This is a genomic window from Exiguobacterium sp. E17S (assembly GCF_057772545.1).
The window spans coordinates 1-57,671 of record NZ_JBYLRU010000007.1 but is presented as its reverse complement, the minus strand read 5'-3'; the positions used below and the strand labels follow the sequence as shown (position 1 = coordinate 57,671).

The window sequence follows — 57,671 nt, the reverse complement described above, 5'->3', positions numbered from 1 at the left end:
CGACGACGTGGTTATATTCCGGTCATCTCGTTTGGACTCGCTCTTGTTGCAGTAGCGGTTTTCTTATTTCCACTTCTTCCAAGCGTCATTGCTTGGATGATTTTACGGTTCCTCGTCGGATTTGGTGATCAGACGTTACACTATGGATCACAGGTTTGGGTGACGTCCATTACCCCAAATGAACGGTTAGGACAAACGATGTCACTATACGGAATGGCATTCGGTCTCGGTTTTGCTCTCGGTCCTCTTGCGGCACCTCTCGTCGATGTCATCAACTGGCTACCATTCGTGTTGACTGGTACATTGACTGTCATCGTCCTGATCTTGTTATCGCGTATGCCGAACGAAAAACCGTCATCCGTCATGCCGGAGGAGCTGCAAAGCGCCGCCTCACGGTATAAACTTGTCCTATCAACTGCTTGGTTCACGTTACTTCCTGGCTTTACATATGGTTTTCTCGAAGCCACACTGAATGCCAGTTTTCCCGTTTTTGCGACGCGTAACGGGTACGGTCTATCTGAGACGAGTACCTTGATCACGACATTCGTCGTCAGCTCGTTGATCATGCAACTTCCACTTGGACGACTTGCGGATCACTTCGGAAAACGTCGGACGTTAGTAACCGTTCTTTCGATTGGCTCCGTTGCTTTCCTTATCGCTTGCTTCGTCTTCGAACGATACGGTTGGTTATTCGCGATTTTTGCTATTAGCGGGATGGCACTTGGCTCGACGTACTCGCTCGGTGTCGCCTATATGACGGAACAGTTACCGCGACACCTTCTTCCGACGGGCAACTTGCTTGCAGGGATTGCCTTTAGTCTTGGTTCGATCCTCGGACCGATTGCTGGCAGCATGTTCGTTCTGCTTCCAGCTATGCTTTATTTCAGTCTATTCGTTCTGGTTCTAGCGACACTTGCGTTTCTCTTACGATACGCGAAACGTCACGAATCATCCCGGATCTAAAACAAAGGATCTTGCGCTAATGATGCGCAAGATCCTTTGTTTTATTTCACGATTCCTTCTTGCCGAAAACTCCGCCAGAGCTTATCGTCGATCGCATACGGCTGTTCTTTTGCACGCTTCAGCTCTTCTGTCTCGAGCAGCACGACGACCTCTCGACCGTTGATTGACCACACTGAATCGTAACCTCTCTCCGCCTCGATGATTTCCACATCCACATCTCCATGGGTTTCCTTCAACTGCTGACTGACGCACGTTACGACGAACCGGGCAAACTCATCACGTGGACGACGAGTGGCAATGATCTTTCGAACGATCTCATTCCGTTCCATTCGTTTTCATCTCCTTCCGTTTTATAGTCGCACTAGCCTTTCAGACAAGGCCGAATCGGTCTTCACTTGACCGTACAGAAAAAAGCCGAACGGGTCGGCTTGAGCAACGAACGATTGGGAGTTACTTTGATTGAAACTATTTTTGCACGATTCTGAATCTTCGTCAACCTCGCTTTTGAAACCATACAGGAAGGTACGTCGAGACTAAAATACCACTGACGACGAAGAGTAACCCAAGCAACGCTTGCGGTGGAATCGTCTCGCCGAGAATCAAGGTCGATAAACTGACACCATAGATCGGTACGAAGAACATGAACAACGACACTTTACTGACTGGATTATATTTCATTAGTAAGTTCCAAAGCGTAAATCCAGTCGCTGATAAGAAGGCAAGATACACGAGCATCCAAGCACTTGTCGTTGAAAAGGTAAACGGTGCGACATGACCATCGAGAATGACTCCTGCGATAAAGAGACCGATTGATCCAATGACCATCGCCCATCCTGTCATCGGCGCCACCGGATAACGTGCTGAGTATTCTTTCGCGATCAAGTTACCGAACGCCCCGGAAACCATTGCCGCAATCAACAGCCCTTCCCCTATACCGAACGAGACACCTTGCCCACCTTGTGGCCAGTTGGCCAAGATGACACCTGTGAATCCAAGGAATAAGGCGAGTCCTTTAAATCGATTCAGTCGATCGTCTTCATATCGAAAATGTGCCAGCAACATCTGGAAGAACGAAGTCGATCCGGCAATGATTGATCCTTGTACGCCAGTTGACAAAGATAGACCGATATAAAAGAAGACGTACTGCAAGAACGTCAAAAAGAAGCCGAGACGACTATAGGCGTAGGTCCGCTCCTTCAGTGTAATCGTCTGTTTGAAGACGAAGACACTGACGACAAGTAATAATACACCTGCTAAAAAGAAACGATAGCTCGCAAACAGCAATTGCTCTCCGTATTCCGAAGATGTGATCTGTAATAAGTCATAACTTTTTTTAATGAAGGGAAATGCACTGCCCCACAAAAAAGTCGTCAGTAACGCAAAGACGACGAGTCCAATCCGATGGGTTAAAATTTTTTGCATCTTTCTAGTTCCTTTCCTGTTCCTTTTCACTGAAGCATGGTATAGTAATTCTACAGATAATAATAATTATAATCTAGAGACAATGAAACTCATTATCAATCAGTTAAACTCATTGATATATCACATTCTCATTCTCTTTCTATAATGATTTCATTTCTCATTTACATTTTGAAAGGAGTTTTAATATGACGACTTCCACTACTACCGATGTTCAACAGCGTTCCGTATTCCGTCATGCTTGGGATGAGCATCACGAATTGATTCTAGCATTGTTTAGCGGAATATTGATTTTAGTTGCTTACGGACTCGAAAAATTCAATACGGCGTCTGCCGTTTATGTCACATTGTACTTATCGGCTTATGTAATCGGAGGATATGCGAAAGCGAAGGAAGGATTGACGGAGACGTATCAAGAAAAAACGTTGAACGTCGAATTATTGATGATTTTAGCTGCTATCGGTGCGGCTGCCATCGGCTACTGGATGGAAGGTGCAATCCTCATCTTCATCTTTGCGTTATCCGGTGCCCTTGAGACATACACGATGAATAAGAACGAACGTGCCTTGCAAAGCTTGATGTCCTTACAACCAGAGGAAGCAACACGTCTGAATGCAAACGGTCAACTCGAAGTCGTCGGAATCGAGCAATTAACGATTGGTAACCTCGTCTATGTTCGTCCTGGGGAACGGATTCCGGTTGATGGTGTCATCATTCGTGGTCAAGCCGCGATCGAAGAAGCATCGATTACAGGAGAATCGATTCCGGTTGAAAAACAAACAGGTGATACCGTTTATAACTCGACTGTCAACATGAACGGTGTCTTGACGATTGAGATGACGAAAGCTGCTGACGAATCGTTGTTCCAAAAAATCATTTATATGGTCCAAAACGCACAAAGTGAACAGTCTCCATCTGCTCAGTTCATCGAACGTTTCGAAAGCCGTTATGTCAAAATCGTATTGCTTGTCGTCGCACTGATGATGGTCCTCCCTCATTACGTCGTTGGCTGGACATTTGAGACAAGTATTTACCGCGCGATGATTCTTCTCGTCGTCGCCTCACCTTGTGCCCTTGTTGCGTCGATTACACCTGCTGCCTTATCTGCAATTGCCGCATCTGCGAAAAATGGCGTTCTTTTTAAAGGAGGCGCCCACATTGAGACGCTCGGTCAAGTCGATACGATCGTCTTCGATAAAACGGGAACACTGACAACAGGGAAACCCGTCGTCACCGAAAGTCGTTATGCGGAAGGCATGGACGTCCGCACAGTCCAACAAGCGGTTGCTTCCATCGAAGCGCAGTCGAACCATCCACTCGCACAAGCAATCGTCGATCACTTAAAAACCGATGTCCGCGAACCATCAACGTTTAAAGATGTGACAGGATACGGGATTGAAGCAACCGTCGATGGTGTCACGTATCGTATCGGTAAACGGGCATTCCATGATGGTTTAGACGATCCATTCGTCGCGATCGAACAGTCATTGAAAGAGCAAGGGCATACGATCGTTTATGTCAGCAATGGAGCACAGATCGTAGCACTTTATGCGTTACGTGATACGATTCGTCCGGAAGCCAAAACAGCGATTGCTGCCTTAAATGATCTTGGCATTGCAACTATCATGTTAACTGGCGATAATCCGGTCACGGCAGCTGCCATCTCACGTGAGGCGGGATTGACGGACTTCGTCGCTGAGTGCCTACCTGAAGATAAAGTACGTTACATCAAACAATACCAAACAGAAGGTCGGACCGTCGCGATGGTCGGTGACGGCATTAACGATGCCCCAGCCCTTGCATTAGCACATGTCGGGATTGCGATGGGTGAAGGAACGGACGCTGCACTCGAGACCGCTGACGTCGTCTTGATGAAAAATGACTTAGGTCGCCTTGCCTATGCCGTGCATAAAGCCCGTAAGATGAACCGGATTGTCAAACAAAACATCACGCTTGCGATTGGTGTCATCCTCCTATTGATCGCATCGAATTTGTCCCAGTTCCTCATCATGCCGTTCGCCGTCGTCGGACACGAAGGATCAACGATTCTCGTCATCTTGAACGGTTTACGTCTTCTTCAACAGGATGCTTTACCAAGTCTTCCACAGCGTTCATCTGAAAAACGATTAGCTGCTTAACACGAAAAAACGTCTGATTGCCGGAAGGCAGTCAGACGTTTTTTCGTATCTTCATCCGAACGTATTCGTCGGAATCGCATCAAGTTCAGCTTGTTCCTTCAAGCGTTTCTCTTCCATCTTCTTTGGATCCGCTTTTTTCATGAACCGTTCCCATGACGCGTTCAATTCAGAACCGAGTAAGATAATCAGCCCTGTGAAGTAGAGCCATAGTAACAAGATGACGACACTACCGAGCGAACCGTAGGTCTGATTGTAGTTCGAGAAGTTCGAGACGTAAAATCCGAACCCAACCGATAATAATTGCCAGACGATGACACCAAAAACAGCTCCTGGAATTGCTTCTTTGAATGTAATCGGGCGCTTTGGTGCGACGCGGTAAAAGATCGATAAGATACCGATCAATAGAATCGTCGACACGACGTATCGTAAGACCGTCAGTAGGATTTTTTGCCCCATATCAATCGGCAACACGAAATTGGCAAGATACGTGATGATCGGACCACCGAGAACATTCAAGACGATCAGCAACAACATCCCGATTCCAAGCACGATTGTGAGCAACAAGGCAATCCCACGTGCTGCGACGAAACCACGGGGAGAGAAGTCACCATAGGCATGGTTCGCCGTCGTGATCAAACGATCGACTCCTTTTGAGGCGGACCAGACGGCAAGAATCGCACCGATCGATAACAATCCACCTTGTGGTTCCTTGATGGCTTGGAAAATCGTATCGGTGAATGTGTTGACGGCTCCACCTGGCGCTAAGTCGCGAATTTGTGATTCGAGCGTCTGACGATCGATGTCAAAGAAAGATAAGACGGAAATGACGAAAATGATACCTGGGAAAATGGATAAAAACCAGTAATAAGCGAGTGTCCCTGCATAATCTGTGATGTTATGATCGGACATTCGTTGCTTTAAGTTCAGGGCAAGCCCTTTTGGATCGCGTGAATGCGCCATCGTCATCTCTCCTTCATGAAAAAGAGGCAGTCAACGACCACCTCATTGTTTTAATATACTTTTCCCATTTTATTTCAACTAAAACCTCATTCGTTTTCAGAAAGGATCAATTCATAGAATGGTTCTGTCATTTCTGCCAGCTGTTTAGCAAGTGACGGTGGACGAACCGGTAACGAAGGTAGCTCCGAACGCTTGATCCAGACCGGTGTATAACCCGATCCTTCCTCTTCGAATTCTTCACCCGTACCCGTGCCAAACCGACCACCAATTGTTTTCGCCCAAAAATAAGGATTATCAAATCCATTAAAACGGACGATGGCGGCAATACCGGTCAACTCCACGTCGATTCCAAGTTCTTCATGTGCTTCACGAATCGCTGTTTCTTCTAACGATTCTCCATCATCTTTCCCACCGCCTGGAAAGACATAATACGTTTCGTTCAGTTTATCCCGACGAATCAACGCAATTTGATCCTGTTCGTTTCGTAAAATGATTGCACTTCGTTGAATCGGCATGACGCCACCTCCCTTTTATCATTTCTACTTATTGAAGAGCATCCAGCATTTCAGGAACGAGTCCATTCTCTGTCGAAGCGATGACTTCTGCTGCAACCTTCATACCAAGCTTCAATGCCTCTTCTGCTGACTTTTCTTGTGTCAATTCAGACAAGACAGCAGAGAAAAATGAGTCGCCTGCTCCCGTCGAGTCGACGACTTTTACTTTTTTCGTTCCGACATGACCTGATGTCGCTGTACGACGATCAACGTAGACCGCCCCGAGTTCACTCATCGTCACGACCGTGAACGGAGCACCCTTTTTCGCTAGCTCATTTGCTACATGAATCGCATCTTCGACCGTCACGATCGACAGATCAGACAGAATTTCCGCCTCTTCTCGGCTACAAATGAATCCAGTGAACCCTTGTAGCAGATGACGATTTCGTTCGATGACGCTCAAGTGACCACAAACACCAAACAATGGCAACTCCATTTTACGGCATAGATGAATCAAACGTTCTAAGACCGTAACGGATAAATCAAGATCGATCGCAACGGCATCGACCCCATCGAGTGCATAGATTGATTGACGTAAGATCGCCTCTTCGAGCAACTTGGCATCTGGTTGTTTTGAGATCGATGTTTGCAAATCGCCTTCATTATCCATGACAGCTAGCCACATGCCCATTCCATGATCTTCTAACATTTCGACATGATCCACATTCGCACCGTAAGATTTCAGCTCATCGAGCACTCCCACGCCAATCTGATCATTCGTAACCGTCGAGATAAAGCGAACTTCATTCCCGAGGACGGCTAGATTTTGTGCTACGTTGCGTCCTGTTCCTCCATTCGAAAACGTGATGTCTCCTACGTTTTTCGCATCCTTATGCAAAGGAGCGAACGAAGTTCCTTTTATGTCGACGAATACTTTTCCGATTACCGCGATTTTATTCATTTCAGTTCCACCTCTAACCATATTTCCTGATTTCCGACCTTGTTTGATCTTTCAGGCACATTGCTTCAATTATAGTAAAATTTTAAATCAGTGACAACCGAAGTACTTTTTTTCTAACTGTTCGCTATCTTCACGTAAAAAAAAGCAGCAAGCGAATCGCCTGCTGCTCCAAAGAATCAGATATTCGCAATCACGAGACTGATTGCAAGTAATAGTCCGAAAATCGTGTTCACTTTACCGGTCTGTGCCATTCCAGGCATCAGCTTTTCCGGTGGCAAGTCTTCCCAGAAGAGACGGACCGCTTTGATCATGAGCGGAATACTCAATAACGCGAGTAACGCAAACCATGAGACTTCAAATGCGAGTACGGCAATAATGAGAGACAGGACAGCCGCCGCAAAAAATCCGATCAAGACGTACACGGCACGGCGATGTCCGACGAGACAGGCAATCGTTTTTCGTCCGTTGACCTTATCATTATCCAAGTCACGAATGTTATTCGCAAGTAGGATCGAACCAATCAAGATGGCGACTGGTACCGAAATCGCAACGGCTTCTGTCGGAACATAACCAATTTGTAAGTACGCAGAAATCGCGATGATGATATATCCCATGAAAAAGCCTGCAACGACCTCTCCAAATGGTGTATAGGCAATCGGGAGTGGTCCCCCCGTATAGATATATCCGACGAACATCGAAATGAGTCCTACGACAAGTAACCACCACGATGTCTCGATGCACAGATACACACCGAGTAATGCCGAAATGCCGTACAATGTAAGTGCGAACGCTAGAATCGTCCCCGGCTTGAATCCGTCACGAACGATCGATCCACCGATTCCGACCGACTCCTCCGTATCTAAACCACGTTTGTAATCGTAGTATTCATTGAACAGATTCGTTGCGATTTGAATCAGCATCGATGCGATCAACATCGCCACGAACAAATCCAAGCGTATCGATTCCACGCGTGGTGCGACAACTGCCGTACCGACGACGACCGGAACAAAACTTGCTGTTAACGTATGCGGTCGTGTCATTCGCCAATAGACAGCGATTGATTTATTCATATAATAACCCCTTTCCTGTCTAAGTGTATCGGGTTTCGTTTTTTGCTGTCAATGTTCAATCCGAGATAGCTTATTCCTTCTTTTTTGTCCGCAAAAAGTTTACACTTAGATTAAGTGAAACATATCACAGTATCTATAGACTAGGGGGCAATGAGCGGTATGGCTTACGCTCAACAAGAGCTAAAACAGTGTATCGAACAGGCCGTCAGTCAGGCGAACGCCTCACAACGACCTATACTCGCTTCGTATTCATGGGAAATCGAAGCAACTGACATGCGTTCCCTCGAACAGGGTATCGAGGAACGATTTTATTTCGCGACACCTGATCGCTCGATGCGGGCCATCGGGTTTGGCATCGTACAACAACTTCAGGCTTCAGGAACGGATCGTTTTTTACGGATTCAATCGCAATGGACAAACTTGAATCGCGATCATGTCGGTCATGATTTATTTGCGTTCAGCGGATTTTCGTTTACCGAACTCAAACAACCGGATTATCGCTGGTCTTCCTTCGGAGATGCCTCGATGACGATTCCGAAGTTTTTATTTCTAGAACAAGATGGCAAGACACGTGTGACGATTTTTGCCCGCGTCGAGCCAATGGATCAAGTCGATTCAATCTTAAATGAACTCGCACTCGATTTCGCCAAAGTCAATCAACCGCAATCATCGACTTCCGCAGGCGTCACGCGCTTACGACTATCGCGGGATGGAAATGAAGCCTTTGAAGCTTCGTTCCATCAAGCTATGCACTACTTGGAGACGACACTTGAAAAAATCGTCCTGGCGCGCGAAGTCGTCTATGAACTGGATCGTCCACTCGATATAGCCGCTGTCGTCGCTGAACTCGAAGATACGCAGCCCGGCAGCTACGTCTTCTGTTTCCAACCGAATCCAGAAGAAGCCTTCATCGGCGCCACACCGGAACGACTCGTCTTAAAACGTGGACGTCGTCTTGAAACAGCAGCCGTCGCTGGTTCTGCACCACGCCACGCGACGGATGAGATGGACGAAGCACTTGGTCAATCGTTATTACAAGATCAAAAGAATCGGGTGGAGCACGGAATCGTCGCGGATTCGATCGAACGGACATTATCTGTATTTTCAGAGGAACTGGATTGTCCGGATACGCCGATTCTCTTGAAGAATCGCCATATCCAACATCTTTATACACCGATCACAGCTCATTTAAAAGAAGATGTGACGTTATTCCAATTGATCGAAAAACTGCATCCGACACCTGCACTTGGGGGCGAGCCCAAGCAGTTAGCAGTCGATGCCATCCAAGAAATCGAAACGTTCGAACGAGGATGGTACGGTTCACCTGTTGGTTGGATGAACGGACAGGATGACGGGGAATTCATCGTTGCCATTCGATCTGGATTGTTTACAGAACGGGCGGTCATTCTTTACGCCGGTTGCGGTCTCGTCGAAGGCTCTCATCTCGATAGTGAACTGGCAGAGACGGAAACTAAACTATCACCGATGGTACAAGCACTTGGACACATCGGTTCGATTGAAAAGGATGATATTTATGTTGACTAAGTGGATGCACACGTTAATCGATACGCTCGTCGCTTCTGGTGTCCGGGACTTCGTCATCAGTCCCGGTTCCCGTTCGACACCACTTGCCATTGCTGCTTTTCTGCATCCTTCTAGCCGTACCCACGTCCTTGTTGACGAACGGTCGGCTAGTTTTTTTGCTTTAGGTCTAACACGGACGGAAGAACGCGTTCGTCCCGTTGCGTTGATTTGTACAAGCGGTACCGCTGCGACGAACTATTATTCAGCAGTTACCGAAGCGAACATCTTTGAACTTCCGCTGATCGTCTTGACCGCCGATCGACCACATGAATTACGGAATGTCGGTGCGCCACAAGCTATTGATCAGGTCGATCTGTACGGGAAGCAGGTTCGGCATGCGTTTGATCTTCCGTTAGCAGAAGAAGCGAGCCTTCCTTACGTCGCTCATGTAGCACAACGTGCAACCCTACTCTCTCTGACGGAACCAGCTGGCCCGGTTCAAATCAATGTTCCGTTACGTGAACCGCTCGTGCCGGAACTCGATCTCTTACGGACAGGGCGTCCGGTCGGTGTATTACCTGAACCGATACCGGGCGTAAACAACGCTTTAGCGACCGCACTTCAAGAAGAGCGTCTTCTTTTTGTACTTGGACCACAACTTACTGCGGCGGACAGTCAGGTTGTCATCTCGTATGCGAAACAAGCAGGGATTCCGGTGTTGGCGGATCCACTCAGTCAAGGACGACAATCGCATGATGCTCACGTTTTTGCCTATTACGATACATGGCTCAAACATCCCGCTACCGCTCAGCACGTCCGACCAGACCGAATCATTCGTTTCGGTGCCATGCCGACGTCAAAACCTTATCTGCTTTGGTCTCGGGATATTCCGACGACGGTCGTCGGTCATCCAGGAAACTGGCGTGACCCGCAACTCCATTCGGATTTCGTAATTGGTCACGCGCGACAACTCGCGCATCATGAATCTGTTCCGCACGATCCTGCGTATCTGACACTGTTGCAACAGGCGGAGCGACGCGTCGCCGCTGCTTTTGCGACAATCGATCAAGAGGAGATGACGGAATATAACGTCGTCCGTGCATTGACGACGTTACAGGACGGAAGTCTCTTCGTTTCGAACAGTATGCCGATACGGGATGTCGATACGTTCCTACCGACAGGAACACCGCTTCGTCTACTCGCGAACCGAGGTGCGAACGGAATTGACGGCATTCTCTCAAGCGCTCTAGGAGCAACGTTTGACGCCACACACCGCTATTTACTCGTCGGCGACTTAGCGTTCATTCATGATATCAACGGTCTGATGACAGCACGGACGCTTCCGTTAACGATCATTCTTGTCAACAATGCGGGTGGCGGAATATTTAGCTTTTTACCGCAACAGCAACTCGAGCAAGAGGTGTTCGAGCCACTTTTCGGTACACCGCAGCATCTCGACTTCGCTTCTCTCGCTTCCGGATATGGCGTAACCTATCAGGCGATCGATTCCATCGCCGCGTTACGTCAAGCACTTGCGGAAGAGACGAACGTCACTCGGATTCTTGAAGTCAAGACGACACGAACAGAGAACGTACAGATGCACCGTTCGATCTGGGACGTGACGAATCAAGCGTTAGCCGAGGTGTTCCGATGATTTTACGCGGTCATCCTTATAACTTGAAAATCGAGGGTGCTGGTCCACCACTCCTACTGCTCCATGGTTTTACAGGCTCCCTCTCGACGTGGGACATGCTAAGTGAGCATTTATCGACTCACTTCACCGTCTATCGCCTTGATTTGATGGGACATGGAAAAACGACACCGGCGTCTGAGCAACGAATGCGTTTGACGCAACAGGTCAAGGATCTCGAGGCACTGCTCGCTATGCGATCCGAGCCATGGATCGTCCTCGGATATTCGATGGGCGGACGAATCGCTTTAATGCTGAGCGTCGTCTCTGAGCAAATCGCTCGGACGATCGCTGTTAGTACGACACCGGGTCTTAAGACGGCAATGGAGCGAAAAATACGTCGTACATCCGATCGGATGTTAGCGGAGCGACTTGAAAAAGACGGACTCGAAGCTTTCATCAATCACTGGGAGACACTTGGGCTATTTAAACCCCAAGCCCTTCTCCCAGAATCGCAACGTACGCGACTGCGTCAGGAGCGCCTGTCCCAAACGGTGGAAGGTCTGAGTGCTTCGTTACGTGCACAAGGTACAGGGAGCATGCCATCCCTTTGGTCATGCCTTCCGAAAGAGATTGATTGGATCGTCGGGGAAGAGGATGAAAAATTCCGTGCCATCGCTTTGCGCGCGGCATCACCTGAAAAAATTCACGTGATTTTGCATGCTTCGCACGCCCCACATATCGACCAACCGCAAAAGTTTGTTACAATGGTAGAGAATCTACTTATTCATCACTAACATATTGGGGGAATTCACATGAAATATGCTCCGGAATGGGTATCAGCCCGCAGCTATGAAGACATCAAATATGAACAATGGAACGGGATCGCGAAAATCACGATCAACCGTCCTGAAGTTCGCAATGCGTTCCGACCACACACGGTCCACGAACTCATCGACGCATTTTCACGTGCACGTGACGATCAAAATGTCGGCGTCATCATCTTAACAGGTGAAGGCGATCTCGCATTCTGTTCTGGCGGAGATCAAAAGGTACGTGGACATGGTGGATATGTCGGTGACGATGAAATTCCACGCTTGAACGTTCTTGATCTTCAACGTTTGATTCGTGTCATCCCAAAACCAGTCATCGCTATGGTCGCAGGTTATGCGATTGGCGGCGGACACGTCCTTCACCTCGTGTGTGACTTGACGATCGCTGCAGACAACGCCCGCTTCGGACAAACTGGTCCAAAAGTTGGTTCATTCGATGCTGGATATGGCTCTGGTTACCTCGCACGCGTTGTTGGACACAAGAAAGCGCGTGAAATCTGGTACCTCTGCCGTCAATATGACGCACAGCAAGCACTTGATATGGGACTCGTCAACACGGTCGTTCCACTCGCAGATCTCGAGCAAGAAACGATTCAATGGTGTGCTGAAATCCTTCAACATTCACCAACGGCTCTTCGTTTCCTCAAAGCGGCATTCAATGCTGATTCAGATGGTCTTGCAGGGATTCAGCAACTCGCAGGAGATGCAACGTTGTTGTACTACACAACGGACGAAGCAAAAGAAGGACGCGATGCGTTCAAAGAAAAACGCAACCCGGACTTCGGACAGTTCCCGCGTTTCCCATAATGAAAAAAAGGTTCAATCGTCTTACGACATTGAACCTTTTTCGTATATTCATCTCAAAAGGAAGTGACTATTTTGTATCCTTGGATCTATACACGGGCAAAAGAACAGCCGGATGACATCGCGCTCATTACGGAAACAGAGCGTTGGTCGTGGTCCGAACTATATGCACGCGCGCATCGCTTAGCGAGTACTTGGGCGACGATCGTGACACGTGGAGACCGAATCGCCCTGTACGGTCCATCGAGTGCGCGCTACATCGTCGCACTTCACGCAGCTCAATTGCTTGAATTGACCGTCGTCCCGATCAACACACGTTTGACACAAACGGAAGTATTACGTCAATTCAAACAGGCAGATGTACGGCTCATCGTGACGGACCGGACACTTGATACAAAGATCCCGTGCGTGGCTTTCTCTTATGAAAAAGAAGCACCTGACTTGTTAATACGCCATATGCCCAAGCAATACGTCCAATCGATGCTCTTTACGAGTGGTACGACCGGACATCCGAAAGCCGTCGAACAAACGATGTTGAATCATTTCTCGAGTGCGACGAACGCCGCGCGTCATATCGGATCACTGTCAGAGGATCGTTTTTTGATCGTCACGCCGCTGTTCCATATGAGCGGATTAGCTGTCGTCTATCGGGCAGTCATCTATGGAGTACCAATCATTCTTGAGCCACATTTTTCGCCAGAACGCGCCTTACACTGGATTACGACGGAAAAGATCACCCACGTCTCACTCGTCTCGGTCATGCTTGATCGACTGCTCGAAGCCGGGCTACGTCGCCACGCACTTCGCGTCGTACTGACAGGAGGCGGTCCTGTACCATTACCGATTCTGACGCGTGCACTCGACCGCAATATCCCGGTCATGCAGACATACGGGATGACAGAAACCGCTTCTCAAATCGCAACCCTCTTGCCTGAGGATGCCTTACGAAAGATTGGATCGGCCGGACAAGCGATTCATCCGACACAAATTCGCATTACACGTCATCAAGAAATCGAAGTCAAAGGACCGACGATCATGAAAGGTTATTTTCATGAGGAAGAGAAAACGGCAGAAGCGTTTACGGCAGACGGTTTTTTCAAGACTGGTGACTTAGGACGCTTGGACGCCGACGGATACCTCTACGTCCTCGATCGTCGAAGCGACCTCATCATCTCAGGTGGGGAAAACATCTATCCGGCTGAAGTCGAATCAGCACTTCTCTCGATTGATGGGATTCAAGAAGCAGGTGTCGTCGGACGATTTGATGCTAAATGGGGACAGGTTCCGGTCGCCTTCATCGTCAGCACACTCGATGAAGTCACCGTCCGAACGGAAATCAGTCAATTGCTCGCTAAATATAAATGTCCGGTTGAATATATCTATCGTAGCGCGCTGCCACGCAATGCGAACGGTAAACTATTGCGGAAGCAACTGAAGGAGTCATTATGAGTATCACTCTCCGGTCTGCCGAACTGTTCGATGTTCCGCTCGTCTTTCGTCGTCCGATGCAAACCGCCCTCTCGACGCTGACAGTACGTCGGACGACGATTTTGCGTCTGACTGATTCGGAAGGACGAGTGGGTTACGGGGAAGGTGTCGCGTTTGATACGCCGTGGTATACATCGGAAACGCAGCACTCCCTTCAAGGAATCGCTCCGCTGCTGTATCGATTACTTGAACAACCGCTCCATCATCCAGCAGACGTTACGGATCGCTTGCGCATCGTGCAAGGTAATCCGATGGCAAAGGCGATGTTCGAAGGCGCGATCTATGAATTATTCGCAGCAGCTACCGGTCAATCGCTCGCCACGTATCTCGGAGGTGATGAATCATCTCTCGTACCTTGCGGGAAAGCACTCGGACGGGCTTCTGCAGCACAGACCGTCGAAGCCGTCGGACAAGCGATCGCCTCCGGATATGGACGGATCAAGCTGAAGCTCGCTCCGACGGATACCGTCGTTCTTGAGCAAGTACGTGCCGCTTTCCCTGATGCGCCCTTGATGTTTGACGCTAACGGCAGCTTCACTGAAGCAGACTTCCCTCTATTACAACAGTGGGATTCATTCGGTCTCGTTATGATGGAACAGCCGCTCGCAGCGTCGGATTGGTCCGGACATCAACGTCTCGCTAGACTCTTACAGACACCGATTTGTCTGGATGAATCCATCGTCGCTCCAGTAGATGCCGAGTTGATGCAGACGCTCCACGCTGGTCAGATTCTAAACATCAAGCCGGCACGCGTCGGTGGACTGACGAACGCTTTGTCCCTTCGAACAAAAGCACCATACTGGCTCGGTGGGATGTTCGAGAGCGGTATCGGGCGTCGTCAGACCCTTGCTTTTGCAACACTGCCTGGACTCGCTTATCCGATCGATATGGCAAGTACTACCGATTATTTCGAAGAAGATTTGCTTGAGACCCCGTATCATGTCGAACACGGACACATTCGTTATTCCGCTCCAGCCGTATCCGAGTCACAGTTAAACAAATTGGCAACGTCCCGGATATCCTTATAACAGGAGCACTACGACGAAAAAGAAGGCTGACTCAAAAAAGAATGACGCGTCTTTTCACGCCCTTTCCTCAGGCGAGACACAAGCCAGCTTTCCCTGCCTTATTCAAGCAGGAAAGCGGGTCTTGTTTGTCTCTGACAGCGCAAAGATGCGCTTTTTCCTGTAGGAGTTCCGTGAAACGCGTCATTCTTTTTGTTATGAGATAAGGGTGGCAGATTATCATTCTGCCACCCTTATCTTTGTGGAAACTGACTTTTGAGTCAGCCCCCTTCTCGTGTTTTACTATATGAGCTTTTCTTAGAACGATTCTTTGCCTTCGACTTTCGTCAAAATCTCATACCCGTCTTTTAAGACGACGACCGTGTGCTCGAATTGTGAGACGAGGCTCCGGTTCGGTGTGTATAACGTCCAACCATCCCGCTCATCTTCGATACAGAACTCATCTCCTGTTGAAATGAACGTCTCGACAGCGATGACTTGGCCTTCCTTCAACAAATCATTCTCTTCACGATTGAAGTAGTTCGAGATGGATTCTGGCTCACCATGAAGTGTCTTACCGAGACCATGTCCCGCTAAGTTACGGATGACCGTGAAACCACTCTTACGTGTTTCGGCATAGATTGCTTTTCCGATCTGGTTGACCTTCGTTCCGGCTTTGACTTTTTCAAGTCCTTTCTCAAGCGCCGTCAATGACACTTCAACGAGTCGGACATCTTCCGGACGTTTTGCTTCTCCTGCGATGACCGTCTTCCCTGTGTCCGAGTAGTAACCGTTCTTCACAGCCGAGACATCGACATTGACGATATCACCTTCTTGAATGACGTACTTCCCTGGGATACCGTGTGCTGCGATATCGTTGACACTGATACATGTCGCTCCTGGGAAATCGTACATGACGATTGGAGCAGACTCTGCTCCCTGTTCCTTCAGGATGCGTGCTCCGATGTCATCGAGTTCCTTCGTCGTGATTCCCGGTTTGACGGCATCCGCCATCTCATCGCGTGCCATGGCGACGATTCGTCCAATTTCTCGTAATGCCTCGTAATCATAATCTAACACTTTCATTTCCTCCTCATTCACTCAATCGTTCTTGATATAGATAATCTGCAGAGATATCCGCAAATAAGAACATCCCATTACTAAGCGGCATACTAAATGTCCGCGTTTGTTCACTCGAGCTGAAGTCGACGTACCGTTCCGACAAATATCCACTATGTCGTCGTTCCATCGCTACCGTCGTCCGGATGAAGTAAGGACGGAAACTCCAGTTGTATCCTTTGTAGAAGGAATACAGTTTCCACTCCCCACTCTTTTTACTGACGTTTGAAGACTGTTGGAATCCATTCGCATCCGTGATATAAAACCGGATGAATTCCGGCTCCATCTTCCGGGCGAGCGTCAGCAACCATTGATCGAGATCTTGCTCCGGCTTCAAGGACTGGCAATCTTCATTAAACCGAACCGTCCAGTCTTGCTCGAGCTGAAATAGACGATTCATCTGCTCGCGATCATATTTATAAAACATCGGGACTTCATGGATCAACACTTCCATACCAGGACAGGTCATGACCCATTCAGGTGATGCTTCTCCAAGTAGATTCCCCATGTAGTAACGTCCTCCGTGTTGCCACGCATACCGAAGTTGACCGAGATGACTGATATTCTTATACAAAAGTGGCGCTCCAAGCTGGTCGCAAAGATGCTCCATCGTCTGTAAGAGATGTGGATACGACGCGGAGACGGTCTTTTTTTCAATCATGGAGGATAAATCGACGATCAACATATCCGGCGACATCGAAAAGACACGTTCAAGACTCGTTGCTTCCGCACGGTCCAGTGCTACCTTCAGTCCAGAGTTCTGGTAATACGCAACGATCCGACCCAGACGGTCAAAATCATCGACTTGGACATCCGTCAAAGTAACGTACATCCGCTCTTTTGGAAACGACGAGTCGACCGTCCGTAAGACATGCAAGAAGTCCTCCCCACCGTTTTCAAACAGCCAAGCTGGACGACAACGGATCAAGATGAACGCTTGTGCATCGGAGGGTACTTTTTGGAATGCTTGACGGACGACATGCCCCATGACTTCGAGTTGATACTCGATTGGAACATCGTCTTCCTGAAAAAATGGTTTTAACGGTTCTCCACGAAAATGGGACTGGATTTCATACCCTTCCACCTTAAAAGGGGCAGCGCCTACGATCGGTTGAAACCATGCCTCTATCTCTTCGGGATGAACGATGACATCTAATGCATCCATTCTATTCCCCCCTTGTACTCTTGTTCTATCTTAACAAAAAAAGAGCCTCTCTGTAACGAGAGAGCCCCTGTTTTACGATAACGTCGTATCTTTCCGCAATGCGATATACAAGTACACACCGAATGTCGCCGTCAAGTAGATGATACTCAGGACACCGTATTGGATTCCGACGGCTCCTCCCTTACCGATGGCTAGCACAAGAAAGATGATGCCGCCAAATAATAAGGTTGCCAACGGAATATAACGAAAATGTCCTTTTGTCGTCCGCTCACAAATCTTTTTCGTCGCGACAATCAGTGCAACGAGACAGACGGATGCTGCTACATAAATGGTATACACGAATGATTCAGCCCTCTCCCTATCGTTCATGGCTCATTTTATCATGACCGCTCAGATAAATCATAAAAAAGAACCGACTTGTCTGTGACAAATCGGTTCGAATCGTTTACTTTTCAAAACGTGGCTTACGTCCACCACGGTTACGATCGCTTTCGCTACGGTTGCTACGTCCAGCATAACCGCCTTCACGACGATCTGATGAAGATGATGAACGACCACCTTCACGACGCTCGCCACCGCGTGGGTTGTTTCCACGGTATCCGCCACTGCGGTTGCCGCTTCCACTTCCACCTTTGTTTCCGTAAGGACGACGGTTTCCACCACCGTTGCTACCGAAACGTTTTACGCGGATTGGTTCGATTGAAGAGATTTGGACTGGTGTTGCATCCGGCTCTTTCGTCAATCCTTTAAGTGCTGCTGAAAGAAGTTCCACTGCTTCGTACTCTTCTAAGAGTTCTTGTGCAAGTGTCGTATATTCTTTTGAGTCTTTTGCTTCAACGCGTTTGATGAGTTCTTGTGCAGCAAGCTTCAAGTTGCCTTCTAAGATTTCATCAAGTGTTGGTGCATGACGACGTGACATTTTTTTGTTCGTGACACGTTCGATTGTTTTGATTTGACCGAATTCACGTGGTGTAACGAATGTGACAGCCGATCCCGTTTTACCAGCACGACCCGTACGACCGATCCGGTGAACATAGCTCTCTGGATCTTGTGGGACGTCGAAGTTGTAGACGTGTGTGACACCAGAGATGTCAAGACCACGTGCTGCAACGTCTGTCGCGACGAGGATATCAATCGTTCCTTTTTTGAAACGACGGATGACTTGGTCACGTTTTGCTTGTGTTAAGTCACCGTGTAAACCGTCAGCTGTGTATCCACGTTGGATCAAACCTTCAGTCATTTCGTCAACACGTTTTTTCGTACGACCGAAGATGATTGAGAGTTCCGGAGAATCCGTGTCGATCAAACGGCAAAGAACGTCGAATTTTTGGCTTTCTTTCAATTCGATGAATGACTGGTCGATGTTTTCAACTGTCATTTCTTTTGCTTTGACTTTGATGTGTGTCGGAGTCGTCATGAAACGATCTGCGATTTTACGAATTTGTGGTGGCATCGTTGCTGAGAATAAGAGTGTTTGACGTGTTTCAGGAAGTGCACCGAGGATTTTCTCGATGTCTTCGACGAATCCCATGTTCAACATCTCATCTGCTTCGTCAAGGATGACCGTTTGAACGTGATCGAGGTTCAACGTCTTACGGTTCATGTGGTCCATCAAACGTCCTGGTGTCGCAACGACGATTTGTGGATTTTTGCGAAGTGCACGGATTTGACGATCGATTTGCTGACCGCCGTAAACAGGAAGTGCATGAACGCGTTTTACTTCACCGATCCGGTTCAATTCTTCTGCTACTTGGATTGCGAGCTCACGTGTTGGAGCAAGAATCAACGCTTGGATGTTGCGTGATTTTGCGTCAAGACGCTCGATTGTTGGGATACCGAATGCTGCAGTTTTACCAGTACCTGTTTGTGCTTGACCAATTAAGTCAACGCCGCTGAGTCCGACTGGAATTGTTTCTGCTTGGATTGGTGTTGCTTCTTCGAAGCCCATTTTTAGGACACCTTTGATAAGTGCCTCACTAAGATTTAATTCACGAAATGTTGTCAATGCTAAATACTCTCCTTTGTCATATGAAAAGCGTCTGCCACTAAACAGACGCTACCGTAACGAATACAATCGACTACCTATTATAACAGAATCTATCACATAAAGATAGAGTGGTTTCTCTTATAATAATGTTTAGGGAAGTCACCATCATAATCGTTGCCATAAGGGCGAGGGAAAGGCGAAGTGCCCGGACCGTGCGATGTACGTCATCGCGTGCCCCCACTAGTGATGGGGTATATTCAGTAAATGGTCGCCGGTAATCAAACCAGCCGCAACCACCAAAATGATGAATTCCTTACTATCTATTCGAAACGCAGGCTTACTCGGTCCGATTATTTCGTCAACCGAATACCCGTTTCATTTTTTTCTATTTTTTTATCTTTCAACAGGCGACCGAGCGCTCGTTTGAATGCTGCCTTGCTGAGACCGAATACTTCATCGATCGTCTCGGGAGCTGTCTTATCACCATACGGCATCTGACCATCATGTTCAAGTAGATGGTTCAGAATCAACTCCGCGTCTGTATCAATGGCTTCAAAGGCACGTGGTCGTGCTGAAAGTAATACTGTACCATCTGGTTTTACATTTGTCACTCGTAATTTCAAGACTTCTCCAAGACGCGGCCAACGTTCCATCTCACGTTCATGCAAGAATCCGATCGATTGATCGTTGACCCAGACGTTAACGCCTGGTTCGCGTTGTGAGAAGACGAGACCTTCGACGTCCATGTTGTTCCACTCCTCTGGAGCTGGCTTCGCACGTAAGTTGAAGTATGCATAAGGTGCAGGGTCTCCGAGTAACCGAAGCTTCTGATCATGTTTCAGACGAATGAAGAGTTGATCGCCTTCTTCCGGCCAGAACATCCGGCGCTGCGGCAAATCGTCGAGTGAGACGAGAACGTCTTTTTGAATGCCGATATTCGCGAACACTCCTGTGTTATAGCGTGTTCCATTAATCGTCGTCTTGACATAGTCTTCAAATGAAGCTTCTGGAATCGTCATCGATGATGCTAGACGCCCTTCATTATCTTGATACAAGAAGACTTCTACCTCTTCATCGAGGGCTACTTTCCGTGTTTGTTCATTGTTATGCAACAACACGTCTTCATTTCCATCTGTCAGAAACACTCCGAACTCTGCTTCGCGTTCTACTTTTAATGTGACAACCTGTCCTGCGCGTAATCCCATTTCGGGTCATCTCCTCTCTGTATTTGAATCGATTCCAGTCCTTGTGAATCGTTCTGCTGTTCTTTCCCTACCATACTATACTCTTTTTCCATTCATCTCTGATATCGACACAATGGTGACAGTTGTGACATATTTGTGAACGGAACACATTTGCGTGATTTTTTTGAAAAAAAGATATATGATTAAATAACAGGAAAAAGAAGGTTTAGTTTAGGTAAATATGGGGGATAAAAATGTTTCATAACATTCAATCGCGTTCGTTCGCACGACGCTTCACGAAAACATTGGTTTTTGCATTTTTCGCGTTCCTTGCTACGATTGGAATCGTCTTCGCAGAAGGATCAAACAGTACGGATATGACACCTAAGACACCAGCGCTTCAGCAAATCGACCGCCCTTAAAATCTACACCTTCCGTGTGGATTTTTTATTTTTTCCGGACATTTACAGGACGATAAAGGAAAATCACGCCTTACCTCGAATTGTAATGAACATACCATTATTTTAATTTCGAGGAGGAAACGGACGTGCTCTTCTACTTATTCACGACGATTGCGGGTCTCATCACTACATACTTAAGTTTTGTTACCGGTTATTATACGAGTTCGATCGGTGTGTTCGTCTTTACGCTAGCGATTTGTCTGTCACTATCATCTATTCGCCAGCTGATACGTACGTCCTATCTAACTTACATTGAATACATCCAACACCGCCGTGTCAAAAAACAGTACGAACGTATGAAAAAACGTGAACTTTCTTATCAAGTCTCTTATCCTCAACAAGATTCCAGCACACCACTTGCATTCTCCGCGACAGACCAGCATGATAAGTAAAGAACACGATTTCATCATCTAGGAGGAACAGATTCATTATGAACGAAATCCCTTTATCAAACGGTTGGACACTTCGCTACTCCCCTGTCATCGATTTATGGTTGAAGGAAGATGGCGTACTGCTCGTAGATCACGAAGATAAGGTCCGCTTGACTCTCATTTTGGATGAGGAAACGATGGAAATCAAACAGATCGACAATACGAACGCTACGTTCTCCGTCGATCCAACGACACGTCGCCTTACCTTTGAACTAGGAGAAAGCGAAGAGGAATCTGAACCTCGTTACTGGGAATAATCACGCAGACTGGGTGCGACGCCCGGTCTTTTTTTGTACAATAACATCAGTAATGAAAAAGGAGCTGTCACTTCACCATGATACGTACTGTCATATGGTTCATTTATTTTGGACTTGTCTTACCCTGTACCTTACCGTTTTTACCGAGCGCAAAACGTCGAACGCATCTCGCGCGCTATGCATTCGTTCAGCGTGTAGCAAGCGCCTGGGCAAACTCTCTTCTCCGACTTGCTGGCGTTCGTGTCAACGTGACAGGTCGTGAACACATCCCAGCAAACGAACCCGTCGTCTTCATCTCGAATCACCAAGGGAACTTCGATGTTCCAATTTTACTTGGAACAATCGATAAACCAAAAGCATTCATTTCTAAAATTGAAGTGAATAAAATTCCAATCGTCAATGTCTGGATGAATCTGATGGGGTGTGTCATGATTGACCGAAAAGATCGACGCCAATCACTAAAAGCAATCCGATCTGGTGTCGACACGATCAAAGACGGACAATCGATGATCATCTTCCCGGAAGGAACTCGCTCCAAAGGCGGACCGATGGCGGAATTCAAAGCGGGAAGCTTTACCCTTGCGACATCAAGTGGCGCACGCGTCGTTCCCGTCGCGATTTCAGGTAGTTACCGTGTCATGGAGGAAACGGGTAAGATTCGTCCGGCTACGGTCGAAGTCACAATCTTACCCTCGATTGATCCGAGCACGATGACACAAAAAGAACTCGTCCAGACGGTCGAACAGCAAATCAAACAGATTGTAGAAGGTGTCTAATATGTTAATGAAAGTAGAAAATCTCAAAAAAGAATTTGCCGATAAAATCGTCTTTGAAGACGTCACGTTCTCTGTCTCTCCCGGTGACCGGATTGGTATCATCGGCGTCAACGGTACCGGTAAGTCGACCCTCCTGCACATATTGGCAGGAAAAGAAACAGCAGACGCTGGTACGATGCATCATCCGAATGATTATCGCATCCGTCTGCTATCGCAAACGACCGATTATCCGGAAGACCAAACTGTTATGGAAGTATTGCTGTCTGGTGATACACCAACGATCAACGCTTTGCGTCACTACGAAACGGCGCGTCTAGCACTTGAACAAGATCCGACGAGTGAGACGTTACTCAACCGCTTCATCACAGCTCAGACAGAAGTCGATGCCGCACAAGCTTGGGACACGGAATCGCGCTTAAAGATGATCTTAAACAAACTCGGCATCCTCGACTTGAATGCGTTGATCGGCTCCCTTTCCGGAGGACAACGCAAGCGTGTCGGACTCGCTGAAGCTTTACTTGATGAAGCCGATCTTCTCCTACTCGATGAGCCGACGAACGAACTCGATGCCGAGACGATCAGTTGGCTTGAAACTCAAATCAAGGAATACCGTGGTGCGATTCTACTGATCACCCACGACCGCTATTTCTTGAATCGTGTGACGAATCATATGATGGAGATCGCGAACGGTACGGCTTATTTCTATGTCGGAAACTATGAATCGTTTCTTGAGAAACGTGCCGAACGTCGTGAACGGACAGCATCTATGGAAGAAAAACGTCAAAACATCCTCCGTCGCGAACTCGCCTGGTTGCGTCGCGGAGCAAAGGCGCGGACGACGAAACAAAAAGCTCGGATCCAGCGCGTGGATGCTTTACAAGACCTCTCGTACGAGGAAGAAGAATCGACACTCGAAGTACAAGTCGGTTCGACCCGTCTTGGTAAAAAGGTCATCGAAGCGCATGATGTCTCGCATCGATTTGGTGAACGGACTCTTTTTGAATCGTTTAACGCTCTGATCGGACGGAAAGAACGGTATGGTATCGTCGGGCGAAACGGGAGCGGAAAATCAACACTTCTTTCAATCCTTGCGAAACGCTTAGAACCAACAACCGGTGAAATCATTCACGGCGAAACGGTGAAGATTGGCTTTTATGGGCAATTTGCCGAGTTCACGCATCCCGAACGCCGTGTCATCGATGAGGTCGAACGGATTGCAAAAGTCATCACGACACTTGCTGGTGAGGAAATCACGGCAAGTCAGATGCTCGAACAGTTTCTCTTTAAGCCAGAAGCACAATATAAACAAATCGGTAAACTATCTGGTGGAGAAAAGCGGAGATTGAAATTGTTGACGATTTTGATGGAGGAACCGAACGTCCTCTTCCTCGATGAGCCGACGAACGACTTGGATACCGAAACGTTATCCGTACTCGAAGATTATTTGGAATCATTCCCAGGCACCGTCATCACAGTCAGTCATGATCGGTATTTCCTCGATCGGGTCGTCGATCGTCTGATTGCTTTCGAAGATGCGAATATCGTTTTCTATTACGGACAATATACAGACTATCTCGAGCAAATCACGACACCTGCTCCTTCAGTCATCGTTGAAAAAACCACTTCAGTTAATCTACCTAAAGTAGAAGCACCGAAGAAATTGAGCTACCAGGAACAGCAAGATTGGGCTGTCATTGAACAACAAATCGAAGAGAGTGAGGCTGAACTGGAGCAATTAGAAGCCGAACTTGCTTCGGCAGGAAGCGATCTCGGTAAGGTCAATGAACTGTACCAATCCATCGAAAAAACGAAAGCGATGCTTGATGAACGGATGGAGTATTGGTCATACCTATCCGAGAAGATCGAAGCATTCGAGACCTATCGCCAATCCAATCAATGATTTCAAAGCGGAGTTCTTCAATGAGAAGAACTCCGCTTTTTTCATGAAATGGGAGCCATCTCTTTATTTCTTTTTTAATATGAAAATAAATGTGAATTCATGCTAGATATCGGGTAATGTTATAGCATATTTCATTTTCATGAAAGGCTTGCGAAAGGAGGAGTTCCGGTGAAACGGATTGTTCAAAACATCTACCCTACCGTCGCATTCTACTTAGTCGTCACGTACACCCTGCTCTGGCTATTGCCACAAGATCGCTCGTTACAACTTTCAGCGATCATTAGTCTAGTCGGTTCTTTCGTCATCTTCCTACTTAGTCAATCGAAGGCTTTCAAACAATCTTCCATTCCATATAAATGGTTATCGATCGCCTTTTTCTCATATTTTCTAGGCGATCTCCTCAATATGATCGGCCGTCTTTTTCAATGGGACGCTGTTAACCTGAACGTTTTACTGGATCTACCTTATACGGTTCATTTAACGATGATGGTCATCTTCTTATTTCGGCAGTTGGATTTGACTTTGTTTCAAAAACAAAAATTATTGATTCTTGATTCTTTAACATTATTCACTGTATCGATGATTGCTGGATACATCGCTATTTTCCGCCTTGTCCCCTCTTATACGCGAACGGTGCTCGAGCAAATCAGTTGGACCTTCTATGCCTTCTTAACGATTCTGTTGACGCTGTTCTTTTTCTTACTTTATGCTTCTGGACTAAAGCGAAACGTATCGAGATTGGGATTTCTCTTCCTAGTACTCGGAACGTTCGTGCTTGGTATGACGAACTTTATTTTTTATACGTTGTTATTAAACGGTGAACCGCGAATAGCTGGTTTAATGCTTCCGCTATACCCACTCAGCGGACTCTTCATCCTTGCCTTCATGAATACTCGCGCTCTTCCCATCAGTCATGAACAACAAGCAACTCTTATTCGGGTCGAAACACTTACGCGTTCCTTGATGTCGTACATCTTATTATCTGTACTGATTCTCTATATTACATTCTTCCCTGTCTCCCAAACCTTCTTCTCACTTTCCGTCGGCATTACGTTTTTATTATTTTTAACACGACAGCTTTTTTCATATCAGGAAAATCTGCGGTTGTTACAGGAAACAACAGCACTGCAAACGAATCTAGAAGACATCGTCCATCAAAAGACAGCACTCTTACAGTTACGCGAAAAAGAACTAACGTCGCTTTTTCTATCTTATCCAGAAGTTGTTCTTGAAATCGATGCTACGTATCAGATTCGATCTGTCAATCCAGCTGCTGTCGAAGCTGGATGGAGCGATTTACCGCTCGGACCGAGCCAACGGCTGCAACTCGATCGACTCATTCCATTACTTCAACAAGCGCAGCTGATTTATCCCTCTCACTTGCTACATGTACCGGCTACGGAGGAACATCCGGAAATCTTTTTGAATACGACAATCATCGATATCCCGGATCAACAACGCTATTTCGTCATCTTGGCGGATATCACGGAAGATTATCAACAGGAAGTATGGCTAGAACGTATGGGGTACCATGATTCGCTCACGCATTTGCCAAACCGGCGTTACTTCGAGGAACAACTTTATCTGACTCTGCCGACGTTAGAATACGGCTCCTTGCTATTCATTGATTTAGACGGTTTCAAACAAATCAATGACACTTATGGGCATGATGTTGGTGACCTCGTGTTACAAGAGACGGCGAGCCGCCTTCAATCGATGACGACGTCAACTGATCTCGTTGCACGTCTTGGAGGAGATGAGTTCTTGATCTTCATTCAGGCATCTGCTTCGGAAACACGCCAGTTTGCCGAACACGTTCTCGAAGTTCTAAATCATCCGTTCTACATCCAGACACATACGCTTCAAGTCACACCATCAATCGGAATTTCCTTATACCCTGAAGATGGTAAAAGCTCTGAACAATTATTGATTCGAGCAGACGAAGCTATGTACCATATTAAGAAGACCGAAAAAAACAATTTTTTGTTCGCTACTCAAATTAAACGTTAGGAGGGAGTCCATGCTTAAATCGAACTATTTCATCCGTTGGTTTCCTGCCATGCTCGTCATATCTTTTGCTCTAATGATCCTTGCTACATGGACTCCTTCCATCTCTAATCGGATCGTTGAACAAGTACTACAGTATGCCTCTCTTGGATTGATTGCTTACTTTATTCTTACTGCTTATCGTAAGGAACAAACATTGGTCGTACCCAGACGAAAGTTTTGGCTGATCGCTTTAGGATCACTGGTTTTATCCTGCATCGGTTCCGTTCTTGAGACGTTACATTTCTTCGATCAAGACTTTCCAGTTCCATCTATTTATAGCCTGGTTTTATTTTCAATATCTCATTACGTATTCTTATACGCGATTTTTTACCGAATCATCACAAAACGGACACTCGGACAACACGTGCTCGCTTTCGTCGATGCCGCGATCATCGTTGTTTTCATAGCACTTGTTGCGTTTCATATCCTCAATGAATTGACGAATCCGGGACTGCAAACTGTTCCTTATGCCATCATCGTCATTACGAATACATCACTCGGTTTATTCGTCTTCTTCTATTTCACGTTCATTCAAGAAACTCATTGGGTATCAAGGATGGCATTATTCTTATTGTTCTTATCCATTTTCATTCGCGGTATCTACGAAGTCTCAAGTGTTTATTTCCCGGACTTCTCAGCAAATTATCTATTGTTTTTCCCGATCTTGATCCGTTTGGCGCAAAGTGCAGCTATTTTATGGCATATTGATCATATTGAAGAAGGAACCACTCGAACGAAGGTCATTCCCCGTTCCTGGCTCCCTCTACTGGCCGTTCCTTTATTCATTCACTACATGGTGGAACAAGAAGGCGGGAAGCTCGATATCTTCATCATTTTAGTTTTACTAATCATTCGACAAATCTTGATTGCTCGTCAGCATAGGTTGATCGTTGCACAATTACACGAACGGAATGAACAACTCGCTTCACGCATCGAACATCGCAAACAACAAATCAAAGATAGTGAACAGCAAGTCATCCCACTCTTTCTCGGTCATCCTGACCCGATGATTCGACTCGATCAATCCGGAACGGCACTATACGCAAATTTAGCTGCCCAACGTCTGTTTCATTTACCCGACATGACGATTGAACATATACCTCGTACGATGCGTCACTTATTAGAAACACTTGAGACAGATATCGATGAGTATGAAGATGAACAACACAGAAAGTATGAGATCATTGATATTCCGATTCAGATTGCTGCCACCTCGATGGGGCGATTCACGATTTTACATGACGTCACTGAACGAAAGCTCCGGCAAAAAAGGATCGAATACCACGCCTACCATGACGCCTTGACAAGTATCGGAAACCGCCGCTCCTTAGAACGAGATTTTTCAAACCGTCTTCCCGAGATGAATTATCTCGCCTTAGTCGACTTAGATGGATTTAAACAAGTCAATGATACGTATGGTCACGAGGCAGGTGATTATGTCTTGATTGAGGTCGCGAAGCGCTTGAGCGAACATATGAATTCTTTAGAATCCGTATATCGCCTCGGTGGAGATGAATTCGCGATTCTCTTACACGCCGATGATGAACTATCCTTACGCCGGAAATGTAAGACCTTTTTACAGTTTTTAAGACGTCCTTATTTCTACAAAGGACAATCTTTATTTGTTTCTGCAAGCATCGGTGTGACCGTATGTCATAAGGCTGATCTTGAAACATGCTTAAAGCAAGCTGACCTTGCCATGTATCGCGTGAAACATCGGGATAAAAACGATGTCGCCCTATATCGAGCAGATTCATGAAAAAAACCTAGAATACGTTGACCATAATCGGGTCATGTATTCTAGGTTTTTTCGATTATTCTTCTGGTCTCGGTGAAATATTGCCTTCTTCGATATCGAGGAGTAAGTCGATCAATTCCGCACAAAATTCTGGATACTGACGAAGCAACGCGTCTTCTCCTACTTCATCCACGAAGTCCGTCAACAAAGCGAGGACTTCTGGTACCAGTGCGCGCGCTACTTTCATATAGGCAATCGCAAAGCGCCATTTCCCAGAAATGTAGAGCAGTTTTCCAATCAACAAATCACCTGGTTCGACTTCAATCTCAGACAAATCCGTTTGATACGTCTGTTTTGACATTAAATCAACGACACCATCCGCCTCGACTTGAAACAACGAAGGCATCGGGTCCGCTAATCCACGCAAGGCACGGTAGAGACTAGGCGATAACTCTTCTTTGACCTGCTCAAGAAAACGACCGTGCGGCGTTTTTCCTTGATCATCCGTCTCATAGAAGATTGCCCAATCTACGAATAAGTCCCGGAACAATTCAGCATCTTTTAAATACCAACGTCCCTCCGTCGCAATCTCTTCAATGAAAGCGACCCAATCCGTGCTACGCGCTGTCGCTGCTTCTTGATACATCTTCTTCAAGGCTGCATTCATTTCCGCTTCAGAAACCGTCGTCGGAAACGGAATTACTTTTCGATCGTTCTTCATTTCGATCGCCCTTTCCGGTGAGGAGTAGCCGGTCGTTTAATCGTCTGAGGTGCTGTGAATTCACGTTTTGGAATGACTTCCCCACGGTAAATTTCCATCGCTTCTATCTCGACGCCCATTTGCTTCGCAAGTGTTTTTAAGTGTTTTAAGTCTTGATCTGTCACAAGAGCAAGTACCATTCCGTTCGCGTTTCCACGTCCCGTCCGACCTGAACGGTGTACGAAATCGTCAAGCGACTCCGGCAAATCATAATGAACGACATGCGTGACTGCTTCGATATCTAACCCACGTGCCGCAAGACCTGTCGTGACGAGTAAAGGAAACTCTCCCTTTTTATAAGAACGCAATGTCTCCATCCGCTCTCGTTTGCCTTTTTCAGCGTCTAAAATCCGGTATTTCAATGAGAATTTACTCAACTCGCCATTCAATGGTCCGAGGAAGGAACGGTTATTGATGAATGTCAGTACTTTTGATCCTTGCATGTTCGCCAGGCGACGTAACAACTCCGGCTTCTGACGACGTGAAGTCTCCAAATAACCGAATGTCACTTGGGTGCTGACGGCACGCTCAACCCGAATCGTCTCAGGGTTGTTTGCAAGCGTCCGTCCCCATTCTGCTGTCCGTTCCGGCAATGTCGCGGAGACGAATGCCAGTTGTCGATCGCGTAGTGCACTGTTTGCGATTCGCGTCGCCGAGTCACTCATACCACTCTCATAGATTTGATCCGCTTCGTCCAAGACGATCAATTTCACCTTATGCATTTTCACCTTCTTCGAATCGATCAACTCCACGAGACGCCCAGGTGTACCAACAATGATTTGTGGTTTTTTCTTCAATCGTTCATATTGTCGTTTTAATTCAACACCACCAATGAATGCACCGGATTTGATACCACTTCCTTGAGCAAACAATTGAATGACTTGATGAATTTGCATGACGAGTTCCCGTGTGGGTGCCGTGATCACGACTTGCACGTGTGGTTCTTCTACTTCAATCTTTTCTAAAGCTGGAATGACATAAGCAAGCGTCTTCCCTGTTCCTGTCGGCGCTTCCGCCAGGACATCTTTTCCTTCGCGCAACAACGGAATCGCTTGTTCTTGAACAGGCATCAACTCGGTAAAGCGTGCGCGTTCCCATGCTTCCTGTAAAAATGGTTTTGTAAAGTTCATAACGATTTCTCCTACTCTCTTAATTCCATCATGCCGTTACGTATTCGACATGATCTCCTGATGCATCACGGTATCCCCGTAATGTCTGTGTATATTCATTTCCTGCGTCGAGCAATCGAATATGGAAGCGAATCTCGCCTTCACCGGCTTCTTCTTCTAAAATTTCGAATCCTTGGATGACACGATCCTGTAATTCTGCAGCGAGTGCCGGGTACTCCGCAAGACTCGCATACGTCGCTTTTACGTCAACCGGACGACGAACAAGCGCAATCCAATACGATTCATCATAGCCGATAAAGTCTTCATAATCAAAATCATCTTCAAACCGAATCCAGAATCCATCATTTTCGAATTCCGTGATCATTCCCGTTCGCGTTGAACCGTCCGATCCGATTTTCAGCGAGACCCAGTCTCCTGACTGATACTCTCCTTGTTGTGTTAATGATACATACTCCATTTGGCACACCTCCACGTTCTATATTCCCTTTTTCATTGTCAACGATACGTCTTAAAAATACAAGGCACCGTAGCGTGACATTCCTCACAGTTTCAACTGTTCTAGTGAATCTTTTTCAAATCAACTCATACAGTTTCCAAAAAACCTTGAATTAGCAACCTAAAACTGTTTTTTTCAAACTATTTTCATATGAATACAGAAATAAAGAAAGCCCGTCATATCAACGTTTGTTCACTTGTTAAAACATTCACATGAACGTAAAGGGAATCAGCCCTTCCTTTTGTTACACTATTCACATAAGGAACTGATGATTAGCTCAATATTAAAGGAGTGGTATCCATGTTATTAGAAAAAACGAGTGCTTGGACGAACTTTACGTCTGGTGAATGGGTAAAGACGATCGATGTCGCAGACTTCATCCGACTCAATCGCACGGAATATACAGGAGATGATCACTTTTTAGTCGGTCCGACGCAAGCGACGGAACAGCTCTGGCAACAAATTCTACAGCTGACGAATGAAGAGCGACAACGTGGTGGTGTATATGCCGTCGATGCTAAAACACCATCAACGATCCTCTCGCATGATGCAGGGTATCTGAATCGCTCACTCGAAAAAATCGTCGGTTTACAGACAGACGAACCGTTTAAACGTTCGATTCATCCGAACGGTGGGATTCGGATGGTGAATGATGCCCTAGCTGCGTATGGCTTTGAAGCAGACGAGACCGTCACGAAAACCTTCAGCGAATACCGGAAGACACATAACCAAGGGGTTTTCGATGCCTATACCCCTGAGATGCGCGCTGCACGTAAAGCCGGTATTATCACCGGATTACCTGATGCTTATGGTCGCGGACGGATCATCGGTGACTATCGTCGTGTTGCTTTGTACGGAACGGCACGCTTGATCGAAGAACGTAAGAAGGATTTAAAGGCACGTGGCGGATTCTTATCTGAATCGATGATTCGCGACCGTGAAGAGATGAATGAACAGTTGCGCGCATTAACGGAATTGACCGAGCTTGGAGCTCGCTATGGTTTCGATCTCTCCCGCCCTGCCGAAACAGCACAAGAAGCATTCCAGTGGGTCTATCTTGCCTATCTTGCTGCCATCAAAGAGCAAAACGGGGCAGCCATGTCACTCGGTCGAGTCTCGACGTTCCTTGATATTTATGTCGAACGTGATCTTGCGACTGGTCGTTTGACGGAAGAGACTGCACAAGAGCTCGTCGATCATTTCGTCATGAAGCTTCGGATCGTTAAGTTCTTACGGACACCAGACTACAACGATCTGTTCTCAGGTGATCCGACGTGGGTAACGGAATCAATCGGTGGAATGAGTGAAGATGGACGATCAAACGTCACGAAAAGTTCATTCCGCTTCTTACACACACTCTCGACACTTGGTCCGGCACCGGAACCGAATCTAACCGTTCTATGGTCTACTCAGCTTCCACGCGGATTCAAGGAATTCTGTGCGAAGATGTCGATCGTTTCAAGCTCGATTCAATATGAAAACGATGATTTGATGTTACCGGTTTATGGAGATGATTACGGCATCGCTTGTTGTGTCTCCGCGATGAAGATCGGGAAACAGATGCAGTTCTTCGGTGCGCGAGCAAACCTGGCAAAAGCATTACTTTATACGATCAATGGCGGAATGGACGAGAAGCTCAAAATTCAAGTCGCCCCAGCAAGTCCATTGATGCTTGATGAAGTACTCGATTACGAAACCGTCATGGCGGCTTATGATCGTCAACTCGATTGGCTCGCAGAGCTGTACGTCAACACACTGAATGTCATCCACTACATGCATGATAAGTACAGCTACGAACGGATTGAAATGGCGTTACATGATCCGGAAATCTTACGGACGATGGCATGCGGTATCGCTGGTTTATCGGTCGTCGCTGACAGTCTATCTGCCATCCGTTACGCAACAGTTCGTCCAATCCGAGATGCAGATGGGATTGCAGTTGATTTCAAGATCGAAGGCGAGTTTCCGAAGTTCGGGAATAACGATGAACGGGTCGATCAGATGGCAGTCGATCTCGTCACACTGTTCATGGAGAAAATCCGTAAACATCCAACGTATCGCAATGCCCTTCCGACGCAGTCTGTCCTGACGATTACTTCAAACGTCGTCTACGGTAAAAAAACAGGAAATACGCCAGATGGACGCCGTGCGGGTGAACCATTCGCACCGGGTGCTAACCCGATGCATGGACGTGACACTAGAGGAGCTGTCGCCGCACTGACATCTGTCGGAAAATTACCATATGAACATGCGCTCGACGGGATTTCCTACACGTTCTCGATCGTGCCAAAAGCACTTGGTAAGGATGAAGCCACACGCATTCGCAATACAGTCGGATTACTTGACGGATATATGGGCGGTACGACGTCAAAAGGACACCATTTGAATGTCAACGTCTTTGACCGTGAGACGTTACTCGATGCCATGGAGCATCCAGAACAATATCCACAATTAACGATTCGAGTATCCGGTTATGCCGTCAACTTCATTAAACTGACGCGTGAACAACAGATCGATGTCATCAATCGAACGTTCCACGGTTCTCTCTAAAATGATGTGTAGTATGTGAAAGGAAGTGAGCACGATGACCTATGGTATGATCCATTCCGTTGAATCATGTGGAACAGTCGATGGTCCTGGCATTCGATTCATCGTCTTTACGCAAGGATGTCCACTACGATGTCAATACTGTCATAACGTGGATACATGGGAGTTCGGTTGCGGACGGCGTGTCTCAGCAGACGAAGTTGTAAAAGAAGCGATCAGCTATCGCTCCTTTTTCGAGACCACGGGTGGCGGAATCACCTTCTCTGGAGGTGAACCGCTCGCTCAGCCAGAATTCTTGGAGGCTGCTTTAACAGAAGCAAAACGCCATGGACTGCATACGGTCATCGATACCGCGGGATCCGTCGTCCCGAAAAACATCGATGCGATTCTCGATGCGACGGATCTAGTACTGCTCGATATCAAACATATCGACGATGCCGCTTGTCGCGTCTTGACTGGACGGAGTAACGCCAATACACTCGCCTTCGCAAAACGCCTAGCCGAGCGAAACATTCCCGTCTGGATTCGCCACGTCCTCGTTCCAGGTATTACGATGTCAGAACATTTCCTCCGTCAGACCGGCGAGTTCATCCGGACGCTCGGAAACGTCGAGCGCGTCGAAGTACTCCCGTATCATCAACTCGGTGTCTATAAGTGGGAAAACCTCGGTCTTGCATATCCATTAACTGATGTGCTTCCCCCTTCATCAGAAGAAACGGATACTGCGCAAACCTTACTTGAATCGTACTTGTGTTAACGTTTCCATTTTGTTACAATGACGGCATAGACTATGAACAGGAGGTACAACACCGAAATGAAGCAATCACTCGTACACGTCGCTTGATGAATGAAATCATCTCTTTCGCAATGCAGTTGCGGATGTCTGACGCTACGAGTCTGCTCTTTTTCGGTGTGACCAACCTCTGGCCAGCACCTTCTTTGAGTTACACTCCGGCACACCATCCGCTCGCTTCGGATGGTGTGTTTTTCATTTCATCTTATCGGAAATGAACACTAAAGGAGCTGCTTTTATGCCTACTGAAACACTTACGATCCAACACCTATCGATGGACTACGACGAACGACGTCTTTTCTCGGACGTTTCTTTTCATATTCATACCGGTGAACATGTCGCCTTGATCGGTCCGAACGGCATCGGAAAAACGACACTGTTACACTTGATCGCTGACCAACTTCAGCCGACTGACGGTTCGATCAAGCGTCATTACAAAAAACTCGGTCTACTATCACAACACTTCGTAGCGGGCGATCACACCGTTCTTGATGTCGTCGAACGAGCGGATGCGGTTCGTTATCAACTTCGCGCTAATGCCATGAATGGTGACTTGACGATCTATCAACAAGCACTCGATCAGGACGCCTTCTCGCTGGAAGCAGATGCAGCACGCGTCTTAAAAGAAGTCAAATTAGAGGAAGCACTCTGGACACACAAAGCATCCAGTTTAAGCGGTGGTGAACAGACGCGCCTCCAACTTGCCTGCCTGCTTCTGTCACGACCTGATTTCATCATTCTCGATGAACCGACGAATCATCTGGATCAAGAGACACTCGAGTGGCTCACGGAATGGGTCAACATGTCACGGACCTCGATTCTCTACGTCTCACACGAACGATTCTTCATCGACGCAACGGCTGATGCCGTCATTGAATTATCTGAATCAGGGGCAACGCGATACAGCGGAAACTATCAGTCCTATAAAGAACAAAAGGAACATCAAGCTCTGTCGCAACAACGAGCGTACGAAAAACAAGAACGCACCCGTAAAGAGCTGACACGCATGATTCAGGGTTATCGGCAATGGCATCAAAAAGCCTCGAATCAAGCGAGTGAACGGGATCCGTATGCGAAAAAGAAGGCTGCTAAACATGCGACGAAGGTCAAGGCAAAAGAGCAGCAACTCGAGCGTCTACTCGAGGATCGTGTACAAAAACCACAGGTTGCACCGACTGTTCACGTCGCATTCGAACATGAAGCGATTCGTACGAAACGACTGATTTCGTTCGAACGTGTCTCTTTCATGCATGAGACGAAACCGATCCTAAAGGATGTTTCGTTTACGGTAGAACGTGGTGACCGAATTGCTGTCATCGGACCGAATGGAAGCGGGAAAACGACCTTACTGCGTCTCATCGAGGGCGAATATGCTCCTCATCAAGGGAACGTAATCCGTCATCCTCGATTGAAGACCGGCTATTTTTCACAAGCCCTTTCCCACTTACCGACATCCGGTACGTTGTTAGAGGCATTACTTGAGTACGGCACGATGAGTGAAACGGATGCCCGGACGTTGCTCGCCTGTTTTTTATTCCGTCGCGATGATGTTTACCGGTCGATTTCCGACGCTAGTATGGGTGAGAAATGTCGGATCGCTTTCTTACGTCTGTATTTTTCTGGTGCTCACTTGCTTATTCTCGATGAACCAACGAACTATTTGGACCTTGCGACTCGTGAACAAATCGAAGCCGCCCTCGATGTTTTCCCTGGTGAGCTCCTCTTCGTCTCTCACGATCGTTATTTTACCGATCGGCTGTCGAATCGGACGTTTGATTTAACGACTGGATTCAACGATCATCCGGTCGGAACGGCCACGGTACGAAACGCGCGCCGAAGTGACCCTGAAGCGATTCAATCCGACTTACATCGTCTTGATGCGTTGACGGGTAACGTGCCGTTCCATACAGAAACAAATGAATTCCTTTCAAAAGAATAACGAGAAAAAAGCATCTGCATAGAAAAAGAGACTCCTTTTTCCGTTGCAGATGCTTTTCATATTTCAGTCGTATTATCGCTTTTGATACTTCACTTTCGTATGCGCTTGGGCCTGCTTGTGGATTTTTTTCCACTTTTCTTTCTCCGCCGCCTGCAACGCCACATTTTGCTTGCGTTCCGCATAAGCGATTTCTCGTTTTAGCTTGACGAAGCTATTCCAGCGTTCAGCAGTTAGTGTGCCATCTTCTAAAGCTGTCCGAACGGCACAGCCCGGTTCCTTATCATGTTCACAGTCTCGGAAACGACAGTTTTCAGCAAGCTCCTCAATATCGGAAAACGTCGACGATAAACCGTCACTTCCATCCCATAAGGCCAATTCTCGCATCCCCGGTGTATCAACGAGCAGTAGACCGTTCGATAGTCGTTTCAGTTCGCGATGCGTCGTCGTGTGACGTCCACGTTCATCGTCTTCTCGTACGCCACCCGTCTCCATTAACTGTTCTCCAGCTAAAGCATTGACGAGCGTCGACTTCCCGACGCCGGACGATCCAACTAACACAATCGTCTGCTTGATTTGTAACTGTTCACGCAACTCCTCTAATCCGTCGCCGGTCAAAGAATCAACGGCAAGGATTGGTGTTCCGAACGCGATCGCTTCGACAGCCTGTATTTCCGTTTCAATCGACGGCATCAAACTTTTTTTCGTCAGGACGATGATTGGTGTCACCCCTGCATCCCAAGCAACCGTTAAATAACGTTCCAGTCGACGGACGTTGAAGTCATGTCCAAAAGCCATGACGAGCAAGGCAACGTCGACATTCGCGCAGATGATTTGTTCCTCGGTCTCCGTTCCTGCCGCTTTTCGGGAAAATTGAGAAGATCGTGGCAAGACACGCTCGATCCGTCCCTTCCCCGGTTCTCGTTCTGTTTGGATGATCCAGTCTCCAACCGCCGGCAATTCAGCTTTCGTTCCCGATTGAAAACGCAACTTACCAGACAGTTCGCTGAGCGATTCTCCTGTTTCCGTCATGACTCGATAATGTGTTTGATAGACGGCTGTGATTCGTCCTAATCGTTCTGTTCCTGTCGTTTCGTAGACAGGTGGTGTACCCCATTCGTTCAAATGGTTTCCTCCTCTAATTTAAGGGAGGGAAACCCCTCCCTGGTTTCCGACACATGTTACTTGGTTTACGTTGATTGTGGCACTCATCAACATCACTCCTCTCGATTCGATTCCCTTATAGAGTATCACATGAATCATTGGTGCTGATAGCGCTTCCCTTAAAGTCAGACCTTCTCTCCGCCTTAAGCCCGAGAGCAAATACGGTCCAAAGAGTGTCGTCGAAATAAAAGGACTCCCGTATCATAAAGGTATCAACACAAGGGAGGCTTCCTCATGAAGCAATCGAAAGGAAAACAACTGGTGATGATTCTCGCCGGACTGGCGTTACTTGCCGTCGTCATCGGAACATTACCGCATATGATCGGACTTGGCTTAGGGGCGTTACTCGCGTTCTATTCGATCAGTAAGTTCATGCAATCGAACAAATGGCCAGCGAAACTCGGCTTCGGATTCCTAGCAGCCATCGGAATCGGACTTGCCCTCTCGAACATCTGGGCAGTCATCGGAATCGCAGCAGCCATCGCATTGTACGTCGGTTACATGCGTATGAAACTACAGCGTGTCAATGTTCAAGATCTCTTTAACCGTCGCCGTACATCAACGACACATTTCGAAGCAGACTGGAAAGACCTAGACGAAAAACGTTTCTAATCAAAATGTGTGACCCGATATCATTCGCCACTTTCAAGGAGGAATTTTTTCATGAAAACGTATTTGATCAACTTAACGATTTTGCGACACAAATGATGACAGAAGTCAAAAAAGCAGCCGAACAGGGTGAAGTACCTGCTAAAAAGCTCGTTCGTCATATTCGATCTACAGAAGCTGATTTAAAAGAGATTGATCGACTACTCGAGCGTCAACGGACATTACTGCAAGAATTAACGCATAAACAAGAGGAAGCGAAAGATTTAGCCGATAAGCGCTTCAAGCAAGTCGAAATCGCAAACGAAGCCGGTGAACAACAACTGGCTGAGCGCGCAGCCATCGAATCGAAGCATTACGGAGAGCAATACCGCTTCTTCGAAGAACTCGTCGCTGAGACGAAACGCGAGCTGAACGAATTGGAACGTGAAGCCCTCGAGTTGAAGTTAAAGCTCGAAGATTTACAGAACAAACGGTACGAATGGATGATGCGCGAAAACGTCTCAAACTTAAAAAACAAGATGAACCAGGTGCTAGATCGCGAACCAAATGCTACTATAAAAGAAGAAGCACATCCGTTCACGGCAGTAGAGCCTGAAGCAAAACAACCAGCCGTTGATGAAGATGATATCGATGCGCGTATCGCTGAACTCGAGCGCCGCATTCACCAATAAGCAATTAATGATGAAGGAGGCGTATGCCTCCCTTTGTCATGTTAGAAAGGAGATTGATCGTGCGACGATTAAGTACGAAACAACTGGTCGGTTACGTATCGATCCTGTTCGCCCTCGGTCTATTCTATGACCTACTGTCCGGTGCAGGAAATGTCTTGTTTGGTGTCTTATTTCCGTTCCTGCTGTATTATGTCGGGATTCATTTCCGACGACGTAATCATGAAAAATTAGCAATCCTCTTCTACATCGTCGGTACGATCATTCTTGCTGGCGTCGTCCTTAGTTCGGCTGCCATCGGTTTTGTCATTGCTGGTATCTTGCTCTATCTTGGGATCATTCTCGTGACACGACATTCTGTCCGCGAATTTTTATTTTCACGGATTGCTCCGCATCAATATGAAGAGGAAGGGATCAAGATTCAACCCGCTTACTCCTTCTCGACTCAAGCCGATGCACCGTACGTCTTACAGGATTTGAGCGAACAGTTCATCGTCAAGGATTTAGAAATCGATTTGACGCACGCTTACGTCCCGGAAGGTGAGACATTGATCGTCGTCAGTGGTGTCGTCGGGGACGTCCGAATTCTTTTACCGTCTGGCTACGACTATACACTCGACACGTCAATCGGCTTCGGAAGCGTCAAGACGGACATCCGCCGGATTCCGACCTTCTTTAATCGACGTATTCAATTCCGGGCACCGGAATACGGTGAAGCGACGCGGAAGGTTCGCATTCATGTCATGCTCGGTATTGGCAACGTGGAGGTGTCTTCGATATGAAGCGTGATCAATTCCCGCTTGGTGTCATTGCCCTCCAAGTCATGACGGGCTTTTTGACGGCTGTCATGACAACGTTGTTATTCTTAAGTACACGACAAGTCGATTGGCATGTCCTATTCGTCCGTCAACAAGATTTCCCTGTCCTTCTACTCGTCATCGGACTCTCGTTATTACTACCGCTTGCCATCGGTAGCATGCATTACTTTTTCTTGCGACGTGACTTCAAACGTGTCACGACTGCCATCATTGAACTCGAGCAAGGAAAAGATGTGACGATCGTTCCGGGTCCCTACTTTCATACGTTGACACGCTTGTCGCGGATTGGAAAACGTATCGACGAACAAGTCGAGACTGTCCAAAAAATCAGTACACGTCCGCAACATGTTGAACAAGTAAGAGTTCAAGCCGTCACGGAAGAACGAAAACGACTCGCACGTGATTTACACGATTCCGTTTCGCAACAGCTCTATGCCATCTCCATGATGACGACAGCAGCTAAACAGACGATTCTGTCTCAACCTGAAGCTGCTGCCAAACAGATCGAGATGGTCGAGACGATGGCGCAAACGGCGCAGTCTGAAATGCGCTCCCTCTTACTTCAGCTTCGCCCTGTCGAACTCGAAGGAATGACGTTACAACAAGGACTTTCTCAACTGCTCGAAGAATTATCTAGAAAGCAGTCCACACAATTGAGTTGGAAGTTAGAAGAAATGTCACTTCCACGACAAATTGAAAACGAGTTATTCCGGATCGTTCAAGAAGGATTGACGAATGCATTACGTCACGCGAAAGCGTCTCATATGGATATCGAACTCCGACAATTCAACGAAACGATCATTTTAAGCATGAACGATGATGGTGTTGGATTCGTCGTTGATGAAAAAAAACTTGCCTCTTATGGCATTAATTCGATGCGGGAACGAACGGCTGAGATGGGCGGAACGATTCGTCTTGTCAGTGTTCCAGGACAAGGAACCCAAATCGAAGTCAAACTTAGAAAAGATCGGATGGTGCAAGTATGATACGCGTATTATTAGTAGATGATCACGAGATGGTCCGGGCCGGTGTGTCTGCTTTCCTTTCCACACAACCAGACATCGAGGTCGTCGCCGAAGCGTCGGATGGTCAAGCAGGAGCCTTGCTTGCGCTTGAACACCGACCGGATGTCATCTTGATGGATTTAGTGATGGAACCAGTCGATGGTGTCGAAGGAACGCGACTGATCCGCAAAGACTGGCCGGAAGCAAAAATTCTCGTCGTGACGAGTTTTCTTGATGATGAGAAAGTTTATCCTGTCATTGAAGCCGGTGCGATGAGTTATGTCTTAAAAACGGCTAGCGCCTTTGACATCGCAGAAGCGATTCGCAAGACGGCAAACGGTCAATCCGTCATGGCAGCACAAGTGACCGGTAAAATGATGGAACGTCTTCGTCGTCCTACGACACACTTGCATGACGATTTGACGGAACGTGAGCAGGAAGTTCTTCAATTGATGGCTCGTGGTATGGCGAACCAAGAAATCGCAGACGAATTATTCATTTCCTTAAAAACCGTTAAAACACACGTCTCGAACATCTTATCGAAACTCGATGTCGTAGACCGTACACAAGCTGTCGTCTATGCCTTCAAGCATAATCTCGTCAAATAAGATTTAGCCCTTCATTACTTATTCCTTAAGCTCACGCAAATAAGAGGCTGACTCAAAAGTCAGTCTCTACAAAGATAAGGGAGGCAGATTGATGATCTGCCTCCCTTATCTCGTAATAAAAAGAATGACGCGTCACACGCCACTCCTACAGGAAAAGCGCATTTATGCGCTGTCAGAGACGAACAAGACCCGCTTTCCTGCTTAAATGAAGCAGGAAAACTGGCTTGTGTCTCGCCTGAGGAAAGTGCGTGTACAGACGCGTCATTCTTTTTTTGAAGCCCCTTATTGTCTTACCAGAGTCTCCATCCGGGAGCGCCTGGAGGGGCATTTTCAATCATATGCCAAATCGGCACCGTGTATGCAAACGCAATCAAAGCGAACGTTACGAAAATCCATAACTTCCAATTTTCAAAGAAGAATGGCGTTGTCATCGCTTCTTCTTCCGTTTCAGCAATCGGAAATTCTTCCGTTCCTTTTGGCGCTCGGAATGCAAGTTGGAACATCGCATAGAGGAATAGCAGAATCGAGATGAATAAAATCGTTCCGCCAATCGCCATTGCGACATGATATGGAATCCAGTCAGCGACGATTGAATCCTTGAAGTAGGTGGCTGGTCCCGTCCGTCGTGGATTACCGAGTAATCCTGAGATGTGCATCGCCGTCGACATGAAGAGCATTCCGATCGTCCAGGCAGCCGTTTGGATGAGTCCAAGACGATTCATTGCTGCTGTTAACGTTCGACCACGTAAGAGCGGGACAAGCCAGTAGGCTGTTCCGAAGAACGTCAGTGCGACGGCGGCACCGACCGTGATATGAAAGTGTCCCGTGACCCACAATGTGTTGTGAACGATGATGTTCAGCTGATGCGATGCATTAATGACACCACCTGCACCTGCTGGAATGAAGAACAACATCCCGATGAATGGTGCAAGGAACCGGACATCGCGATATGGCATTTTCTTCACCCAACCAAATATGCCAGTTGCTCCCTTACGGCGACCCGCTAGCTCGAATGTCGCAAACATCGAGAAGGCAGTCATCAATGATGGGATGATGACGAGGAATGTCAAAACGACTTGGACATACTTCCAAAAAGCAGAAATCCCCGGCTCTAACAATTGATGGTGAAATCCAACAGGGAACGAAAAGAGTAGGAATAACAAGAACGACATGCGTGCTAACGCGTCTGAAAAAATCTTCCCACCAACGATTTTTGGAATGACCGTATACCAGACGATGTAAGCAGGTAACAACCAGAAATAGACGAGTGGATGACCAAAGTACCAAAATAGCGTTCGGGACAGCTCGATTCCGACCTTATCTGTCCAACCAAGAGATAAAGGAAGGAGTTGAAAGAGAATCGTTGCTGCTACGCCGAGTGTCGCAACCACCCACAACAAGGCAGTCATGATGCTCATGTAGGCTTGAAGCGGTGGATGAACGCCAGGGTGTTCCCGCTTGTAATCAGCATACATACGGAACATCGCACCAGACGCGATCCACGTTCCAACGACGAAGATGACGAGTCCGATATAAAATACAGGATGTGCCTTGAGTGGTGCATAGAATGTATAGAGGACGGAAGCTTCACCTGCAAGCACCATCCACGTGACGAGGACGACACCAAGAATCATGAACCAGAACCCGACCCATCCGAGACGTCGCGGAAACTCTTCGAAGCGTCCGAACGATTGACCTAAAAATGAGAACAATAATCCGAAAATGAATAACGTCGTAAAGACGATGGCAAGCATCAATCCGTGTGCAGTCAGAAGCTCATAGTATCCGATTCCAGCGATTTCTGGAATGGCACCTGTCCGTACCATCGTTTGTAGTAATCCACATAGACCACCGATCAATAAGGCGACAAGTGAAAAACTAACATGTGCAAATGCCAGTTTCGCTTCCTTGACTCCAATGACGGTAGCGGGTAGACCACGCTCCATCTCGAACTGTCTTAGTTTATTTGATATAGCATTCATCTTATTCCACCACCTTGATTTTCGTTGCCATCATATGATGGGCATTACCACAATATTCATTACAGACGACGAGATATTCGCCTGCTTCCTTGAACGTATACTCAATCGAATTAATATGTCCGGGAACGACCATCATGTTGACGTTCGTCTTAACGATTTCAAATCCATGAACGACGTCCTTCGATGTCACGAGAAAATCGACTGTCGCCCCTTTAGGTATGACCATATCTTTTGGTGTAAACTGAAAAGCTTGTGAAACGATGACCGCTTCGTATCGGTCATCATCAATCTTTTTTAGTCCTGGTTTATCAAACGGTTTCGTCTGATCGACTTTCGTCGGATCAATCAATGTCGCATCGGATGGTGGTTGATTGCCCGATGCAAAAGCGGATACACCGATGATGGTCAAGAAGACCGCTAGCATCGCTACTCCGAAGATCAGCCAAATTTTTTCTAAACGATGAATGTGCATCGTGATTCCCCCTTAACGTGATATGAACAATAGAAAGATTGAACTCCACATCCCGATGATGACACCTGCTACGATCAGGACGGCAACGAATGTTCCTTTTAGGTTCGATTCTGTCTTTTGACTCATCGTGATTACTCCTTTCCTACTCTGAACTTGTCTTTATTGTAAGAATTCAGCAAGTCTGGAAACTGTGATAAATATCACTTTAAATATGAAAATTCCGCACTTTTCATTTCGAAAACACACAGAAAATTCACATCTAAACGAGCGTAGAAAAAACTTCTATACACAAAAATAACGCGAGACAGGAAAGTCCTGTTTCGCGTCGGGATGATTCGTACATCTTATTAAATTCGACAAACCCCTGCTGGACACCCTTCACAATGACACAGATCCCGTAGATATTGCGGATCGTGAATGATGATTTCTTTTGCTGTCATCGAAATGACCCCTTCTTTTTTCCACTGAGAAAACATACGATTAACGGTTTCACGTGGTGCACCGATCAATTGACCAAATTCACCGTCGGATGGTCGCTTCGCAAGACGATACGTTTCTCCTACTTGTTCCCCTTCCATCGCAATCAAGCGAAGTAACGTCGAAGCTAATGCCCCTGGTTTTCCAAACAGTAGTAAGTCACGTAATTTCGTTTCCGTTTGCTTCCGCATTAATGCTTGCCATCGCATGATCTCAAGCGCAAAGGCGCCATCTTTTTTCATGAGCTCTTCTAATTGGTTTTTCGATAAGAATCCGATGATGCTATCTTCCATCGTTTCAATACTGTAAGAACTCGGAAAAGCTTCTCCCACATCAAATTCGCCAAACAAATCTCCTTTGAAATATAAAAACATGAGTAATGGACTGCCTTTTTTCGTCAACTTCGATAGCTTGACGCCTCCTTGTTTCACATAAAACAACTTATCGTTCATTTCCCCTTCCCAACAGACAATGGAATCCTTTTTGAACGTCGTTTCTGTCATGAAGCTCTCAAGCAACGTTCGCGTTTCGGGTGATAAGACGAACGTATTGGCTTCAGTCGTTCCACAAGTTAGCATATCCATTTCTCCTCTCTTCTTCTTCTGCTTTTAGTATAGAACATCACAGTCGAAAAGAATGGATTTTCAAAAGATTGTCAAACTTTGTTCAACATTTCACATTATTATTTTTAAAATGACCTGACGACTACTTTTAAGAATACAAAAGGAATCGTCAGGAGTGATGTCATGGATTTATATCATAGTAATGATCAACAATTCGATTGACTGCTTGACCCGGCGTCTGATCATACCAGTTCTGTTGGAACTTCTGCATGTGTTGACGACATTCTTCAAGTATCACATCAGACGTGATCCACTCCATCAACTGCTCCATCCGTTCTGTCTGGCGGACAGGTAGCGGTTTCGGATACTGATCCACGAGCCCTGGTAGTTGTCGATATGTGTCGATATCCGGTGTATACAAGAACGCTGGAATGTTGAGGAGACAGCTTTCAAATGGAATGGAAGAATAATCAGTTACGAGCACATCTGTGATCAGCAAGTAATCATTGATCTGATACGTATCGTCCAAAAGATGGATATGGCTAGAACGATAGGTAGAAAGAGACCGAATCGTTGGATGTAATTTAACGAGAATCGTCCATCCCGCTTGAGCAAGTTGTTCGAACTGTTGAATCGTATGATCTTCTGTTCCTTTGTATTCCCGGTATGTCGGTGCATACAATAAGATCCGACGATCAGTCTTTACATATTGTTTTCTTAATTCCAATGTTTTCTGCTTTCGTTGCTTCTCATCAAACCAATAGTCCGTTCGTGGCATGCCGAATGGTTTAAAGTGAGACCGTTTTAAGTCGTGTGGTGCCATGAACTGTGTCGCACAGCGCATCCCTGGCACGATGAAATCACCATATTCCTGATAAACACGTCGAAAACGATTTCGTACTCGTTCTGATACGAACAGACTTTTGGAGGAGGTCAGTCCAAACTGCTTTAATGTTCCTGCCGCATGCCATAGCTGGATACGTCGTGTTCCTCGTCGCGTTGTTGCGACACTGAATTCTGCGACATAATTATCGACGAAGACCGTCCGGGAGGTCGCAAGCAAATACGCCAACCGAACGAATCGTAAACGACGAAAGCGAAGAGTCCGATCTGACTTCCACAGATCCGGCTGCTTCATGAAATGATGATCATATACCAGATACCGTTTCTCACTTGGCAATTCCTGCGCTAAGCGATCATTAACAGGTTTTGCGTTATCACCATACGTCATCCAAAACAAAGTGACTGGTCGAAGCGGTAGCCATCGAAAGACACCATAACAAATACGAAACAACAATAAATAGACCCATACGATTCCTTCTCTAACCACTTTCATCCTGCCCTTCTACGAAGAAAGACCGCACGTCGATCGTGTGGTCTCCTCTTCAATCACTTCGAAGCTAATTCCGTTTTAATCTGGCTTGTAGAGATGCCTTCAGTCCGACTGAGGTAAACGACTTCACAGTGCTCTTTCAAGAAGTCGAACTCGCCTTTCCAGTCGTCACCCATGACGAAGAGATCAACATCATGTTTTTTCACGTCTTCTACTTTTTGATCCCAGCTGTTTTCTGGAATAACTTCATCCACATAACGGATAGCTTCAAGGATCATCTTCCGATTCTCAAAGTTATGGTAAGACTGTTTATGTTTTAAACGATTGAATTCGTCTGTCGAAATCGCGACGATGAGGTAATCGCCCATCTCTTTTGCGCGTTTCAAGATGTTGATATGACCCCAGTGCAATAAATCAAATGTTCCGTACGTAATAACCTTCTTCATGGTTTTGCTCTCCCTTTTATCCGTAAATTCTCTTTATGATCGTCTTCATCGCCCGTTCTGAAGCCTGCCCATCATCCCATTGACAATACGTCTCTTGGAACGCTCGGAATGCTGACGCATACCGTGTGTGCCAATCATCCAACTGATTCAATTCTTCAAATAGTGCTGTCTCAGTGGATAATAATGGTCCCGGTGCCTCCTGTTCAAAATCGAAGTAAAATCCGCGCAACTGATCGCGATAATGTTCTAAGTCATACGTATAGAATAAAATCGGACGCGATAAATGCGCAAAATCGAACATGACAGAAGAATAATCCGTGATCAAAGCGTCTGACGCCATATAGAGCTCCGCGATATCCGGGTAGTCCGATGCATTTCGAACGGATGGATAAGCAGTGACGTCGAGACGACTTCCGACTAAATAGTGCATTCGAATAAGCAGGACATATTCATCCCCGAATCGCTTTTCAAATTCTTCTAACGAAAAGGGCAGCTCAAATGAATATTTCCCTTGACCTTCGAACGCATTATCTCGCCAAGTAGGTGCATACAGCAAGACTTTTTTCGAAGAATCAATCTCATAGTGGCGATAAACCGTTTCTTTGATTTTAGCATGCCGTGCCTCTTGATAAAATATATCATTTCGAGGGTATCCAATTTCTAGCATCTCACCTTCAAAAGCAAATGCCCGCCGAAAGATTGAACTAGAGTAGGCATTCGGGGAAATTAAGCCGGACCATTTTGCAGTCTCTTGCTTAAATCCTTGCTTGTACCGCTCCGTCGTCGTATTCGCCATTTGGACATCATCCATATCAAGCGCGAGCTTTTTGAGCGGTGTGCCATGCCATGTTTGGAGATAATACGTTTTTTTCGGTTTGATCAACCAACTCGGTAACCGACTGTTTGATACCCAGACCCGTGACGTCGCGAGCAAATAAATCCAGCGAAACGTCAACCGATCTACCGTCTTGACGTCTCGTGGAAACGCAACACCTCGTTGTTTACTAAAAATCAACTCACATTCCGGATGCATCGTACGCATCAATTCGTAGATGGCACGCGGACTGTCACTATATTGCTTTCCGAGAAAACTCTCGAAAAGGACTCGATTTGATTTTTGTGGCAACCACGTAAAGACTTTCATGATGGTTCGCAGACTGCGTTCAATCAAGCCTGTTCGTTTCATCCACTGTTTTACTTGATCTTTCAAGTGAAGAGCTCCTTCTTAAGTCAATTAATCACAGCTCATCATAACAAAAAGCGCATCCATTTGGAATTGCTATTTGTTCGCATGTAGCGGAAAGGTAAATCGAACGCCGTCGTGTTTTTGACGATTCCTTTACGATGGCTGAACGTCTCGAAACTATACTTGCCATGATATCCACCCATGCCACTCGCCCCGACTCCACCAAATGGTAGATGATGCTGTGCGACGTGCATCAATGTGTCATTGACACATCCGCCACCGAATGAAATCCGTTCAAGGATACGATGTTCGACGGCTTTGTTCTCTGTGAACAGATAAAGTGCAAGCGGCTTATCACGATCGTTAACGAACGCGATGACCTCTTCGACTTCACGGTAGGTCAATACCGGCAAGATCGGTCCGAAGATTTCGTCTTGCATCAATGGAGCATCCACCGCTACATTCGTCATGACAGTCGGCGCCATCTTACGCGTTTCCGGATCGACTTGTCCACCGAATTCGATCGTCCCTTGCGACAAGTAACTGCTAAGGCGATTCAGATGATCGTCCGATACGATTTTGACGTAGGATGAGACGCCGACGCCATTCCCGTACTGTTTGAAGGCTTCTTCTTCAATCAACTGCAAGAAACGTTCTTTGACATCTTCATGGATCAATACATAATCCGGGGCAATACATGTCTGTCCGGCATTCAGCCATTTTCCCCATGCGATCCGCTTCGCTGCTAGACGAAGATCCGCATCCTTGTGAACGATCGTCGGTGATTTCCCACCCAGTTCAAGTGTGACCGGTGTCAAATGCTTCGCCGCAGCCTGATGCACGATTTTTCCGACGCGTGTGGAACCCGTAAAGAAGATATAATCAAAACGCTCGTTTAGTAAAGCGCTACTGACTTCAGCATCTCCTTCTATGACGATTCCGAATCGTTCATGGAATGCCGTTTCAAAAACTTCTCGTAATACACGAGAGACGTTCGGTGTCAGCTCGGATGGTTTAAGGACGACCGTATTCCCCGCTGCAATCGCACCAATGACCGGAGCAAGTGCCAGCTGGAAGGATAGTTCCATGGCGCGATGACAAGAACGTTGCCATAGGGTTCATACTGGATTTCACTTTTTGAGCCGATATGCAGAAGCGGTGTTGCGACACGCTTCGGGCGTGCCAGTCGACGGAGTTGTCGCTCCATCCGTTGAATCTCTCCATAAACGAAACCGATTTCCGTCGTAAAAGCATCATGCTGTCCTTTATTGAGATCTTGTTTTAATGCCTCATAGATCACGGCTTCATGCGTTTCAATCGCTTGGCGTAAGAACGTCAGCATGCTTAAGCGAAAAGCTAGACTACGTGTTGCACCTGTTTGGAAAAAGTGACGCTGTGTCTCAAGGCGCTCTGAAAGCACTGTCTCTGTCATCGTTGTCTCCATCCGAGAATCTCCCCTTTAACTGATCTATAACACTGCCTTTATCTTACCATATCTCTTTTCGACTATGAAAAAAGACGGAGAGGCTTCTCCGTCTTACTTCTTATAATTGAATCGCTGTTTCAAGCGCGACTTTCATCATATCGTTGAATGTCGTCTGGCGCTCTTCCGATGTCGTTTCTTCACCTGTCAACAGATGATCTGAAATCGTCAGGATCGTCAGTGCGTTTACTTTATGTTTTGCTGCAAGTGTGTAAAGACCTGCCGCTTCCATCTCGATTGCGAGACATCCGAAATCCGCCCATTTTTTGAAGTGATGGAAATCATCTTGATAGAACTGATCCGTCGTGAAGATTTGACCAACTTTTGCATCGATACCTTGTTCTTTAGCTGCTGTATATGCTTTATGCAACAGATCAAAAGAAGCTGTCGGTGCGTAGTCTAGTCCATTAAAACGGACACGGTTCTGTGCCATGTCATGCGAAGCACTCATCGCGATGACGACGTCACGAACTTTAACGTCTGGCGTGATCCCACCGGCAGTTCCGACACGGATCAAGTTCTTCGCACCGTATGACTGAACAAGTTCGTTCGCATAGATCGACATCGATGGTACACCCATACCTGTTCCTTGAACCGAAACTTTTTTCCCTTTATAAGTACCTGTGAAGCCATACATGCCTCGAACTTCGTTATAAAGGACGACGTCCTCTAAAAACGTCTCAGCGATGTATTTAGCACGTAACGGATCTCCTGGGAGTAAGACCGTTTCGGCGATTTGTCCTTCAGCTGCATTAATGTGTACACTCATGTACGATTCCTCCTCGATAGTCGTTTAAATCGACAACAATTCACGAAACTCATTCGGTGTCATACCGAATTGTTTTTTGAACACTTTCCGAAAATACTTATCGTCCTGATATCCGACTTCAAGTGCGATTTCGTAAATGCGCGCTTCCGTCTCACTCAATAATTCCTTCGCTCGATTCAAGCGAATCGTTTGGATGTAATCAGATAAGTTAACGGAAAAACGCTGTTTGAAGCGTCGTGATATATACTCTCGGCTCAAGTAAAACCGTTCGCTCATGAATTGCAGTGTCAATTCTTCCGCATAATGCGTTTCGATGTATTTGGCGATTTGATCAATCGCTTCTCCTGATTCCACTACCGGATGGATACATTCCATCGCGCGGGACAAGGCATCATTGAGTACATCTGGATCAACCGGCTTCAATAAATAATCAAAGGATTGATGCAAAATGGCACGTCGCATATACGTATAATCATCATACCCTGTCAGCACGATCGTGACGACCTTTGGATGATGATTTTTTGTCCATTCTAGTAATGTTAATCCGTCGAGTCCAGGCATTTCGACATCTGTCAGCATTAAATCGATCGTTCCAGTATCCAGTAATCGTTTCGCTTCTTCCCCATGTTCCGCCTCGTAAATATGTGAGACCTGCCAACTGTCCCATTCTCCGAGCAATTTGACCGCTTCCCGTACATGTCGTTCATCATCTACGATCAACACGTTCATGCCAAGTCCCCCTTCTCATATGGAATCCGAATCACGATTTTGAATCCTCCCTCTACCGCTGAAGAAGAGAGCGTCATATTTGCTTGCTCCCCGTAAAAAATCAAGAGCCGTTCATAAATATTATGGAGACCAATGCCGCTCGTCTCGAGATCTTCTGGGTTACGATGCATGCGCATTTTTCGATCAATCTCTTCAAGTCGTCCTGTTTCAAGAATGGCGCCGCTATTCTCGATTTGAATGATGAGACGTCCACCATCCGTCCGTACTTTGTAGGCGAGATAGTTTTCTGTCGCTGCTAATTGCTGTCGAAAGCCGTGTTTGAAGTAATTTTCAGCGAACGGTTGCAAGATCATCTTCGGCACTTCAATGTCATTGAGATGCCACGGGACGTCAACGATATAACGGAACCGTTCAGGAAAACGTTGCTGTTGCAAACGAATATACGCTTGAAGATGATCGACTTCTTGTTTTAGGGTTACGATCGTCTGCTCATTGTTCATCGAGTAGCGCATCATTTGTGATAATCCGGTGATTGAGCGGTACGCGATCTTCCGGTCTCCTTGTAGCGTCGTCGTTCCGATCGATTGTAAGGCATTGAATAAGAAGTGCGGATTGAGCTGAGATTGTAATGCCCGTAGCTCATTCGTCCGGTTTTCAAGTGCCAGTCGATACTCCCGTTTGATTAAACGATCAATCCGTTGAATCATGCGTTGGAACTGACGGTTGAGTAATCCAATCTCGTCATTCGTCGTCGCAACGAATGGTGCTGATAAATCCCCTTGTTCGACTCGCCAGACGTTTGCTGTCAACTGTTTGATCGGTTTCGTGATCTGCATGGCAACGAGACTTGCGGCAATGATCATGACGAACAGTGAGACTAAACCAATCAAAACAAGAATCAATGCCGTTTCATTCGCCCCTTGGATGACTGACGCATACGGAATCCGTTTGACGAGTATGAGTGGAACGCCATTCGTCATCGTCTTCGAATAGACGATGAACGATTTTCCGACACGTAAACTCCCACTCTGCCCAGTGAATTGATCGACCGGTAGTTCCATCTCTGCTCCAGTCTGTGCCAACACACGCTGTTCTGTCATCAACCATAACGACTCTTCCGGATCATTCTCGAACAGTTTCAACTGTTGTTCGAATACACGGACTGGAATATCCACTGAAAGGAAGCCGAGTGGCTCATCTGTTTCGACACGATCGATGCGATAACGAAAACTGACGACTTGTTTCTCATCAAGAATCATCGTGTGCACATTGTATGGTTCAATCGTGTGCGCTCCGTCAATCAACCAGCCACTTTTTTGTTTCATCAATCGAAAATAATCCGTTTCTTGCATCCAATCAAACGTTCCCCGACTCGTCGTTTTCATGTTGTAGACCGAATACTCCGAATAACCATTTAAGATGACGAAATGTAACTGCTCGATATCCTGACGTGATAAAAACAGACCTAACATCGCCCGCGAAACGACTCCATCAGATTCGTCTAATTCCTGATCTGCTCCGACGCGCATGATGTTCATCAACGAACGATTCGCATACAGACTTGTCGAGAGACGGCGGATATCCTCTATGTAATGGGTCACCTGTGTATTTCCTCGCGTCAACACGTTCAGGCTAGAACGTTCTGCCTGTTCAATGTTTTGGTGCCGTACATACAAGTAGGAGATCGATGTCGCGAGGGCTGTCGGAATCAAGATCGCTAGGACGACGAGACGAATCAAACGTGTCCGGATACTTTTCATGAAAGGCGCCCCCATCCTTTTTCTTGTAATCAATCGTATCATAACCTTGAATTCGCTTACATCATTTCCTGATATTCTCTTTCATGATTTCTATAAAAAATTCTTTTTTGTTACGACTTGATTCCGAATGAATTTTACTATAATATCATCAATGTTCGTTTTTTTAATCAATTTGTTATGAAGGTGGTCCTTTTACCCATGTTTAAACTTGCCGCACATCAAACAACCGTAAAACGTGAAATCCAAGCTGGATTCGTGACGTTCATTACGATGGCATATATTCTGCTCGTCAATCCAACGATTTTAGCAGATGCCGGTATCCCCCAAGCCCAAGCATTTTCTGCGACGATCATCGCGACATTGATCGGTACGCTCCTGATGGGGCTTTATGCGAATCTACCGATCGCAGTCGCACCCGGAATGGGACTCAATGCGTATTTCACTTATACACTTGTCGTTGGTGAGAAGATTCCCTATCAGACAGCACTCTCAGTTGTCTTCGTCGCTGGTATCATTTTCTTATTGTTATCACTCTCACCAATCCGTACGAAGCTGATTGAAATCATTCCGATGACATTAAAGCTTGCGATCACAGGTGGAATCGGTCTTTTCATTGCTTCACTCGGTCTGAAGATGTCAGGAATTCTCGTCGCTAGTGAAGATACACTCGTCACGATTGGCGCATTGACGTCACCAGAAGCATTGATCACACTCATCGGACTATTAGTTGCCGCCATCTTGACGATCAAACGTGTACCAGGTGCTATTTTATATGCCATGATCCTTTCTGGATTGATTGCATTCCTGACAGGTGAATTGAAGTTTTCCGATTCCTTCGTTGCGTTACCGACGTTACCAGAAGGATTGATCATCACGAATCCGTTCAACGCCATTCAAGACGTATTCCAATACGGTCTGTTCAGCGGTGTCCTCTCCTTCGTTCTCGTGACGATGTTTGATACGACAGGTACGATGGTCGCTGTCGGAGAACAGGCTGGATTGATTGAAGAAGATGGATCATTGAAAAACAGCGAACGTGCCCTATTATCTGATTCGACTGCGATGGTCGCTGGTTCATTATTCGGAACAAGTCCCACAACGGCTTACGTAGAATCTGCAGCGGGTGTTGCTGCTGGTGGACGGACTGGACTCACATCCGTGACGGTCGGGATTTTATTCGCATTATCGGCCGTCTTTGGACCGTTCGTTCAATCGATTTCGAGCGTCCCTGCGATTACTGCGCCAGCATTGATTTTAGTCGGTGCCTTCATGATTCAAAACATCAAACAGATTCCATGGGATGACTTCAGCGAAGCCTTCACGGCTTTCCTCGTCATCTTGATCATGCCATTATCCGGTAGCATCGCAACCGGTATCGCATTCGGTTTCATCGTCTATCCAATCATGAAAGCTATCCAAAAAGAGCGTGTCCATCCACTCATCTATGTATTCGCGCTTCTCTTCTTCATCCAATTATTCTTCTTATAATAAAAAACATGCCTGTTCCGTCAGTTGATCGGAACAGGCATGTTTTTTTGAATCAGTTCTTATTTCTTCATTTTATTCCATGTTTTCGTGAAGTCCTGCAGCATCTCGTCAGCTGTTTTTTGCTTACCAACATATGCTTGCATGATCGCTCCGAACTCGTTTACAGCACCATCCGGATACTTGAACCAGTTCCATGAGATCGTTTTTCCGTCTTTCGAGTACGCTTGAATATCATCTGCAAGCGGTCCTAGATCCTTCGCTTCGATTGATTTGAAGGCAGGGATGAATTTAAATTTATTGACCATGTAGTCTTTTCCTGTTTCAGACATCGCCATCCACTCAAGGAATTTTTTCGCTTCTGCTTTGTTCTTCGAGTTCTTATTGACGACCCAGTTGTTTGGTACGCCGACAGGAAGACGATCCATTTTTTCTTTATCATCATTGATCGGCATCGGGATGAAGCCCATGTTGATGTCCGGATTGACGTCCGTAATCAATTGTTGTGCCCAGTTCCCTTGTTGAAGCATCGCTGTCTTACCTTCAGCAAATTGAGAGACTTGTGTGTTGTAATCCGTCGTTAACGGATTTTTATTCCCGTACTCAATCGTTAAGTCAAATAGATTCATGAATTCCTTGAACTGTTTATTGTCCTCGAACTTCGCTTTTCCAGAGTTAAGATCCGCGATGAACTGATCTGGATCATCCTGCTGTGCGACCGGAATGTTCAACAGGTGATTACCGAGAATCCACCACTCCCCGTACCCAATCGAGAATGGCGTCACTCCGTCTGCCTTCAGCTTCTTAGAAGCTTCCGTCAACTCCGTTAATGTTTTCGGAAGTTCCGTGATACCGGCTTTTTTGAAGATATCTTTATTGTAGATGAAGCCATACCCCTCAAGGTTCATTGGCATACCATACAATTTACCATCAATCGTCATTGGCTCTTTTGATAGCTCCGTTAGATCACCGACCCACTTTTCATCTGACAAATCTTCTAACTTATCCTGCCATGTCTTTGCTTCCGTAAAACCACCGTTGTTAAAGACATCTGGTTCATTACCTGAAGCGAACTGTGATTTCAGAGCCGCGCCATAGTCCGATCCACCACCGACTGTTTGCACAACGACTTTCGTTCCGGTTTCCTTTTCATACGCTTTTGCCATCTTTTCCATGTCTTTTGCGATTTCAGCCTTGAATTGGAATACGTTGAGCGTCTTACCGTCTTTTGAACCACTATCTTTCGAGTCATCGCTATTCAATGTACCGCCACCACATGCTGCCAAAGCGACGACCATCGCCGTCGTGACGACAGGTAATGCTGCCCATCTTCTTTTACGCATTCGGATTCCCTCCCTGATTTCGTTTCATTTCGTGCTACATCTTCACAATAAATGAAAACGCTTGCAATGAAGAGAGAGAAAGTTGTCCGGTGTGGTGGAAAATATTGAACAATCGTTATCCGAGTCTTTTCATCGGAATTGTTGTATCATGAAACTAGAGATTCTTTTATGAATAGGAGTTTGATGCCATGTCCTTGCAACTCACGATTTTATTGATTGGTATATTGCTGTTTGCCGCCGTCTGGACGACGAAGTTATCAAGTCGTCTGAATATTCCTGCTCTACTGATTTTTATCGCCCTTGGTATGATTGCTGGAAGCGACATTACGGGGTTCATTCGTTTTGACGATGCAGAACTGGCTCAGCTTCTTGGAACCGTCGCCCTCATCATCATCTTATTCGAGGGTGGTCTGCAAACGGTTTGGAAGGAAGTGCGTCATGAATTAGCCCCTTCCCTCTCGCTTGCGACGTTCGGGGTCTTCATCGCTACATCCATCGTTGCCGTTGCTTCCCATTATATTCTGGGCTTCAGTTGGGCGAATGCTTTTTTACTCGGGGCAATCGTTGGTTCGACGGATGCCGCTGCCATCTTTTCTGTCTTGAGTGGTCAGCCGATTCGACGGAAAGTCGGATCAACACTCGAAGTCGAGTCCGGTACGAATGACCCGATGGCCGTCTTTTTGACTGTCTTGTTCCTTGAGTTCGTGACAAACCCTGAAGAAGCATCGCTCTTATCGGGACTTGGATCACTCGTTTGGGAAATGGCGATGGGACTTCTGATTGGTTTGTTCATCGGATGGGCAGCTTCGACCTTGATCAATCGGATCGATTTGTCCTCTTCTAGCTTTTATCCGATCATGCTTATGTCGTTTGCTTTCCTGTCTTTCGGTTTAGCTGATACGTTCCATGCCAGTGGATTTTTAGCCGTTTATGTCACAGCGATCTACATCAGTAATCATGAACTCGTCTACCGACAGACACTCGTTCGTTTTACGATGAGTATGGCGCATCTTGCCCAAATCGGAATGTTCATCGTGCTCGGTCTGCTCGTCTTTCCGAAACAATTGCTCGATGTCCAGGTCATCCTGTCTTCCATTGCGTTGGCGCTGATCTTAATTTTCATCGCTCGTCCTTTGTCAGTCTGGGTGAGTCTTCTTCCGTTTCGTTATTCGTGGCAAGAGAAGGTCTTCATTTCTTTTGCTGGTCTAAAAGGAGCGGTACCGATCATTCTCGCGACATACCCTCTCGTTGCGGATATCGAGAATGCATCGATGATCTTCAATATCGTGTTTTTCACAGTCTTACTATCTACGCTAATTCAAGGGAGTATGTTGACGTTCCTTTCCGAGCGGTTACGACTGAACGAAACACAGACTTCTGCTATCCATACCGTCATTGAATTCATGTCAATCGGTAAACCGAATGCGGAAATCATTGAATTGACCTTACCGATGTCCCATCCATTCATTGGAACGACGATTTCAGAGATTGATTTGCCTCAGGAATTTTTGATCACAGCTATCATCCGTGATGATCAAATCATTACACCACGTGGGGACACTGCCCTAGAAGGCAATGATCAGTTACTACTGCTTACCCCAAAACATCGGATCAAGACACTGAAGCGATTCCTGTTTCCTCCCGCTTAATCTGTTCATGAAACAACGCAGTGGATCCTGAAGATCCACTGCGTTGTTTTTTTACATATTCATGAATCTTGTTGTTTCGTTTGTGTGTCTTGCTTCTGTTCTTTACGCTTCGCTTTAGCACGACGGTAGAGAACGTATCCACCAAGAATCACGACGATTCCACCTAAGATCCACCATAACTCCTGTTCTAATCCTTTTAGCATGGATTCAGCACGTTCTACTCCGAATCGTTCACCGACCCAGATGTAAAAGAAGGAAACCGGAAAAAGTCCAATACTTGAAGCGAGTAAATAGCGTTTGAACGAAAGACCAAACAAACCACACGGAATCGAGACGACCGAGCGCACGACGGGGAAAAAGCGGCCGAACAAAGCAGACCATGTTCCGTATTTCCCGACGATGCGCTCCCCTTGCTCAATTTCTTTTTCTTTAATCAGTAACCATTTGCCGTACCGGATAAGTATCGGACGACCTGCATAACGACCTAGAAGATAAAAGACCGTCGCGCCCATCAGACTTCCTAAAAAACCGACCAGAACAGCAGCTGTCCAGCTGACCGTTCCGTTCGACACATATAGACCGAGCAACGGTAAGCCCACTTCTGCCGGAATCAATTCTGTTCCAAGACCAACGATCATAATTCCTAAAAACAGCCAGAGATTGGATTCTCCGGCTGAAAACAACCATTCCAACATACGGGTAACCCTCCGTTCATCCTCTCGCTGGACGGAGGAGATAATAAATGATGACGACTAACGTCGTCCAGACGCCTGTGAAGATTCCGATAATCCCGACAATGAAGAAACCGAGTGCAACGATTGAGCCTGTCTGTTTATAATCCCGCCACATCGTCCGTAATCCTTTAATGTTGAACCAAAGGAATACGAGGAATAATACAGGGATGAGTAATCCTAAGATCAATAAAGAAGACATGTCTTCACCTCTTTCTTATTTATTGTTATCCCCATTCTATCAGGAATCGACACGTCTTTCCTCCGCCTGAGGTCTTACGAACCTAAAAAAAAAAAAGAACACGCTTCTGAATCGAAGCATGCCCTTTGCTTTATAAAACATCCTGTTTTGACGCTTTCTTACTATATATATAT

General features: G+C 46.5%; 53 protein-coding genes and 2 pseudogenes (1 of these 55 running past the window's edge). 26 read left to right on the top strand and 29 right to left on the bottom strand.

Annotation, left to right across the window (positions count from 1 at the left end):
* A pseudogene (locus AC3B4V_RS15275) lies at positions 1-963 on the top strand (MFS transporter) (its annotated part extends 192 nt beyond the left edge of the window); the annotation flags it as partial.
* 41 nt (positions 964-1,004) lie between these two features.
* Here the strand turns inward: AC3B4V_RS15275 and AC3B4V_RS15270 are convergent.
* Positions 1,005-1,292, bottom strand: a complete 288-nt coding sequence (locus AC3B4V_RS15270) for a hypothetical protein (RefSeq protein WP_023467290.1) — start codon at positions 1,290-1,292, stop codon at positions 1,005-1,007.
* A gap of 163 nt (positions 1,293-1,455) precedes the next feature.
* Entirely contained in the window at positions 1,456-2,385 is a 930-nt protein-coding gene (locus AC3B4V_RS15265) for a DMT family transporter (protein WP_488378827.1), read from the bottom strand.
* A gap of 185 nt (positions 2,386-2,570) precedes the next feature.
* Here AC3B4V_RS15265 and AC3B4V_RS15260 point away from each other — a divergent pair, with 185 nt between their 5' ends.
* A complete protein-coding gene (locus AC3B4V_RS15260) occupies positions 2,571-4,520 on the top strand; it encodes a heavy metal translocating P-type ATPase (RefSeq protein ID WP_488378826.1) in 1,950 nt (649 codons plus the stop codon).
* Between the two features lie 51 nt (positions 4,521-4,571).
* On the opposite strand, the gene AC3B4V_RS15255 is transcribed toward AC3B4V_RS15260, so the two are convergent.
* From AC3B4V_RS15255 to AC3B4V_RS15240, 4 genes are all read right to left on the bottom strand, one after another.
* Positions 4,572-5,480 carry a YihY/virulence factor BrkB family protein gene (locus AC3B4V_RS15255; RefSeq protein WP_023467287.1) on the bottom strand — a complete coding sequence of 303 codons (909 nt, stop codon included), beginning with the start codon at positions 5,478-5,480 and terminating at the stop codon, positions 4,572-4,574.
* A gap of 86 nt (positions 5,481-5,566) precedes the next feature.
* Positions 5,567-5,995, bottom strand: a complete 429-nt coding sequence (locus tag AC3B4V_RS15250; RefSeq protein ID WP_023467286.1) for an NUDIX hydrolase — start codon at positions 5,993-5,995, stop codon at positions 5,567-5,569.
* 28 nt (positions 5,996-6,023) lie between these two features.
* Positions 6,024-6,935, bottom strand: coding sequence for a guanosine-inosine kinase (locus AC3B4V_RS15245; RefSeq protein ID WP_029340887.1), 912 nt, complete (start codon positions 6,933-6,935; stop codon positions 6,024-6,026).
* A 176-nt stretch (positions 6,936-7,111) separates the two neighbouring features.
* Positions 7,112-8,005: a 1,4-dihydroxy-2-naphthoate polyprenyltransferase gene (locus AC3B4V_RS15240; protein WP_029340886.1), complete on the bottom strand. Its 894-nt coding sequence runs from the start codon at positions 8,003-8,005 to the stop codon at positions 7,112-7,114.
* Positions 8,006-8,164: 159 nt separating this feature from the next.
* Between AC3B4V_RS15240 and AC3B4V_RS15235 the strand changes: the two genes are divergently transcribed.
* From AC3B4V_RS15235 to menC, 6 genes are all read left to right on the top strand, one after another.
* Positions 8,165-9,550 carry an isochorismate synthase gene (locus AC3B4V_RS15235; RefSeq protein ID WP_488378825.1) on the top strand — a complete coding sequence of 462 codons (1,386 nt, stop codon included), beginning with the start codon at positions 8,165-8,167 and terminating at the stop codon, positions 9,548-9,550.
* Complete coding sequence (gene menD, locus AC3B4V_RS15230) at positions 9,540-11,183, top strand: 2-succinyl-5-enolpyruvyl-6-hydroxy-3-cyclohexene-1-carboxylic-acid synthase (protein ID WP_410755892.1); 1,644 nt, start codon at positions 9,540-9,542, stop codon at positions 11,181-11,183. Before AC3B4V_RS15235 ends, menD begins: the two co-directional genes overlap by 11 nt.
* Positions 11,180-11,956: a 2-succinyl-6-hydroxy-2,4-cyclohexadiene-1-carboxylate synthase gene (gene menH / locus AC3B4V_RS15225; RefSeq protein ID WP_488378824.1), complete on the top strand. Its 777-nt coding sequence runs from the start codon at positions 11,180-11,182 to the stop codon at positions 11,954-11,956. The genes menD and menH overlap by 4 nt, the downstream gene beginning before the upstream one ends.
* Positions 11,957-11,974: 18 nt before the next feature.
* Complete coding sequence (gene menB / locus AC3B4V_RS15220; RefSeq protein WP_023469886.1) at positions 11,975-12,799, top strand: 1,4-dihydroxy-2-naphthoyl-CoA synthase; 825 nt, start codon at positions 11,975-11,977, stop codon at positions 12,797-12,799.
* 72 nt (positions 12,800-12,871) lie between these two features.
* The gene (gene menE / locus AC3B4V_RS15215) at positions 12,872-14,245 is read left to right on the top strand and encodes an o-succinylbenzoate--CoA ligase (protein ID WP_488378823.1); all 1,374 of its coding nucleotides are present in this window, start codon (positions 12,872-12,874) and stop codon (positions 14,243-14,245) included.
* The gene (gene menC / locus AC3B4V_RS15210; RefSeq protein ID WP_488378822.1) at positions 14,242-15,312 is read left to right on the top strand and encodes an o-succinylbenzoate synthase; all 1,071 of its coding nucleotides are present in this window, start codon (positions 14,242-14,244) and stop codon (positions 15,310-15,312) included. Before menE ends, menC begins: the two co-directional genes overlap by 4 nt.
* A 294-nt stretch (positions 15,313-15,606) precedes the next feature.
* Here menC and map read toward each other — a convergent pair whose 3' ends face one another.
* The 5 genes from map to AC3B4V_RS15185 all read right to left on the bottom strand — a co-directional run bounded on the left by map (position 15,607) and on the right by AC3B4V_RS15185 (position 20,764).
* A complete protein-coding gene (gene map, locus AC3B4V_RS15205; RefSeq protein WP_023467279.1) occupies positions 15,607-16,368 on the bottom strand; it encodes a type I methionyl aminopeptidase in 762 nt (253 codons plus the stop codon).
* Positions 16,369-16,381: 13 nt separating this feature from the next.
* Positions 16,382-17,572, bottom strand: coding sequence for an EAL-associated domain-containing protein (locus AC3B4V_RS15200; RefSeq protein ID WP_023467278.1), 1,191 nt, complete (start codon positions 17,570-17,572; stop codon positions 16,382-16,384).
* Positions 17,573-17,644: 72 nt separating this feature from the next.
* A complete protein-coding gene (locus tag AC3B4V_RS15195; protein WP_023467277.1) occupies positions 17,645-17,911 on the bottom strand; it encodes a hypothetical protein in 267 nt (88 codons plus the stop codon).
* A 106-nt stretch (positions 17,912-18,017) separates the two neighbouring features.
* Positions 18,018-19,577, bottom strand: coding sequence for a degradosome RNA helicase CshA (gene cshA / locus AC3B4V_RS15190; RefSeq protein ID WP_035398788.1), 1,560 nt, complete (start codon positions 19,575-19,577; stop codon positions 18,018-18,020).
* A 332-nt stretch (positions 19,578-19,909) separates the two neighbouring features.
* Positions 19,910-20,764, bottom strand: a complete 855-nt coding sequence (locus tag AC3B4V_RS15185) for a CvfB family protein (protein WP_023467275.1) — start codon at positions 20,762-20,764, stop codon at positions 19,910-19,912.
* 233 nt (positions 20,765-20,997) lie between these two features.
* On the opposite strand from AC3B4V_RS15185, the gene AC3B4V_RS15180 reads away from it, so the two are divergent.
* From AC3B4V_RS15180 to AC3B4V_RS15150, 7 genes are all read left to right on the top strand, one after another.
* Positions 20,998-21,165: a hypothetical protein gene (locus tag AC3B4V_RS15180; protein WP_023467274.1), complete on the top strand. Its 168-nt coding sequence runs from the start codon at positions 20,998-21,000 to the stop codon at positions 21,163-21,165.
* 125 nt (positions 21,166-21,290) lie between these two features.
* Positions 21,291-21,596, top strand: coding sequence for a hypothetical protein (locus AC3B4V_RS15175; protein WP_050678231.1), 306 nt, complete (start codon positions 21,291-21,293; stop codon positions 21,594-21,596).
* 38 nt (positions 21,597-21,634) lie between these two features.
* Positions 21,635-21,892, top strand: coding sequence for a hypothetical protein (locus AC3B4V_RS15170; RefSeq protein WP_023467272.1), 258 nt, complete (start codon positions 21,635-21,637; stop codon positions 21,890-21,892).
* Between the two features lie 77 nt (positions 21,893-21,969).
* Positions 21,970-22,668, top strand: a complete 699-nt coding sequence (locus AC3B4V_RS15165) for a lysophospholipid acyltransferase family protein (RefSeq protein WP_373953482.1) — start codon at positions 21,970-21,972, stop codon at positions 22,666-22,668.
* Position 22,669: 1 nt separating this feature from the next.
* Positions 22,670-24,568, top strand: a complete 1,899-nt coding sequence (locus tag AC3B4V_RS15160; protein ID WP_488378821.1) for an ABC-F family ATP-binding cassette domain-containing protein — start codon at positions 22,670-22,672, stop codon at positions 24,566-24,568.
* Positions 24,569-24,736: 168 nt separating this feature from the next.
* Positions 24,737-26,578: a diguanylate cyclase domain-containing protein gene (locus tag AC3B4V_RS15155; RefSeq protein WP_488378820.1), complete on the top strand. Its 1,842-nt coding sequence runs from the start codon at positions 24,737-24,739 to the stop codon at positions 26,576-26,578.
* A gap of 10 nt (positions 26,579-26,588) precedes the next feature.
* Entirely contained in the window at positions 26,589-28,376 is a 1,788-nt protein-coding gene (locus AC3B4V_RS15150) for a diguanylate cyclase domain-containing protein (protein ID WP_488378819.1), read from the top strand.
* 55 nt (positions 28,377-28,431) lie between these two features.
* Here the strand turns inward: AC3B4V_RS15150 and AC3B4V_RS15145 are convergent, their stop codons facing one another.
* From AC3B4V_RS15145 to AC3B4V_RS15135, 3 genes are read right to left on the bottom strand one after another with little or no spacing between them, the layout of a single operon-like run.
* Positions 28,432-29,076 carry a hypothetical protein gene (locus AC3B4V_RS15145; RefSeq protein ID WP_149426868.1) on the bottom strand — a complete coding sequence of 215 codons (645 nt, stop codon included), beginning with the start codon at positions 29,074-29,076 and terminating at the stop codon, positions 28,432-28,434.
* On the bottom strand, positions 29,073-30,245 hold the full coding sequence (locus tag AC3B4V_RS15140) for a DEAD/DEAH box helicase (RefSeq protein ID WP_488378818.1): 1,173 nt from the start codon (positions 30,243-30,245) through the stop codon (positions 29,073-29,075). Before AC3B4V_RS15140 ends, AC3B4V_RS15145 begins: the two co-directional genes overlap by 4 nt.
* A 28-nt stretch (positions 30,246-30,273) precedes the next feature.
* The gene (locus AC3B4V_RS15135; protein WP_058704982.1) at positions 30,274-30,702 is read right to left on the bottom strand and encodes a hypothetical protein; all 429 of its coding nucleotides are present in this window, start codon (positions 30,700-30,702) and stop codon (positions 30,274-30,276) included.
* A 339-nt stretch (positions 30,703-31,041) separates the two neighbouring features.
* Between AC3B4V_RS15135 and pflB the strand changes: the two genes are divergently transcribed.
* The 4 genes from pflB (at position 31,042) to abc-f (ending at position 36,020) form a co-directional block, all read left to right on the top strand.
* Positions 31,042-33,291: a formate C-acetyltransferase gene (gene pflB, locus AC3B4V_RS15130; RefSeq protein WP_223041379.1), complete on the top strand. Its 2,250-nt coding sequence runs from the start codon at positions 31,042-31,044 to the stop codon at positions 33,289-33,291.
* Positions 33,292-33,325: 34 nt separating this feature from the next.
* The gene (gene pflA / locus AC3B4V_RS15125) at positions 33,326-34,045 is read left to right on the top strand and encodes a pyruvate formate-lyase-activating protein (protein WP_214725286.1); all 720 of its coding nucleotides are present in this window, start codon (positions 33,326-33,328) and stop codon (positions 34,043-34,045) included.
* Between the two features lie 86 nt (positions 34,046-34,131).
* The gene (locus AC3B4V_RS15120; protein ID WP_158408684.1) at positions 34,132-34,299 is read left to right on the top strand and encodes a hypothetical protein; all 168 of its coding nucleotides are present in this window, start codon (positions 34,132-34,134) and stop codon (positions 34,297-34,299) included.
* 20 nt (positions 34,300-34,319) lie between these two features.
* Positions 34,320-36,020: a ribosomal protection-like ABC-F family protein gene (gene abc-f / locus AC3B4V_RS15115; protein WP_488378817.1), complete on the top strand. Its 1,701-nt coding sequence runs from the start codon at positions 34,320-34,322 to the stop codon at positions 36,018-36,020.
* Between the two features lie 72 nt (positions 36,021-36,092).
* Here the strand turns inward: abc-f and rsgA are convergent, their stop codons facing one another.
* A complete protein-coding gene (gene rsgA / locus AC3B4V_RS15110; RefSeq protein ID WP_488378816.1) occupies positions 36,093-37,142 on the bottom strand; it encodes a ribosome small subunit-dependent GTPase A in 1,050 nt (349 codons plus the stop codon).
* A 273-nt stretch (positions 37,143-37,415) separates the two neighbouring features.
* Between rsgA and AC3B4V_RS15105 the strand changes: the two genes are divergently transcribed.
* The 5 genes from AC3B4V_RS15105 to AC3B4V_RS15085 all read left to right on the top strand — a co-directional run bounded on the left by AC3B4V_RS15105 (position 37,416) and on the right by AC3B4V_RS15085 (position 40,888).
* Positions 37,416-37,793 carry a lmo0954 family membrane protein gene (locus tag AC3B4V_RS15105; protein ID WP_023467260.1) on the top strand — a complete coding sequence of 126 codons (378 nt, stop codon included), beginning with the start codon at positions 37,416-37,418 and terminating at the stop codon, positions 37,791-37,793.
* Positions 37,794-37,888: 95 nt separating this feature from the next.
* Entirely contained in the window at positions 37,889-38,461 is a 573-nt protein-coding gene (locus AC3B4V_RS15100; protein WP_488378815.1) for a PspA/IM30 family protein, read from the top strand.
* 59 nt (positions 38,462-38,520) lie between these two features.
* Entirely contained in the window at positions 38,521-39,240 is a 720-nt protein-coding gene (gene liaF / locus AC3B4V_RS15095; RefSeq protein WP_029340864.1) for a cell wall-active antibiotics response protein LiaF, read from the top strand.
* Positions 39,237-40,262, top strand: coding sequence for a sensor histidine kinase (locus tag AC3B4V_RS15090; RefSeq protein ID WP_034785901.1), 1,026 nt, complete (start codon positions 39,237-39,239; stop codon positions 40,260-40,262). The genes liaF and AC3B4V_RS15090 overlap by 4 nt, the downstream gene beginning before the upstream one ends.
* Positions 40,259-40,888, top strand: coding sequence for a response regulator (locus tag AC3B4V_RS15085; protein ID WP_023467256.1), 630 nt, complete (start codon positions 40,259-40,261; stop codon positions 40,886-40,888). Before AC3B4V_RS15090 ends, AC3B4V_RS15085 begins: the two co-directional genes overlap by 4 nt.
* A gap of 290 nt (positions 40,889-41,178) precedes the next feature.
* Here the strand turns inward: AC3B4V_RS15085 and AC3B4V_RS15080 are convergent, their stop codons facing one another.
* The 11 genes and pseudogenes from AC3B4V_RS15080 to AC3B4V_RS15030 all read right to left on the bottom strand — a co-directional run bounded on the left by AC3B4V_RS15080 (position 41,179) and on the right by AC3B4V_RS15030 (position 52,088).
* Positions 41,179-42,870, bottom strand: coding sequence for a b(o/a)3-type cytochrome-c oxidase subunit 1 (locus tag AC3B4V_RS15080; RefSeq protein WP_488378814.1), 1,692 nt, complete (start codon positions 42,868-42,870; stop codon positions 41,179-41,181).
* Between the two features lies 1 nt (position 42,871).
* Positions 42,872-43,342 (bottom strand): cytochrome c oxidase subunit II, encoded by a 471-nt coding sequence (locus AC3B4V_RS15075; protein ID WP_050678241.1) that lies wholly within the window; start codon positions 43,340-43,342, stop codon positions 42,872-42,874.
* Positions 43,343-43,354: 12 nt separating this feature from the next.
* On the bottom strand, positions 43,355-43,468 hold the full coding sequence (locus tag AC3B4V_RS15070; protein ID WP_023467253.1) for a hypothetical protein: 114 nt from the start codon (positions 43,466-43,468) through the stop codon (positions 43,355-43,357).
* A 221-nt stretch (positions 43,469-43,689) separates the two neighbouring features.
* A complete protein-coding gene (locus AC3B4V_RS15065; RefSeq protein WP_064300883.1) occupies positions 43,690-44,397 on the bottom strand; it encodes a Crp/Fnr family transcriptional regulator in 708 nt (235 codons plus the stop codon).
* Positions 44,398-44,563: 166 nt separating this feature from the next.
* Positions 44,564-45,718: a CDP-glycerol glycerophosphotransferase family protein gene (locus tag AC3B4V_RS15060; RefSeq protein WP_488378813.1), complete on the bottom strand. Its 1,155-nt coding sequence runs from the start codon at positions 45,716-45,718 to the stop codon at positions 44,564-44,566.
* A gap of 53 nt (positions 45,719-45,771) precedes the next feature.
* Entirely contained in the window at positions 45,772-46,161 is a 390-nt protein-coding gene (gene tagD, locus AC3B4V_RS15055) for a glycerol-3-phosphate cytidylyltransferase (protein ID WP_050678243.1), read from the bottom strand.
* A gap of 16 nt (positions 46,162-46,177) precedes the next feature.
* The gene (locus AC3B4V_RS15050; RefSeq protein ID WP_488378832.1) at positions 46,178-47,347 is read right to left on the bottom strand and encodes a CDP-glycerol glycerophosphotransferase family protein; all 1,170 of its coding nucleotides are present in this window, start codon (positions 47,345-47,347) and stop codon (positions 46,178-46,180) included.
* A 62-nt stretch (positions 47,348-47,409) separates the two neighbouring features.
* A pseudogene (locus AC3B4V_RS15045) lies at positions 47,410-48,791 on the bottom strand (aldehyde dehydrogenase).
* Positions 48,792-48,891: 100 nt separating this feature from the next.
* The gene (gene deoD, locus AC3B4V_RS15040; RefSeq protein WP_023467244.1) at positions 48,892-49,599 is read right to left on the bottom strand and encodes a purine-nucleoside phosphorylase; all 708 of its coding nucleotides are present in this window, start codon (positions 49,597-49,599) and stop codon (positions 48,892-48,894) included.
* Between the two features lie 24 nt (positions 49,600-49,623).
* Positions 49,624-50,328: a response regulator transcription factor gene (locus AC3B4V_RS15035; protein ID WP_023467243.1), complete on the bottom strand. Its 705-nt coding sequence runs from the start codon at positions 50,326-50,328 to the stop codon at positions 49,624-49,626.
* On the bottom strand, positions 50,325-52,088 hold the full coding sequence (locus AC3B4V_RS15030; RefSeq protein ID WP_058704994.1) for a sensor histidine kinase: 1,764 nt from the start codon (positions 52,086-52,088) through the stop codon (positions 50,325-50,327). Before AC3B4V_RS15030 ends, AC3B4V_RS15035 begins: the two co-directional genes overlap by 4 nt.
* 198 nt (positions 52,089-52,286) lie before the next feature.
* On the opposite strand from AC3B4V_RS15030, the gene AC3B4V_RS15025 reads away from it, so the two are divergent.
* Positions 52,287-53,576 (top strand): NCS2 family permease, encoded by a 1,290-nt coding sequence (locus AC3B4V_RS15025; RefSeq protein WP_488378812.1) that lies wholly within the window; start codon positions 52,287-52,289, stop codon positions 53,574-53,576.
* A gap of 59 nt (positions 53,577-53,635) precedes the next feature.
* On the opposite strand, the gene AC3B4V_RS15020 is transcribed toward AC3B4V_RS15025, so the two are convergent.
* Complete coding sequence (locus AC3B4V_RS15020; RefSeq protein WP_488378811.1) at positions 53,636-54,916, bottom strand: ABC transporter substrate-binding protein; 1,281 nt, start codon at positions 54,914-54,916, stop codon at positions 53,636-53,638.
* 188 nt (positions 54,917-55,104) lie between these two features.
* On the opposite strand from AC3B4V_RS15020, the gene AC3B4V_RS15015 reads away from it, so the two are divergent.
* A complete protein-coding gene (locus AC3B4V_RS15015; protein WP_023467237.1) occupies positions 55,105-56,565 on the top strand; it encodes a potassium/proton antiporter in 1,461 nt (486 codons plus the stop codon).
* Positions 56,566-56,624: 59 nt separating this feature from the next.
* On the opposite strand, the gene AC3B4V_RS15010 is transcribed toward AC3B4V_RS15015, so the two are convergent.
* Positions 56,625-57,260, bottom strand: coding sequence for a DedA family protein (locus AC3B4V_RS15010; protein WP_149426856.1), 636 nt, complete (start codon positions 57,258-57,260; stop codon positions 56,625-56,627).
* Between the two features lie 16 nt (positions 57,261-57,276).
* Positions 57,277-57,498 carry a hypothetical protein gene (locus AC3B4V_RS15005; RefSeq protein WP_488378810.1) on the bottom strand — a complete coding sequence of 74 codons (222 nt, stop codon included), beginning with the start codon at positions 57,496-57,498 and terminating at the stop codon, positions 57,277-57,279.
* Positions 57,499-57,671: the final 173 nt, after the last annotated feature.

What these genes read in the sequence shown, in the direction of transcription:
- AC3B4V_RS15270 (WP_023467290.1), bottom strand. Translation starts at nt 1,292, where the DNA reads ATGGAACGGAATGAGATCGTTCGAAAGATCATTGCCACTCGTCGTCCA.
- AC3B4V_RS15265 (WP_488378827.1), bottom strand. Translation starts at nt 2,385, where the DNA reads ATGCAAAAAATTTTAACCCATCGGATTGGACTCGTCGTCTTTGCGTTA.
- AC3B4V_RS15260 (WP_488378826.1), top strand. Translation starts at nt 2,571, where the DNA reads ATGACGACTTCCACTACTACCGATGTTCAACAGCGTTCCGTATTCCGT.
- AC3B4V_RS15255 (WP_023467287.1), bottom strand. Translation starts at nt 5,480, where the DNA reads ATGGCGCATTCACGCGATCCAAAAGGGCTTGCCCTGAACTTAAAGCAA.
- AC3B4V_RS15250 (WP_023467286.1), bottom strand. Translation starts at nt 5,995, where the DNA reads ATGCCGATTCAACGAAGTGCAATCATTTTACGAAACGAACAGGATCAA.
- AC3B4V_RS15245 (WP_029340887.1), bottom strand. Translation starts at nt 6,935, where the DNA reads ATGAATAAAATCGCGGTAATCGGAAAAGTATTCGTCGACATAAAAGGA.
- AC3B4V_RS15240 (WP_029340886.1), bottom strand. Translation starts at nt 8,005, where the DNA reads ATGAATAAATCAATCGCTGTCTATTGGCGAATGACACGACCGCATACG.
- AC3B4V_RS15235 (WP_488378825.1), top strand. Translation starts at nt 8,165, where the DNA reads ATGGCTTACGCTCAACAAGAGCTAAAACAGTGTATCGAACAGGCCGTC.
- menD (WP_410755892.1), top strand. Translation starts at nt 9,540, where the DNA reads ATGTTGACTAAGTGGATGCACACGTTAATCGATACGCTCGTCGCTTCT.
- menH (WP_488378824.1), top strand. Translation starts at nt 11,180, where the DNA reads ATGATTTTACGCGGTCATCCTTATAACTTGAAAATCGAGGGTGCTGGT.
- menB (WP_023469886.1), top strand. Translation starts at nt 11,975, where the DNA reads ATGAAATATGCTCCGGAATGGGTATCAGCCCGCAGCTATGAAGACATC.
- menC (WP_488378822.1), top strand. Translation starts at nt 14,242, where the DNA reads ATGAGTATCACTCTCCGGTCTGCCGAACTGTTCGATGTTCCGCTCGTC.
- AC3B4V_RS15200 (WP_023467278.1), bottom strand. Translation starts at nt 17,572, where the DNA reads ATGGATGCATTAGATGTCATCGTTCATCCCGAAGAGATAGAGGCATGG.
- AC3B4V_RS15185 (WP_023467275.1), bottom strand. Translation starts at nt 20,764, where the DNA reads ATGGGATTACGCGCAGGACAGGTTGTCACATTAAAAGTAGAACGCGAA.
- AC3B4V_RS15180 (WP_023467274.1), top strand. Translation starts at nt 20,998, where the DNA reads ATGTTTCATAACATTCAATCGCGTTCGTTCGCACGACGCTTCACGAAA.
- AC3B4V_RS15170 (WP_023467272.1), top strand. Translation starts at nt 21,635, where the DNA reads ATGAACGAAATCCCTTTATCAAACGGTTGGACACTTCGCTACTCCCCT.
- AC3B4V_RS15165 (WP_373953482.1), top strand. Translation starts at nt 21,970, where the DNA reads ATGATACGTACTGTCATATGGTTCATTTATTTTGGACTTGTCTTACCC.
- AC3B4V_RS15160 (WP_488378821.1), top strand. Translation starts at nt 22,670, where the DNA reads ATGTTAATGAAAGTAGAAAATCTCAAAAAAGAATTTGCCGATAAAATC.
- AC3B4V_RS15150 (WP_488378819.1), top strand. Translation starts at nt 26,589, where the DNA reads ATGCTTAAATCGAACTATTTCATCCGTTGGTTTCCTGCCATGCTCGTC.
- AC3B4V_RS15145 (WP_149426868.1), bottom strand. Translation starts at nt 29,076, where the DNA reads ATGAAGAACGATCGAAAAGTAATTCCGTTTCCGACGACGGTTTCTGAA.
- AC3B4V_RS15140 (WP_488378818.1), bottom strand. Translation starts at nt 30,245, where the DNA reads ATGAACTTTACAAAACCATTTTTACAGGAAGCATGGGAACGCGCACGC.
- AC3B4V_RS15135 (WP_058704982.1), bottom strand. Translation starts at nt 30,702, where the DNA reads ATGGAGTATGTATCATTAACACAACAAGGAGAGTATCAGTCAGGAGAC.
- pflB (WP_223041379.1), top strand. Translation starts at nt 31,042, where the DNA reads ATGTTATTAGAAAAAACGAGTGCTTGGACGAACTTTACGTCTGGTGAA.
- pflA (WP_214725286.1), top strand. Translation starts at nt 33,326, where the DNA reads ATGACCTATGGTATGATCCATTCCGTTGAATCATGTGGAACAGTCGAT.
- AC3B4V_RS15120 (WP_158408684.1), top strand. Translation starts at nt 34,132, where the DNA reads ATGAATGAAATCATCTCTTTCGCAATGCAGTTGCGGATGTCTGACGCT.
- abc-f (WP_488378817.1), top strand. Translation starts at nt 34,320, where the DNA reads ATGCCTACTGAAACACTTACGATCCAACACCTATCGATGGACTACGAC.
- AC3B4V_RS15105 (WP_023467260.1), top strand. Translation starts at nt 37,416, where the DNA reads ATGAAGCAATCGAAAGGAAAACAACTGGTGATGATTCTCGCCGGACTG.
- AC3B4V_RS15100 (WP_488378815.1), top strand. Translation starts at nt 37,889, where the DNA reads ATGACAGAAGTCAAAAAAGCAGCCGAACAGGGTGAAGTACCTGCTAAA.
- AC3B4V_RS15090 (WP_034785901.1), top strand. Translation starts at nt 39,237, where the DNA reads ATGAAGCGTGATCAATTCCCGCTTGGTGTCATTGCCCTCCAAGTCATG.
- AC3B4V_RS15085 (WP_023467256.1), top strand. Translation starts at nt 40,259, where the DNA reads ATGATACGCGTATTATTAGTAGATGATCACGAGATGGTCCGGGCCGGT.
- AC3B4V_RS15080 (WP_488378814.1), bottom strand. Translation starts at nt 42,870, where the DNA reads ATGAATGCTATATCAAATAAACTAAGACAGTTCGAGATGGAGCGTGGT.
- AC3B4V_RS15075 (WP_050678241.1), bottom strand. Translation starts at nt 43,342, where the DNA reads ATGCACATTCATCGTTTAGAAAAAATTTGGCTGATCTTCGGAGTAGCG.
- AC3B4V_RS15070 (WP_023467253.1), bottom strand. Translation starts at nt 43,468, where the DNA reads ATGAGTCAAAAGACAGAATCGAACCTAAAAGGAACATTCGTTGCCGTC.
- AC3B4V_RS15065 (WP_064300883.1), bottom strand. Translation starts at nt 44,397, where the DNA reads ATGCTAACTTGTGGAACGACTGAAGCCAATACGTTCGTCTTATCACCC.
- AC3B4V_RS15060 (WP_488378813.1), bottom strand. Translation starts at nt 45,718, where the DNA reads ATGAAAGTGGTTAGAGAAGGAATCGTATGGGTCTATTTATTGTTGTTT.
- tagD (WP_050678243.1), bottom strand. Translation starts at nt 46,161, where the DNA reads ATGAAGAAGGTTATTACGTACGGAACATTTGATTTATTGCACTGGGGT.
- AC3B4V_RS15050 (WP_488378832.1), bottom strand. Translation starts at nt 47,347, where the DNA reads ATGAAACGAACAGGCTTGATTGAACGCAGTCTGCGAACCATCATGAAA.
- deoD (WP_023467244.1), bottom strand. Translation starts at nt 49,599, where the DNA reads ATGAGTGTACACATTAATGCAGCTGAAGGACAAATCGCCGAAACGGTC.
- AC3B4V_RS15035 (WP_023467243.1), bottom strand. Translation starts at nt 50,328, where the DNA reads ATGAACGTGTTGATCGTAGATGATGAACGACATGTACGGGAAGCGGTC.
- AC3B4V_RS15030 (WP_058704994.1), bottom strand. Translation starts at nt 52,088, where the DNA reads ATGAAAAGTATCCGGACACGTTTGATTCGTCTCGTCGTCCTAGCGATC.
- AC3B4V_RS15025 (WP_488378812.1), top strand. Translation starts at nt 52,287, where the DNA reads ATGTTTAAACTTGCCGCACATCAAACAACCGTAAAACGTGAAATCCAA.
- AC3B4V_RS15020 (WP_488378811.1), bottom strand. Translation starts at nt 54,916, where the DNA reads ATGCGTAAAAGAAGATGGGCAGCATTACCTGTCGTCACGACGGCGATG.
- AC3B4V_RS15015 (WP_023467237.1), top strand. Translation starts at nt 55,105, where the DNA reads ATGTCCTTGCAACTCACGATTTTATTGATTGGTATATTGCTGTTTGCC.
- AC3B4V_RS15010 (WP_149426856.1), bottom strand. Translation starts at nt 57,260, where the DNA reads ATGTTGGAATGGTTGTTTTCAGCCGGAGAATCCAATCTCTGGCTGTTT.
- AC3B4V_RS15005 (WP_488378810.1), bottom strand. Translation starts at nt 57,498, where the DNA reads ATGTCTTCTTTATTGATCTTAGGATTACTCATCCCTGTATTATTCCTC.